This is a genomic window from Salinarimonas ramus, assembly GCF_014645695.1.
In the GTDB taxonomy this organism is placed as follows: Bacteria; Pseudomonadota; Alphaproteobacteria; order Rhizobiales; family Beijerinckiaceae; genus Salinarimonas; species Salinarimonas ramus.
The window spans coordinates 53,959-111,629 of the sequence record NZ_BMMF01000016.1 but is presented as its reverse complement, the minus strand read 5'-3'; the positions used below and the strand labels follow the sequence as shown (position 1 = coordinate 111,629).

Sequence of the window (57,671 nt, the reverse complement as noted above, 5' to 3'; positions counted from 1 at the left end):
ACGGTCGTGCGGCGCGGGGGTCCGAGGCATGGTGGCTTCATCGTGAAGCCGTGCGCGAGAGCAGCTCCCGGTAATGACCCCTCGGCTGGTGTGAACAGCCCCGAGCCGTTTCGACTGCCGCACCACGGCATGGTGCGGCAGTCGACGCATTTCGTTCACGCCGGCATTCGCGTTTCAACGCGTACGCTCCGGGCGGAGCGCACCGAACGCCGCGTCCAGGGTCGTTCCGAGGGACGCGTCACCGCCGGGGTCGAAGTGGGCCAGCGCGACATCGAGGCAGGCGAACGATGCGTGGACCAACGCGTCCGCCTCCAGGCGCCGGCCGTCGGCATCGCCGAGGCGGCGCGCGATTTCGGGAGCGAGACCGACCGCCCAAGCACTGTGCTTCTCCAGAGTGTGGGCGCGCAGGCTCGCCGTGCCGTTGATCACCCGCATGGTCCGAGCCGCGCCTTCGGGGTTGCGATCGACGTTCTCGACGAGGACATCGTAGCCGCGCCGCAGCGAGACCCAGACATCTTCGTCCGCCGGCCGGGCCTTCACCCTTTCGATGATTTTCTCCCCGAAGGCGGCGTGCCCCGAGACCACGACGTCCTCTTTCGTCGCGAAGTAGCGGAAGAAACTCCGCCGCGAGATGCCGGACGCAGACGCGATCTCGTCGACCGTCACACGATCGAACCCTTTCTCTTCAAACAGGACGAGCGCGGTCGCGGCAATCGATGCCGCGACCGCGTCCGTCTTGATCTCCCGGAGTGAACGGCCGGAACCAGCGGACGGCGATTGCATTGACGCTCCATGCCGAATATGGCACTGAGTGCCATTCGTGTTTTTCGATGCTAGTTTAGGCACACCCCTCCGAGGAGACAATCGTGATCGATCAACGTCGAGAGAGCATTCTGCCTCGCCGCAAGCTCGGCCGGCACGGCCCGGAAGTATCGGCCATCGGCTACGGAGCCATGGGCATCACCGAGCATTACGGGCCGGACAGCACGAACGACGCCGTCAGGACGATCAGGCGCGCCCACGAGATCGGCGTGACGTTCTTCGATACCGCCGAGATGTATGGCTGGGGTCACAACGAACGCGTCGTCGGAACGGCGCTGGCGCCGGTGCGAGACGACGTCGTGATCGCCACCAAGTTCGGCTGGACGCGCGACTATGGCTACGACAGTCGGCCGGACCATATCCGCGAGGTTCTCGACAACAGTCTGCGCTTCCTCGGCGTGGACCATGTCGACGTCCTCTACCAACACCGCGTCGATCCCGAGGTGCCGATCGAAGACGTCGCGGGAACGGTGAAGGACCTGATCGCGGCGGGCAAGGTGCGCCATTTCGGGCTCAGCGAGGCGGGGCCGGAGACCATCCGCCGCGCCCATGCCGTTCAGTCGGTGGCGATGCTCCAAACCGAGTACTCGCTGTTCGAGCGCGATGTGGAGCGGCTGTTTCCCCTGCTGAGAGAACTCGGCATCGGCTTCGTGCCCTACGCGCCGCTCGGCCGCGGCTTCCTGACCGGAACGGCGAAGCCCGCCGACCAGTACGACGCGAGCGACATGCGCAGCTTCGATCCGCGTTGGCAGCCCGGTGCGTTCGAAAGGAACGTAGAAGCGGTGCGCCGCCTCAAGACCTTCGCCCATGAGCGCGGCGCGAAGGTCTCGCAATTGGCCTTGGCCTGGCTGCTGGCGCAGGGCGACGACATCGTTCCCATTCCCGGCACGCGCAACATCGAGCGGCTCGAGGAGAATGTCGGCGCCGTTCACCTCGAGCTCTCGGACGAGGACCTCAGACGGATCGCCGAGATCCTTCCGACCGGCGGCTTCGGTGCGCGGTACCCCGATGCGGTCATGCCGGAGTGGACGTGATCGGCGAGGCCCGGAGATGCGCTCTCGCGCCCCGGTAGGCCGAGGGCCGCGGAGCGCGTTCTGGGGGCGTCGGCTCCGAATGTTCAGTCCCGGCAGTTCACGAGGCGGATCGTGGCAGTCACTGGACGAGGCTGCGCCGCTCAGCCCCCCGCTCGGCCATCGAGGATGGCCTTGATCCGGTCGGCGGATTCCGGCGTCGCGGGATTGTAGACGAGCATCCCCAGATCCGGCCGCCCGTCGACCGCGAACACCGAAAATTCCAGCTCGACCGACCCGTGTTCGGGATGGCGCAGATGCTTGCGGCCATCGGCGTGGCCGACGATGTCGTTCTCCCGCCACAGCGCCGCGAATTCGGGGCTGAGCGCGGACAATTCCTCGACCAGCCTAGTGACTTCCGCGCCGGCCCCGGCGCGCACCACATCGGCGCGGAACGCCCCTACGACGTACCGGGCCACCGTCATCCAGTCTTCCTGGGCGTGGCGCGCCTGCGGGCTGGTGAAAATCAGGCGCAGCACGTTGCGCTGTTCGCGCGGCAGTGTCGCATAATCGGTCAGCAGCACGGTCGCCGCTCGGTTCCAGGCCAGCACGTCCCAGGTCGCGGTCTTGATGATCGCGGGGCTGAACGGCAGCGCGTCCAGCACCCGTTGCAGCCGCGGGGTCACTTCGTCGGCCACCGCGTAACGCGATACGGGCGCGTGCCCCAGACCCAGGATGAACAGATGCTCGCGCTCCGGCTCCGTCAGCATCAGCCCCTTGGCCAGCCGATCCAGCACATCGGCGGAGGGCGCGCCGCCCCGGCCCTGTTCCAGCCAAGTATACCAAGTGGGCGAGATATTGGCCCGCTGCGCCACTTCTTCACGCCGCAGCCCCGGGGTCCGCCGCCGTCCGCCGCCGAAGCCGAACGCTGCGGGGTCCATCCTTGCGCGGCGGTCCCGCAGAAAATCGCCGAGCGGGTTGGGGGACACCGCCGCGCTGGTCATCCTGTCGATCCTTATACTACGATAACGTACCCACTTTAACAGGATGAGATATGGGACCAAACAGGTCGGGCCACAAGCATGGAGTGAGCGATATGCGTGTTTTCCTGACTGGCGCGACCGGCTTCGTCGGCTCGCGCATCCTGAGCGAGTTGCTGGCGGACGGGCATGAGGTGATCGGCCTGACCCGCTCCGAACGAGGCGCTCGGCAACTCGCCGAACTGGGGGCAGAGGCCCATTTGGGGACCATCGCGGATCTCGACCGTCTGCGTGCCGGCGCCAGCGGCGCCGATGCGGTGATCCACACTGCCTTCGACCATGATTTCAGCAAGTACGCCGCCAATTGTGAACAGGACGGCGCCGTCATCGCGGCGCTGGGGTCGGCACTGCGGGGATCGGATCGGCCGCTGATCCTCACCTCGATCACCGGCATCGGCGATGCGGGCGACGGCCATCCGGCGAGCGAAGCCGTCTTCAACGCCGATCTGCCGCACCCGCGCATCGCCAGCGAACGGGCAGGCAATGCCCTGCTGGATGCCGGGGTCGATGTCCGCGTGGTGCGCCTGCCCCAAGTGCATGACCCGGTGAAGCAGGGCCTGATCAGCCCTTACATCGATCATGCCCGCGACACCGGGATGGCGGCCACGGTCGGTGACGGCGGCAATCGCTGGTGCGCCGCTCATGTCGGCGATGTGGCGCGCCTCTACGCGCTCGCCCTGAGCCGGGGCGAGCGCGGCGCCCGATATCATGCGGTCGCGGAAGAAGGAGTCGCATTTCGCGATATCGCCCGAGCGGTCGGCGCTGGGCTGAACGTGCCGGTCCGGGCGCTGGAGCCCGAAGAGGCCGAGGCGCATTTCGGCTGGCTGTCGATGTTCGTATCGGCCGACATGGTTGCCTCCAGCATCTGGACCCGGATGCAGTTGCGCTGGACGCCCACGGGCCCGGGCCTGCTCGATGATCTGGCCGCTATGCCCACTGCCATGCCCACTGGAGTCGATTGAAGCTCGGGAAATCGCGGGTCGGGGCCGTGACTTAGCCCACGGTCTGCGAGGGTCTGACCGAGGGCGGCGTGCGGAGCTCCGCACGCAGCGGAGCGCGCCGCCCGAGGCCGTCACTATCGATCTTCGGGTAGATGTGATCGCCGGGCCCGAGTGCCGCTGTCCATTTTACCGAGCTGCCGACAGCGGCATGAACATATTCACACCTGCATGCACGATTTCGGCGCGACAACCTATACAAACATTAGATTTCAATCGGCAACCATCCGCAACATTGATTGCACGAATATTCTACTATACCAATCTAAAATTGGATAAACTGGAGCAAATCTCATACATCGGTGTCGACCGACAACAACACGACGGAGACCCCCGTGTCCGGCACTCTCGTTCTCGTCTTTCACCGCGATCTTTCAACCTCCAGAGCCAATGCCGCGTTCGCCGCGGCGGCGCGCAGCCTGCCCGATACCGACGTCGTCGACATGCAGGCTCGATATCCGGATGCGCGGATCGACATGTCCACCGATGCGGCCGATGACGCCGCGATGCTGCTGCAGGCCGATCGGATCGTGCTGCAGTTTCCGATCCAGTGGTATTCGGTTCCCGCGCTCCTGAAAGCTTGGCAAGATGCCGTCCTGACGCGCATGTATTACGTGGTCGCCGCATCCGAGGGAGATCGGCTCGTCGGCACGCCCGTCATGGTCATCGTGACGGCAGGCAACGTGGCTGCGGCCTACGAGCGGACCGGGCAGAACCACTACACGCTCGATGAGATCCTCACACCGCTGAAAGCCACCGCGCATCGGTGTGGCCTTCCTTGGTACGAGCCGCACGTCACCTTCGAGGCGGACCGACTTTCGCGCGATGCGTTGGCCGATGCCGCCATCGACTACCGCAACGCGCTCGCCGCATTCGCCGAAGCTACGCCCGTCGGAATGCGCAACGGAAAGGCGGCCTGAGCCATGACGAACGCGTCTCACGACACGCTTCGCGATCTCGATCGCGGCACGCCGGCGCTCGTCCTGTGGTCGGCCCGCGGCCTGCCCGTTCTCCTCGGCGCGCAGTTTCTCCTGGCCGGTCGGGCGCTCTTCGCCGGGACCTCCTGGGAACTGCACGGCGCCTTGGGTGGCTTCATCGCCGTGCCCGTATTCCTGCTCGCGGTGAGCAGTCTCGCCGTCGCGCGGCTCAGGGGCTTCGCCTGGTGGGCCTTGTCGACCGCTGTTCTCTACCTTACCCAGGTGACCCTCGCGCTCGGCGGACCCGGGCTGTTGGCTTTCCATCCCGTGAACGCGGCGCTGCTGCTGACCTCCGCGCTCGTTCTCGCCGCCAAGTTCGAGCGCCGCCGGGGATTCCACCGCCGATAGCCGAAGGCGGGTCCGGCAAAGCCAGCCCGCCTTTGCAAGACGTATCGCGCACTACAGGAACGCCGCCGTGACGATCTCGAATGATGACGATCTGAAGCGATTGACGGAGATCGGGCGTATCGTCGCCGAGACGCTCCGAGCCATGGGAAACGCGCTCGAGCCCGGCATGACGACGGCCGAACTCGACCTCATCGGCCGCAACCTCCTGGACCGTGCCGGAGCCCGTTCGGCGCCCGAGACCACCTACGGCTTTCCCGGCGCAACCTGCATCAGCGTCAACGAGGAGATCGCCCACGGCGTACCGGGTTCACGGCGTATCGAGCGCGGCGATCTCGTCAACATCGACGTGTCGGCCGAGAAGAACGGCTTCTTCGCGGACACGGGGGCTTCCTTCGCGGTGCCGCCCGTCACGCCCGCGGTCGAGCGGCTTTGCCGCGACGGTCGGCGCGCGATGTGGACCGGGTTGCGACAGGTGGGCGCCGGGAAGCCGATCGCCGGCATCGGCCGAGCGATCGGCGCATTCGCGCGAAAGAACGGCTACAGCCTCGTCGAGAACCTCGCGAGCCACGGCGTCGGCCTGTCCCTCCACGAGGAGCCGACCGAGATCGCGACATGGCCGAACCCGTCCGAGCGCCGCATCATGAATGACGGTCTGGTCTTCACCGTCGAACCCTTCTTGTCCCTTGGGGCGGAATGGGCCGAGAGCGGCGACGACGAATGGACGCTCTTCGCCGAGCCGAGAGCGTTGACGGTGCAGTACGAACACACCGTCGTCGCGACCCGCAACGGCCCGCTCATAGTCACACTGCCGAGTGCTTGATCACTGCTGGAAAGCGGCTCGAATGCACGGCTTCATGCTCGTGCCGGGTTTCCTCAGCGATAGTCGGCTTGTTGTGGAGATTCGATATGAACCAAGCTTCTTCGAAGAGATCGCCGCTCGTGAGCTTCGATATCGAAGCTCCGGGCCCGATGGGCCCTCTTCGGGGGACGATGATCCTTCCCGCCGCGGATGCGCCGATCATTCTGATGATCCCCGGATCCGGTCCGACCGACCGGGACGGCAACAGCCCGTTGGGCGTTCACGCCGCGCCGTACCGGCTGCTGGCCGAAGGGTTGGCCGAGCAAGGAATCGGCAGCGTGCGCATCGACAAGCGTGGTCTCTTCGGCAGCCGGGATGCGGTAACGGACGCCAACGCGGTGACGATCGACGACTACGTTCGCGACGTCGACGTCTGGGTCGAGGCGATCCGTGCACGCACTGGAGCGGACTGCATATGGCTGCTGGGTCACAGCGAAGGCGGCCTAGTGGCGCTCGCGTCCGCCGCAAAGGTCGGCCGCCTGTGCGGCCTGATCCTCGTCGCGACGGCGGGACGCCCCCTCGGCGCTGTGCTGAAAGAACAATTGCACGCCAATCCCGACAACGCGCCGCTGTGGGCCGCGGCCGACCACGCGATCGACGAGCTCTCCGCCGGACGGCGCGTCGACGCGTCGAGCCTGCCGCCGGCGCTCGCGCCGCTCTTCGCCCCAGCGCTGCAGGACTATCTCGTCAGCGCCTTCGCTCTCGACTCGGCGCGTCTCGCGGCCGACATCACGGAGCCTGTCCTGATCGTGCAGGGCGAGCGCGACCTCCAGGTGTCGACGGTCGACGCCGAACGTCTGAAGCGGGCCGCACCGCTCGCCACGCTCGTGACGCTGCCGAACACGAACCATGTGCTGAAGTCGGTCGGATCCGATGAGCGAAGTGAAAACCTCGCCACCTACGCCGCTCCGGATCTGCCGTTGGCGCCGGGAGTGGCGGCGTGCATCGCCGACTTCGTGAGGTCGAACTGAAGCACTGCTGATTCTCGGTAAGCGGTCGCTTTCTCGTGCAGCGAACCGGAGGCCGATACGCCAAGACCGAGCGGCCAACGATCAGGGTCGCGTCAGCCTTGCAGCTGGCGCTTGAAGAAGTAGTGCAACACGAAATGTCCGGGCGAGACCACCGCGACGAGTTCCCACCCATCGCCGCCATACGCGTCGAGCTGATCGGCATCCAGCGTTTCGGTCACGAGCTTGTATTCCCATCGCATGACGTCTCCTCCGACCGCTACGAGACTGTTCTGCGGAGTGTCGACGGCGATCACCGTCGCCAACCTGTCCGCAGCGCACCGACGCCGACGTCCGCGAAGCTTCTTCCTTGGGAAAGCGAGAACCGGCACGGTAACGGGAAACTTTAACGTAGAGAGCTCCCCTCCGTTCCGACGATCGCACCTGGATAAGTCGCCTCGAGCCGGTCCGCTGCGCCGCGATCATCGAAGTCGACCATCGGCGGACTTCTGTCGATCTAGCTCGCGAACCTCTCGCGCAATGCAGACAGCAGATGGGCGGCTCCCCGCCCGAGCACCCGGTCGCGCAGGTGAGCGGCGAAGATCGTCAAGCCGTCGGGCGGCGCCGTGTCGTCCTTGATCGCCAAAGCGACCAGACGCCCGTCCGCCAGCGCATCCAGGACCGAATGCTCCGGCATCCGGCACCAGCCGAACCCGGCCAACAGGAAATCGTAGCGCCGGTTCAGATCCGCAAATCGCCATAGCCGCGCGCTCGCCAAGCCGAAGTTCTGTCCACCGGGGTCGACGGGATCGGACAGCACGAGCTGGACATGCGGTTCGAGTTCGTGACTTGAGATCGGTTGCCGGACCGAGGCCAGCGGATGCCCCGCGCCGACGACGGGTCGCATCACGGTCCGCGCGAGGGGATAGGCGATCAGGTCGTCGGGAACGATCGGCAGCAACGTGCATATCCCGAGCGATGCGGAGCCGTCACGAAGTCGGCGCAAAGACCCGCCGAGCCCTTCGGTCGCGAAGGAGATGGGTAGATCGGGATGGGTCCGGTTCAAGTCGCGCAGGGCGTCGATGAACGGCTCGCTGGGCACCAGCGGATCGATGGCGAGCGCCAGTTCAGGCTCCAAGCCGTTGCGGGTGCTTGCGGCGACCATCTCGAAATAGGTGGCGCCGCGAAGCACAATCCGGGCCTGTTCCACCAGAACGCGCCCCGTCTCCGTCAGCACGGGACGATATCCGGACCTGTCGAAGATCGCCACGCCCTGGGCCGCTTCGAGCGATGCGATCGACTGGCTCATCGCCGACTGGACCCGACCGAGACGTCGTCCAGCGGCGGAGAAACTTCCCGTGTCGGCGATGGCCACCAGAACCCGCAATTGGTCGAGCGTCAGCGACCCGATCATTATCATCTCCATTTTTGATGGAGAGGATCACAATTCGATCGCTTCCGTAAGGGGGTAAATTGAACCACCTTGGGCCCGGCTCGGCATTCGGGCCGTCCACACCCGATCGATGGATACCACCATGCCCAAATTGCTCGTCATCGAATCCAGCCCCCGCGGCAATGCGTCGGTTTCACGCAATATGACCCGCCGTTTCGTCGCCGAATGGCTTGCGGCACATCCGGATGGCGATGTCGTCATGCGTGACCTGATGCAGACAGATCTCACCTTCGTCACCGCGCCTTGGTTGCAGGCGTATTTCACGCCGCCCGATCTGCGCACGACGCAAATGAAAGAGGCGCTGGCCTTGTCGGACGAACTGGTCGGAGAACTTCTCGACGCCGACGAGATCGTGATCGCAACGCCGGTCTACAACTATAATGTTCCTGCGGTGCTGAAAGCATGGATCGACCACGTGGTGCGCAAGGGGCTGACACTTGGTCACGACGGCAAGGGCCTCGTGACCGGAAAGTCGGCGACGGTTCTTCTGGCGTCGGGCGGAATCTACACCGAAGGCTCGCCCATCGCCGCGCGCGACATCGCAAGGCAATACCTGCGCCTGTTCCTGAACGTCATTGGGATCGACGACATCACGTTCGTCGCAGGCGGCGGCGCCAAGGTGGTCGATCTCGGCGAGTCGACGATGGACGCTTTCATCGGCAAACTCGTAGGCCCGATCAGGGCCGCAGCAGCATCACGCAGGACGGCTCAGGCTTGAATGCCGAACGCGACACCCTGGCAACCACGCCGGGATGATCCTCCATCGTCGCGAAGACGGCGGCCGGTAGCAGTCCGGCCGGCCCCCCGGCTACCGGCTCGATGAACCTTCGGAGGCCGGCGCTCCACCGCCGACCGCCGCGACCACGACCAGGCAGGCGCCGGGTCGAGAACGGCGCACGCGACCGCGCCGGCGCCTGCCCATGCCTCCGCTCGACCGCGCCTCGGCGCACCTCTGTTCAACTCTCGGCCGCACCAGGCCGATCCCGTGGAAAACCGTGGAGCAGCAATATGACCGGCGAACTCGGTCGACCCGCTTCCCTGTAGAAGACCTTCACATCTCCCACCTGACACGTTTCATATCGAACTGACATGCTACTTCTTTTGTCGGAACAGCAAGCTTTCCTTGGCCTGGTATGCGCTGGGTCACATGGCGGCGGACCCAGACCGCCCTCACCTCGCGCTCCGCGACCGCTTTCTTCGGCCGGAGTAGGAAGGCGAGGAGAACCCTCGCGAATGCGCGATCGAGATCGCACTCCTCAGCCGGTTCGATGCAGCCCACGACGACGCCGAACGCGTGCTGGTCGCCCGCCTCCGAGCAACCAGCATCGCCGATCTCGCCGCGGCCGGCACCGGGACCGGGATCGCGCCGACTGCTCGAAAGACGACTGCTTTCAGTCGGATACCTTCACCTCGAGCCCGGTCCAGCGGGCGGCGAAGGCCCACATGTCGGCGAATTCCTCGATGACCATATCGGTCGGCTTGCCGGCCCCGTGACCGGCGCGCGTTTCGACACGTAGGAGGCGCGGCCGATCTCCGACGTCCGCGGCCTGGAGCGCGGCCGCATATTTAAAGGAGTGGGCCGGCACGACCCTATTGTCCGTATCCGCCGTGGTGACGAGGATTGCCGGATAGCGGGCGCCCTCGCGGATCGTGTGCAAGGGCGAATAGGAGAGCAGGGTGTGGAACTCGTCCTCGACGGACGGGCTGCCGAACTCCTCCACCCAAGTGGCTCCGCTGGTGAAGCGGTCGAAACGAAGCATGTCGAGGACGCCGACTGCGGGTAGGGCTGCGGCGAAGAGATGCGGACGTTGGTTGACCACGGCGCCAATCAGCAGTCCGCCGTTGGATTCTCCGTGGATCGCCAAGCCGCCGGACGACGTGATGCCCCGGTCGATCAGGTACTCGCCGGCAGCAATGAAGTCGTCGAACACGTTCTGCTTGTCGGCACGCCGGCCGGCATGATGCCAAGCCTGACCGTATTCGCCACCGCCACGGATGTTCGCCAGCGCGTAGACGCCGCCCTGCTCGACCCAAGCCATCGCGGCGGGCGAGAAATGCGGGATCATGCTGATGCCGAAACCGCCATAGGCATGGAGCATCGTCGGCGCCGGTCCGTCGCCGTCCTTGCGCCGGACGATGAACAAGGGCACCCGCGTGCCGTCCTTCGAGCTATAGAAGTGCGGCTCGACGACGACCATATCGAGATTGATTGCGATCTCAGGCTCTGCCCAGACAGTTGTGCGGTTCGCGTCCACTTCGTGGCGCAGAACGGTCAGCGGCGCATCATAGCTGCTGAACGCGAAGAACGCCTCGTTATTACCGGGACGCCCGCGGACGAGGCCGGTGCTGCCCGGACCCGGTAGCGCGACCGTGCCGTCGAACGTGCCGTCCAGCCGATAGCGCTCGACCTGCGACTGAACATCAATCGTGTAGGACAGGAGGAGCCTGTCGCCCAGGACCGCAGATCCCCCTTCGCGCAGAACGGCATCGGGCCGCTCCGGGATCAGCTCGGAGATCTCGGGCAGCTCCTTTGAGAGGTCGATCGTCACGATCCGCCCTCGAGGAGCATCCTTCTGCGTCGCGAAGTAGAGTTTCGCGCCGATGTTGCCCAACAGCGTCCAACGGTCCTCGTAGCTCTCCACGAGCCGTTTCGGCGCTGCGTCGGCGGACGACAGGTCCGTCACCGTCACCGCAACACCTCCGGTCAGCGCCGACGTGTAGACGATCAGATAACGGCCGTCCGGCGTGACATCGGCCGTATGCAGCAGCGCACGCCCCGGCGTCGGCGCCTGAACTAGCCGGTCTTCCGTTTGGCTCGACCCAATCCGATGAAAGTAGACGGCGTGGCCTTCGATGCCCGCGCTGAAGGCTGCACCCGCTTCGGCTTCGGGATAGCGGGAATAGTAGAACCCCGATCCGTCCGGGTGCCACGCAATACTGGTGAACCGCGCCCACTCGACTTCATCGTTTAGTATCGTGCCGGTCGATGTGTTCATCACCCGGATGGTGCGCCAGTCCGATCCGCCGTCCTGCACGGCGAAGGCCACGAACGCGCCGTCGGCGGAGGCCGCCCATTCCGCCAGCGCCACGGTGCCGTCGTCAGACCACGTGTTCGGGTCGATCAGGATACGGTCCGCGCCGTCGAGGCCGCTTCGCATCACCAGCTGCTGCTGGTTGTCGAGGCCGCCTTTGCGTGTAAAGAAGTACCGACCGTTGCGCTCGACCGGCGGGGTCGCCGTTTCGTGGTCGAAAATGGCCCTCAGCCGGCGCTCAAGTACGTCCCGAGCGGGGAGGCTCTGCAGATATGGCGCGGAAAGCGCGTTCTGCGCGTCGATCCACCGCGCGACCTCGGCATCCTGACGTGGGTCGTTCTCGAGCCAACGAAACGGGTCTCGAACCGTGACGCCGAAATGCACCTCGGACGTGTCCGTCTGACGTGTTTCAGTGTAGGACATCGGCGCATTCTCCTCTGCGACGACCGAGACGACGGAGATGAGCAGCGCAACTGCGGCGCATTTGAAGAGCCGCATCGTCATCGTGGGCCTACCTGATCGTTCGGGCATCCCTCGACGGAACATGCGCGTGGACGTGATGGCTGTTGGAGCATGGTTGTCGTCTCCGTGCTGTTTCGCTTTCTCGACGCCGAGCTGCTTTCGGGCGAGGACGGCCGGCAGCACCCCTTGGCTCTTGAACGTTGCACAGACATGGAGCGTCGCTCGCAGGGCGGATGCATCGAATTGCGGCTGCTCAATCAGGTCCGATCGGACGGCCGGGGATTGCGAGCTGACGAGCTTCCGGCAAAGTCGATGGCAGGCTCGGCGCAGCCGCGGCGGGGCGTGTCGTTACCAGCGCTGTCTGCTGAGCCTCCGAGGAGGTGCCGGCGATGTCGGCGACGCGGATCGCCAGACGTCATCGACGGGCTGCGTCACTCATCGGGTCGGAGACAGTGATGCGCAAGGTCATCGTGCAGGTGTCACTTGGCTTTACGGCCGGACTCCTCTTGGGCATGACGGACGCCCGCTCGCGCAAGGCATTTATTAGGTCCGGTACCCCACGCCGAACGGCGCGGGACCCCGGCGCCGATCCACAACATGAGCGGATTCCGCTCTATAAGGTGCTTTCCATGACGCTGCCCAGTCGCGCCGGGGGGCTAGTCGCCCGGCGCGACTGCGTTGGCTGGCCTATTGGTCGCCCGGCGCGTTGTTGTCGACAACCTCCTGATAGGCAACGAGATCAAGGAACGCCTCTGCCTCGATCACAGCGCCGTCCTTCATGGTCCAGATCCAGAGAAACTCGTTGCTGTAGGATGCCCCTGAGGTCGTGATGGCCGTGGCGTCGAAGCGGATGATGACGTCGTCTCCGGCCGCCCAGATGTCGTGCACTTCTGGCGTCAACGGCGTTGCAAGTCGGCTGATCAAGGGAACCGACGCTCGTTGAACGAAGTCCTCCACGCCATCATAGATGTCCGAGACCGGGCCGGACCCGTGGATCGTCCACTGTACCTCGGGCGACAGCAGCGAGAACACACTTGCGACCCCGCCTTCCCATTCCTCGAAGGCTTCGCGGACGATCATCTCGTTCTGCGTAGTCGTCGAGGCTTCCGGCGAAGCAGGCTCTGCCCCCGCCGAGCCTGTCGCTACCGGGATCCCCGACGACAGCAAAAGCACGGTCGCAGCGCCGAAGAGGCAAGAATTCGACTTCATCATGTTCATTGGTTTGATCCTGCTTGTTGATCTGACATATGGATACATGCTAAAAGTCTGTGACGGAACTCGTGCAGCACTCAACAGGCTGGTTAGCCGTGCTGAACAATGAGCATGGGCGTGACCGCTCTGCCGCAACTCGTTGCCGCTGCAAAGGAGCCGCGTGTGTCGGCTTTCCAATCTTCCGAGGCTAGATAGAGGCTGTACGCCGTCTCAAGGCGCGCTTCGCCGGCAGGCGCAGCTCGCTGCGGAATTCGCGATAGGCGACGGAGAGCGCCTTCGGGTCTAAAATCGCGTTCTGCAGCCGTGTGTGGACTGGCGTTGAAAATGGGGTCTGACGCAGTTCTGATGATCTTCGGGACCTTCAGGCGCCGATCAGCCTCGTTTCGAGCAGGTCGATCTTGGCGCGGCCGTACATCTGGCGTTTGACCAGCTTCAGCCGGTTCACCTGTCCCTCGGTCTGCCCGTTCGACCATGGGTTGGCGATGGCGGCGCGCACGGCGGCGAGATTTTTCGAGATGCCGCGCGCATCAGGCTCACTTCGGCCTTCTCCAGTCAAGCGTCGAGATCGTCCGCGGCCTTGGATCGTATCATCGCCTGGAACCCGTCGAGGACGAGCCGCGCCTCGACGAGCAGCGGCACATGGGCTTCGACCGCGGCAACGATCACGGTGTCGGCCTTCGTGAGATGATCGCGGGCGGTCGTCATGAAGCGCGCCACGGTCCGCGCCGACGGTATCTTGCCGAGGTGCTCTGGGCTGCCGTCGGAACGTCGGCGCCGCGTCGCCCTTTTGCAGACCACGCGCAGGGAGCCACGGAAGCGCTGCGCACCGAGGCGGCGCCAGAGGTCCGTCGCGTTGCGGCACCCCGAAGCCCATTGCCCGTCGAGCCAGACGAGGTGAGGCTCGAGTGCGCTCTCCAGGATGCGGAAGACGTCGACCCGTCCTCCTCGCACAATCTGACGCACGATCCTGTGGCTGTGGCCGGTCCGGCGGACGATCTCTTTGATCGGCGGGCCGGCCTCGGCGAGAGCGGCGGCCATCGCGTTCGTATCCTTGCGCCTGAGGCCCTCGTACAGGAACCGCTCGGCGCTGGTGAGGAGTGCCGGGCTCACCGTCGTCGCCGAGACGGCCTTGCAGATCTCGCGCATCACTGACAGGCCGCGCCTGGGTCACGATAGACCTCGCCGATGCGCACTCACTTGCGCTGCGTCCTCTCCTGAGAGAGGGACAAGATGTCAGACCGAATCCGGGGCGTGCTCGGCTCAGCGGAAGAGGCCGCCGGTCGCGGAGATCCCGCGCGGGCCGTACGACACCCAGCCCCGACCCTGGTCGTCCTCGCGCTTGACGTACACATAGCTCGTGCTCGTCCAGGGCAGGAGCGCGTCGGTGACGTTGTCGAGGACGTAGTCGCCCGCATCCGTGCGCACGAGCAGCACGGCGTGGCCCTCGCCGCGCCCGTCGAGAACAGCCGCCATGCGCATGGCGGCACGCGGCACGCCAGCCGCGGCCAGGCGCGCGCGCTTGAGCAACTGGATGTCCTCGCAATCCCCTCGCCCGTCGACGGGCATCGACCAGACGTCGTTGCGGCCCCATTGCTCGAGGTCGGTGACGAGCTCGATCTCCGAGTTCACGCTCCGGTTGACGCGGTCGAGCAGGGCGAGATTGGCGGAGCTCGCGGCGATTCGGCCGGCCCGACCACGGCCGACGCGACATTCGGCCGGCCAGCGCGCGCAGAACTGCTCCCACGCGGATATCGCGAGCGCCGGCTCCACGGGCTCGAGGAACGGCCCACGCGCGTCGGCGGCGTCCGTGAGCACGATCATGCCGAAAAGTGCAAGGCCCGATGCGAGGGCGCTACGGCGGCGTGCTCGGCGACGGCTCGGAAGAACGGGCATCCGCGGTCCTTTCGATCGTTTGTCGGCGCCAGCATGAGGAAGCCTGACGGAGAAGGCAACGAACAATCACGCCGAGCGCCCGGGACCATAACGCTGAGATCAAGTGTCGAGCTGGGACGGCCGCGGTTTTCGGCGCCGTCGGCATCGCCGGGGCCAGGGGCGCCGCCGCGGGACGTCTTCATCCGCGTCGAACGCGCTTGCCTGCGTATGCGCCGGGAGACAGACCCTCGCGGCAAACGAACGCCAGTACGCCACGTACTCCATAGGCGCGTGTCCGATCTCCTTCCGGAACGTCTCGAAGAAGCCGGAGCGGGACATGCCCGCGGCCGCATCCGTGCCGGCGTCCCGCTCGCGACGCCCGGGCGCGGGGGCGCCGATCTGACCCCAGAGCACGTCGCGCACCTGCCCTTCTTCGACGTGGACTTCAGCGGCATCGGCGTGCCGACCCGCGTCGTCTGCGGCGCTGAGGACGATCCGCATTTCACGCCCCGCGGCCCCGAATGGCACGCGGACGCCTTCCACGACGCGCCGGGGGCCGACGCCCTGCTGACGGTCGGCGGCGTGGGCCACGGGCTCGGCGGGATCGCGGGGCTCGACGCGCGCGAGACGGAGGCGGAGGACCCCGACGCGCTCGAGGCGACCCGGCGCTTGACCCTGGCTTGGCTGAGGAGCGCACTTTCCGAGGAGACAGACGCCTGGGCGCGGAGCAGAGCCGCGCTGCGCGAGCGCGCGGCCGACATCGCCACGATCACCGAGAGAGAGCGGCCGGACGAAGTCCCGTCGTGAGCGCGCCGCGACGCTCCTGCGCCGAGACGAACGCGGCGCGTGCGCTCGGAAGCGATCGCGCACCCGACACGGGCGCTCACAACGCCGCGGAAGTTGCTGTCCCGGTTCCGATCTTGCGGTGCGTCGGGGCCGATGAGAGAAGCTGCGTCCGCGTGTTCGGATCACGATTTCTCTCGTGCCTACAGGGCATTGGCTATCGATCGGCACTGCTCGGTGTCACTCGGCTTCGGCGCGGGACCTATTCAGGCGTGACGGACGCCAGCTCACGTAAGCTGTTTATGTCCGGGACCCCACGCCGATCGGCGCGGGACCCCAGCGCCGATTCACAGTCCAATCCTTTGCGTTCAGAAGGCCGAGATCGCGCACCGCCATGGCCCCGTGGCCCCGCTCGTGAGCCATGTCGGCGAGGATCGGTGTCAGGTTCTCGTCAATGAGAAAGCGTCAGGCTCATGTCTGCAGAGCCGCCGTCGAGCGTGGACGCCCACGAGCAGGCCGAGCCTCGGTATAAACGAGCGCCGCATCGAGCTGGTCGTCGCTGAGACGGTAGTCCGTCTTGAGCTCGTCTCTTTTGACGCCTCGCGTCAGGGCAGCTGCCACGGGGCGCACGAGCACGCGAGTGCCGCGGAAGGTCGGCGCACCAGCCTGCACCTCATCGACTTCGGCTATATGCTCCAGGGCCGCCTCGAGATTTCGTAGACGCCTGCTAACTGCGTCGGCGATGTCGGACAGGTCCACACGAAGAGGTACAGCAGTCTCGGGCACAATCACAACACCCATTGCCTCGATCGGCTTCCGCTGGAGCTCGGATTCAAGATAACGCCTCAGCTTCGAGCGCGCCGCGGCAGCAACATCCTTAGCTATCAGGTGGTCGGCTGCGATGAGAAACACGCCCTTGGGACTCACCGTTCGCGTGCGTCCGCCGTATTCGACGTAAGGACGACCGAACCGGACGCGGTCGATCGCTCGGTCGACCACCGCTGGCGCGAGCCCAGCGACATAGGCCGCTTCGGATTTGGACAGCGCCTGAATCATAGCGATCATTGCCCACGTGGTGAAACTTTAAGGCGTGGACGCTGGTTCCGCAAGAACGGGCTTCGTTGAGGCCACGCGGTGAGGATAGCGTCGTTTCCTATCAGAGCTACCAAGCAAAGCGGAACGCTGGGAACCTTGGTGAGGTCTTGAGCAGGATGATCCCCGGCGTGGGCGCGAAGCCTCAGCCGGAGTGGCCGCTTGCCCTGGAGATGGCTGGAGGGGAACCTCGGAGCCGGCCTCTCGCTTCGGGCTCGTCTCACGCCCGGCACGGTGGCGACGATTTCTCGCTACTTCTCGGCAGATTTTGCAGCCCGCCGGCGGTCCATGGCTTCGAGCGTACGCGGTGCCCTTCGGAGGATATAACCGCATTCCCACAGTCTCCATGTACCTACCGCGCTGCCGTATCACGCCGACCGATGTAGGCAAGTCCACCGAAGTGGACGACATCGAGATAGTTCTCCGGTGGACGCGGGCAAATATCCGAGGTCCGTCCTCAGAAAAAAATACCGTCCAGAAAAGCGGAATTGCGCTGAAAAAGCGATTTGCCTTCGCTCCATCGGTCCTACCTCTCGCTTCAGGAGCTTGATCCTGAACGAGAAGGTGCTGGAGGGCATGTGGACCTCGATTTCGCATCAGAACGAAACTGAGAGATCTAAAACGACCGCCGGCACGCCAAGCGAGCCCCTCCTCCCTACGGCAACGCTGGGGGTCGCCGATCTGGCGTGTCGGTATGGCGTCGCGGACGCAACTGTTCGCGGTTGGCTGCGCTCTGAAGCCCTGAAAGGTCGGCGCATTGGGCGCGCCTGGCTCGTCTCCTGGAAGGCACTGTTTGCCTTCGAGGGGGGCAGCGTGCCCGGGCGCTCCCCGCGCCAGCGTGCGCTCGCAGCAGCGCCTCTGATGACGCCGGAGGAGGTCGCTGACCTCTGCAGCTGTAGCGCCGACACGGTCCTCCGATGGCGGCGTGAGGGTCGGCTGACCGGTCTCGTCGTCGGCGGCCACATCGTAAGGTTCAGGCGCGATCTTCTGCAGAACGCTCTGGGCCCGAGCGTCCTGGTGCCCCTGCCCTCCGGCGCCCCTCGGACTGCCGAGCACCCTTCCAAAACAACGGATCGCGGCGCTCGGAAAACGACGTCTCGCTGATCTGTAGGGGGGAAATTCCCGAGACGTTCTTTTCCGCTCCAGCCCAAACCGACAAGCCGCTTTAGAAACCGACACCTGAGGTCCGGAACCGATGCAACTGAACCAGAAAAACGAGCCTACGGATACCCTGAACGCGGCGGGGACCACGGGAAGAAGCACCGCTCAGGCGTCGTGCACGCTCGCCGACGTCGCGAAGGCGCTCGAGACGGACGGCCTCGGATACTCCGCGGCGTCTCGAGAGGCTTACCTGCGGGCGCTGCGCCGGCACACGCGGATCACGGGCTGTCGAGCGGAGACGATCTCAGCCGATCCCGTCGCGCTCGATTCCCAGGCGAAACAAATCGCGTGGGTGGCGCACGGCTTCGCATCCGAGAAGGCCTTTCGGCTGCACTGGGCGAAGGTGATCGGACCTGCGAAGAGGCTGGCGGGGCGCAATTCCGAGTCCGCAGCGGCCAACAAGAGCGATGCCTGGCGCCAGGTCGCCGCGGCTATCACCGAGCTCCCTCTCGACAGGGATGTCGCGATCGCGATGCGCGCGAGGTGGGCGAGCCTCTCGCGAATGGCAACGCGCTTCGAGATCGCTACACCGGCGGAATTCGACGCAGCCCGGGTTCTCCAAATCGCCGAGGCGATGGATACGAAACGACAGCGCCTGCGCGAGAACGTTGTGGCGCTGAACCGACTCATCGAGATGCGGGAGCATCATGAGGCGCTCTCAATGCTCCCGGCGCATCCCGTGCCGGTGCCTCCCCAACGCCCCCGTCAGCTGATCGACTGGGACGCCTTGCCCCACGCACTCAATGCCGAGCTCGAGCGGGTCCTCGACTGTCTCGCCAACGGTCGCGCGACAGGTGCGACGGTGATGGCCACGGTTACGCTGACCGACGTCGTTCAGACGGCGAACACGAAGGCGTTCGAGAGGCAGAAGCCCGCAACAATTCAGCTGACGCGTGCCGCGGTCAGCTGGTCGATCGCCGGTCAGCTCGCGTGTGGGCGCCAGGCGTCTGACCTCACGTCGCTCGAGGATCTCTGCACACCTCTCGCAGCCGCCCAAGCCGCTGAGGCCCAGTTTGCACGTCAGCAAGCGACCGGCACGTACAATCCGACAAGTGCCGGCCCCTATCAATACACGAGCATCCTATGCAGGCTCGCGACCAGGTTCTACGTCGTAGACGCGAGCACGGGTGAGCAGTGGAAGCGGCTGCTCAACGCGCTCCGAATCGATCGCGATGTCGGCAAGATCGCCACGAAGCACCAAAAGCTTCTCGACGAGCTCCTGAACTCGCGCCGTATGCAGCGTGCGTGGCTTACCCTCGACCAGAGGGCGTGGGACGCTGCGGAGGCACTCCGTCGTCGGCCGACACTGACGCGCTCAGAGCGACGAGAGATGGTCCAGATCGCCGAGTTCGCGGTGCTCATGACCATCCTTATTCGCACCCTACCGACCCGGCTCGCGACCCTGCCGGAAATTACATTCCGAGGAGAGGCGCCTTTCCTGCGCCTGCCTCGCGCTCGCGGAGATAATGCATTCCTTGATTTGCCGCCCAAGAGCGTCAAGAACGCGCGCCGAATGCTCGTCGAAATACCCGAGGAAAGCCTCGCAATGATCAGAGGCTACCTCAAGCACTTCCGGCCCATTGCGCTCGAGCAGCCGCGCGTCGCCGCATGGCTTCGTGCGCAAAACCAGACAGACTGCGACTATCTCATACCGGGTATTTCAGCAGGCGGCCGTCGATCGCGCTCGTCCGTCGCGATGTTGGTGAAGCGGGGCTTGCGCGCCTTTGGCTTTACGGGCGTCACGACGCACGTTGTCCGTCACTTCATGGCTCAGCTTCTGCTCGAGGCGGATCCGAACGCTATTGGTGTTGCCGCAGACTGGCTCGGCGATACGCGCAGGACGATCGAGACCCATTATCGCATCTCAGATGCGCGCTCGGCAGCTCGGCACGGTCGGAAGCTCCTGTATGGAGACTCCGATGCGCGCTGAACGCAATTCTCAACCAATGCACGGGCTCCCCCGATATCTGCCGTTCGAACAGTGGCCGCCGCGCATGCAGGCAGCTGCGCTGGACCTCGCGCCCGAGGCCGAGAAGACGGTCGGCCGGTTTCTCGCGTTTCTCTCGAGCCAGAGCAGATCTCCTGAGTCCATCGGCACCCAGGACGTCCTCGACTACGCTCAGACGCTGTCGCCCTCACATGCCTGCCGCCGCAAGCACCTGAAGAGGCTGAGCGCGCATTTGCCGTCCCTCCTACCCACCTCTGCGCTACACCTGCGGGAGGCCGTGAAAGCCGCCGACGCTGCACACTACGCTGAGTATGGTAGGGCCCAAGCGCGCAAGAGGTGCGGCTATCGAACCCGAAAGTGTGGCTGGGACCTCGGCGTGCCAGTGGCAGACTGGCCGGCGCCCTGGCGCGAAGCACTGGAAGCCTATCAGAGGCGACTGGAAGGCCCGAAGACGACCATCGATCTGCGTGCTGCTCTGACAGACAGCGCGCCTGAGCCGCCTCGTATTGGGCGGAGGACGCTTGGGGGCATCACAACGGCCGTCGCACGACTGCTCTACGCCACCCGACGCGATCCCCGTGTGTCAGATCCCGATCGGCTCGCCCCGGACACGCTGCAGTCGTATCTCGACGCACTTCGTGAGCGAGGTGCGAAGGACGTGACAAGAGCGATCGAGACGAAATTTTTGAGCAGCTTTGCGACCCACGTCCTGCGGTGGCCCGCGGCCGAACGACAGTGGATCAAGCTTACCTATCAATCGTTGAACAGTAGGGCAAAGACCCAGCCGAGACGGAAAGACGAGAAACCAATACCGGCGCTCACGGAGGTTTGGAGCACGGGACAGGAGCTGTGGTGCCGTGCCCAGGCGCTCGGGCCCGGAACGCAGACGGCTTTCCGCCTCGCGCGTGATGGCATGGTTCTCTGCTTTGCGTGCAATGCTCCACTGCGCGCCAGTGACCTGCAGCCTCTCGAATACGAGCGGCATCTCTTGCGCATCGAAGACGGTTGGGCCCTCAGAGTGCTCGTACAAACGAAGACAAGGAAAGAGTACCGCAATAGTCTATTGTGGCCTGAAGTCAGTGCGATGCTGGACGTCTACCGAGACAAATGGCTCCCCGAGCGAGAAACAGCCTACGTCTGGATGGATCGCGAACCATCCGAACGCTGGCTCGCATCGGTGTTCAAGAACCGAGTCGGTATCAACCCGCATCTGATCCGCGACATTGTAGCGACCGACATCGCAGCCAGCGGCGATGCTGTAGATGGCGTCATTCCGAGCATCCTCGGTCATGCTGACAGTCGGACGTCTGCAGAATACATCCGCGCCGCGGACGTGATCGTAGGCGCTCGCGTCGCCCGGCGGCTCCTCGCACAACTCTTGTCCTCAGAGGCGTAGCCATAATCGCCTAGAATTTTCGGTGTTCGACGAAAGGAATTCCATGCTGCTCGACGTAATCATTGAATTCCCGTGCCGCTTCGCTCAGGTCCGCTCCTTTGTAGAGCCGCGGCCGAGCGGGAGGTTTCTCCTCCTTGATAGCGGGAGGTTTCTCCTCCTTGATCATGAGGTGCTTGCCCTCGACAGGTTCGTAACCCTCACGCTGCAGCGCATCGGCGAAGCTCTCGCGCACGCGTTCAGGATGTGCCGTGGCGTAGTCGATTGCGGCCTCGAAGGCCTCGCGGGAAATGTCGGGGTTGTCCGCCACTAGATCATCGATGGTCTCCCCGTGCCGGACGCGGCCGAGGACTGAGTATACAGTCACTCTAGTGCCGCGGATCACGGGTGTTCCGCTTAGAATGGCCTCGTTCATGTCGATGAAGGGATTAGACATGTTCAGCTCCTCACGACCGTCTGAACGGACGGGCCGCAGCGCGTCCTGGCAGAAGAATACACGATCGCGCCTCCCGACTGCGTATTCCGGCGATCGTGAGCGCTCATTCCACGCGATTATAGCCGCCGATTCCATTTCATCGGGCGCGCGTTCCACGTGATCGTGGGCGCTCGCGTCGGCCGATGTCGGCATTGATTCAGACCCGGGTTTCCGGGTCAAGGGCGACCGCGGGTGCGCAGGGCGATCGCTCGAAAGCGGGGGGGATTCCGGCGCGAGACTGACCTTGCTTCATAGGAGGCCTCGAATCGGCGGGTGTCCCATGAGCGCGCGGCCATTTCTGGAGCATTTTTCGGCGTTGGACGACCCACGCCAAGCGTTGAAGGTGGTGTATCCGCTCGGTGAGATCCTGCTGGTCTTGCTGTGCGGGTCGTTGGCCTGGGCGGAAGATTTCGCGGAGATGGAGCGCTGGGCCAAGCGCAAGCTCGACTTCTTGCGTCGGCTCCTGCCCTTCGCGGCCGGCGTGCCCTCGCACGACACCCCCAACGACGTCATGAACGCGCTCTCCGCGCCCCTGTTCGCCGAATGCTTCACCGCCCGGGCCGCCGGGCTCGCGGAGCACGACCCGGACATCGTCGCCATCGACGGCACGACCTCGCGCCGCGCCCGCGCCGGCGTGGCCGCGCCGCTCCATCTCGTCTGGGCCTTCGCCAGCCGCCAGAGGCTAGTGCTCGGGCAGGAGGCCGTGGCGGGCAAGGGCAACGAGATCACCGCCATTCCGCGCCTGCTCGAGCGCCTCGAGCTGACCGGTGCCCCCGTCACCATCGACGACATCGGCTGCCAGCGCGAGATCGCGCAGGCCATCCGCGCCGAGGGCGCCGACTACCTCCTGGCGCCCAAGGACAACTGGCCCACGCTCGCCCAGGAGGTCCGCCTCTTCTTCGAGCGCGAGCCGGCCCACGCCTTCTACCGGCACGAGACCACCGATGGCGACCACGGCCGCGTCGAGGTGCGCCGCCACGCCGTCTCCCACGATGTCGGAGGGCTCGCCACCGATCGCCGCTTTCCCGGAGAGCCGCGATTCCCCGGCCTCGCGGCCATCGCCATGGCCGAGGCCGAGGTCGACCGAGACGGCAAGACCTCGCTCACCCGTCGTTACTTTCTCCCCTCGGCCCCGGTCGACGCAAAGACCTTCGCCCGCGTCGTGTGCGCACACTGGGGCATCGAGAACCGTCTCCACTGGGTCCTCGACGTCGTCTTCCACGACGACCTCATGCGCCTGAGAACCGAGCACGAACCCGCGAACATGGCGACCATCCGACGCGCGCCCTCAACATCATCAAGGCCATCCCCGACAAGGCCAGCCTCAAGATCCGCAGAAAAACACTCGGCTGGAACGACGACTACCTTTTCAAAGCCATCACCAAAAGTCGCGATTCTAGCCGTCAAGCGATTCCCCTGCGCAGGTGCGGCGCGCTTTCGAATGCTGTCGCCGCGAAGTTCGAGGCGGCGGGCGTTGTGCACGAGCCGATCGAGAATGGCGTTGGCGAGTGTCGGATCGCAGGTGACAGCGTGCCAAGTGTGGATCGGCAGCTGGCTCGTCACGAGGTTGGATTTGCGTCGAGTCGGTCGTCGACGATTTCGAGCAAGTCCCGTCGTTCGTCGGCGGTGAGAGTCGCGAGGCCCAATTGCCGACGACGAGCAGATCAACACGCGCGATCATCTTCACGAGACGGGCACAGCGGCCATTGCCACGGGCGTTGGCGAGTTGCTCGAAGAGCCGCGGAACGCGGTGGTAGAGGACCGAGCGTCCGTCCCGGCACGCCTTGTGGCCGAGTGCGCAGACGACCCAGCTCTGGCCGAGGCCGGTGACGCCGGTGATCAGCAGGTTCTCGGCACGCCCGACCCAGGACGCGGTTTGCGAGCGTGGGCTTGCTCGCTGCCGCCCCCCTCAACGGTCCTGACCGGCGGAGAAAATAATGAGCGTCCCACGATGCGGCGATCAAGAAAAAATTTAAGAAAGAACTTTGACGATCATGGAAGCGATCTACTTCAGGAGGATCGATCATCTGCAACCTGGAACGGAAGGAAATTTGCTATGAGTCTCGTAGATAATTTCATCGTTGTGCGAAACGCACGAGTGTCCGGATGGGGCTCTGCAAGGAATGCTCGTCGCGTCACCGGTCTTACCGCACTGGAGCGACAAGCAATTTATGAGGAGAAGACTGTATTCATCCTCGGATGCCCGGAATACAATGGTGAGACTCGGCGAAGGATTGTCAAGCGAGGTAGGGCTTACTACACGCGGATGCCGGCGCCTCAGCCAGAGGCGGTCGACCCACGAAGCGAACCTCCTACCTGCTGAAGCGCAGAGAGCGCGCTTGAGCGAGCCGCCGAGCGCGAGCGCCCCGACCACGATCCTAGCGCTGCCGTTGATCTTGCCGAGCGTCCATCGCCCATTGTCGCCAGTTCCCGGGCGGCCTGTCTCGAACACCGATCGACCGTCCGGTTAAGCTGGCGCCGCAGGGCGCCCGGTGCGGTCTGACCCGCAGCAGGGCCTGAGGTAAAGCCCAACCTTGGATCGGCGCTAAGGTCCCACGCCGATCGGCGTGGGGTCAGAGCACGAGACTCTTGCGCAGCTTCGCTTCGGCTAGTTTCGGGTGGGGGCTCGCCTGGAGCCGAGTGACACTGTACGAGCGCCTTGTACCCGAAAGGCGGGCGCCACCAAGAATGAGGCTGTAGGGCCGACAGCGTGCCCGCCCTATGGGACTTGTGTTCTGGTCATCGTTCCCGCAGCATCGCCGTTGAGTCCGTATGTGCGCTAGAATGCACGCAGGCGAATCGTCTGCTACGGTGAAAAATAAGAAAGCCGAATAAGGCCAACGAGCGACGTAGCATTTTGGGGGCGGGCTGATGTCCCACGATCAGCGGTCCAGGCGAGGGAGTGACCTCGATCGAATGCAGCGGGACCGCGCAGCCGCGCAGGCCAGAAAGCTCGCTATGCTGCCCGGCCTCAAGCGGGTCGTGCCGGAATGCTCAGCAAACGATCTGCACAGGCCCTCGGAAATCGGCGGCACGGCGTACGGGACGGAGCCCGCAGGCGGGACCGGGGCGGATCAAACGGTTTTTACGGCAGCCAAAGCCGCTTTCTGCGTTGAGCCGCGGTGCCGTGTCATTGATCGCATCACGCTCGGGCACGGCGATCTTCAGCCGCCACACCTTGTCCGCGTAATCGCCGGCACCTGTTTGGCGCCCAGGCCGGAACGCCCGGTGTGCATCGTCCTCCCTTCGGTCGAGCTCCTTGCGCCGCTGGCGGCTATTGTCGCCGCGATCGAGCACTTGGCGTCCGATTTGCCGGCGGAGCTCGCCGACTATCCGACCAAGCTGACACCAGGAACGCGCGTGCGGCTCTGCTCGACCGGCGAGGTCTTTGAGGTGGGCGAATTCAGCCGCTCACTGAATGCGCTCGCCCTGCACCTCACCGACAAGCGAAACCGCACCTCGAACGGGAAGCGCTTCGTCTTCGCCGATCAGCTCGCTCTCTTCGAGCCCACCACGAGGATCTTGCCGAAAGGGGGATCGGGGACGGCGTTCGCACGACCGCACATGACCGACCTCGATGCCGTTCTGGGCACTCGGTTCTTCTCGAATTCCGGGCTCGTCCGCACGCGCGTGCTGGTGCAGGGCAGCCGCACCGATTTCCAGCGGGCGCTCGACGGACTGAAGATACGCCCGCTCTCCGGAGACCCTGAAGCCGCGCCAATCGCGTCCGGCTTCCCGTTCGGCGGGTTCGGGGACGACGGCGTGCCCCGCGTCACGCGCCCCGACGGCGCGGCGGGGCGTCCGTTGGTCGCGACGGCACGCGACTTGTCCGAAATGAGGCGATATTGCGATGGGTCGGAGCCCGGCAGTTGCCTCGTGCTGACCGATCGGATCGACGGGGTGCTTGCGGACCTCGACCTCGCGGGGCGCATCGCTGAAAGGCAGCGCCTAGTCGTCTTGGTAGACGCGAAGCGCCGCGAGGATCTCGCCCCCCTGCGTCGCCAGCGATGGACCGTCTGGGAGCCGACACCGTCGGAAATACTCGGACGGGAGACCCCAACCTTCACGACCGGATGCCCAGGCACAACCCGCTCGCTCCGGGCCGCCGAGGCGGAGAGGTTTAGAGCGCCGGGCTACCTGACCTCGGCCGCGCCGCATGTGGGCGAGATCGACAAGATGATCGAGCGCATTGGTGGCCTCCTGGACAACGAATGCGTCGAGCACGAGCCATGGGTCGAGGACGTCCTCGCGGCCACGCGCGGCGCCTTCTTCGCCGCCGGTTCGTGGCTCGGTCCACCCACCGGTGCGCGTCTCGAAATGATCGAGGCTGACCTTCGCGTTCTTCAAACCGAGGCACCCCGGATGCGGTGGCATCTCGGCGCCGAAGCCGGAACGGCGCTGATCGATCTCGCGGAAGCGGTCGTGGCGTTCCGATCGTCGATCGAGGCTGCGGGCGTTTCGCCGAAGGGGCGGAGCTTGCTGGAGTTGGCCGCGAACGCGAATGGATCGGGGCGCAAGCCCGTGTTCGTCGCCGGGAATAGGCAGAACCGGGAGGAGGCCGACGTCTTCCTTCGCGCCAACGGACTCGACCAGCGGTGCTTGGCGATCCCGGACCTCCATGGTCTCGACGAGACGGCGAGCGTCATCGCCTTCTCGGTGATGCAGCGCGACCTGTTCCATCGCCTCGTCGATCCGTGGCCCCGCGGGACCGTCCTCTTTCTAGGCTACGCCTACGAGGTCGACTGTTATCGGCGCCGTCTCCTCCGTCGTGAGGAGTTGCGTGCCAGGGGCCGTTTGGACCCCACCCGAAGGCTCGCGCTCACCGGCGTTCCGGACGAGTTCTTCGGCAACGACGAGCCGCTCGCCGAGGCGGCCTCACCGTCGGAGGAGGACGAGCGCCTGACGAAGTTCGACCGCGTCACCCGCGACCGGAGTTCCTCGAAGCGGGTGACGTTGCCGTCTGGAAGGCCCGGCGAAGAGTTGTGCGACGTGACGGTCGTCCGCTTCGTCGGTCGCTCCATCCTTCCCATGACGGCCGAGCACACGTCGCTCGTGCTCGGTGCGGCAAAGGGCAGGGCGTCGGTGTCCTCGGCGCGGGTCGGCGACTTGACCGTCGGCAGCCGCATCGTCGTACGCGACGGCGGCGACCGCGACATCGTACGCATCATCGCCGAGGGCCAGGTCGGCACCGCTACCTATGCGGACCTGCGAAGGCGGGCCAACCTCTGGCAGGTCGCCCTGCGTTCGAGTGACTGCGATCCGCAGGAGATCGCGGCCGTGCTCCGTGAGCAGGGCGTCGTGCGGTACTTGGTGACGGTCCGATCATGGCTCGTCAACGACGACATGATCGGACCGCGCTCCGAGCAAGATTTCCGGGCCATTCAGGAGGCGTTTCCGCTACGCGGCCGCGGAGCGCGGGAATGGGACGATTGTTGGAAGGCGATCGGCGATCTGCGTTCCCTGCACGTCTTGGCCGGGAACAGCCTGACGGAAAGGCTCGCCGCCAGATGCGGGCGGATGCTCTTCGAGCCCTCGGACACCGAGATGGCGGTCGATCTGGGCATCGGGACCGTGTGGATCCTGGAAGTTTCCGCCATCGAGGACGCCATCCGCCAGTGTCCCGCCAGTCACGCCAATCGGCTCATTTGGCTCGATCAGGAATGGCGCCAGCGTCTCCTCGCGATGCCCGTGCAGCACGAGGCGGCCTGAAATGGCGAGGATGATCCCCAACGTCGTCGATCCGTCGGTAGTGGCCTCCGAGAGGCGTGTCTTCGACGCGATTCGCGACGCCGGAGCGGGTCGGGATTGGATCGTGCTGCATTCGCTTGGACTGTCGAGCGAGTGGGGCGGCGAGTTCGGCGAGATCGACTTCGTGGTGATCATGCCCGGACGAGGCATCGTCTGCGTCGAGGTGAAAGGCGGCGGCGTATCGGTCCACGACGGCGTATGGACCACACGCGACCGCCATGGCCGCACCGAAAGACTGAAGCGGAGCCCATACCGCCAAGCACAGGACGGTATGTGGAAGCTCCTGTCGGCCATCACGAAGCGGTTCGGCGTCGGCTCGCAGGAGGCACGCTGCCCGATCGGTTGGTTGGCCGTGTTTCCCGACGTCCAGTGCCCACCGATCACGACGGAAGCGGCGCGGGACGAGATCGTGGACCGAGACGACTTCGACGGAGACATCGGCCCGCGCATCCACTCGGCACCGTCCCTCGCTCGCCTGCTAGGACGCCCCGATCTGGTGCCGCCGCACCAGGGCGTGTGCGACCGGATCGTCGGTTTCCTCCGGCCGGGCTTCGAGCGCGTCGCCGCGCCTTCGTCGCAGGACTGGGACGCGGAGCAGCGGATCAAGGCGCTCACCGAGGAGCAGTACGAAGCCCTCGACAGCCTCGCCGACAACGCTGCCTGCCTTCTGACCGGTCCGGCGGGTACCGGCAAGACGCTGCTGGGCTTGGAAAGCGCACGGCGCGCGGCTGCCCGGGGCGAAGACGCGCTCGTGCTCTGCTTCAACAGCCATCTGGGCCGCTTCCTCAGCGAGGCGGTCCAAGGCTTCGGGCCGGGGCGGGTCGTCGCCGGCAACGTCCACGCCGTCTTGAGGGAGCGGATCCTCGCCTCGTCGCTCGCAAGCGAATTTGCGCGGACCGAGCGGGAGCTCGCCCGGGAACAGTTCTACGGCGGGACCTTCTACGATCTGGGCGCACTCGCCGTCGAAGAAGGGTCCGAGCGTTTCGACCATATCGTGATCGACGAGGTGCAGGACATCCCCGCGGCCCGCGTCGGCGACCTCGTGAAGTCGTGGGAGCGAACGCGGGGCGGAGCCCGGCTCGTCATGCTCGGCGACTTCACGAGACAGGCCTTGTTCACCGGTGCAAGCGACACCTCGACGTCGCTACTGGCACAGGCCGTCGGGCCGTTCGCGACCTTCGGGCTTCGCCTCAATTGCCGAAACACGCGCCGCATCGCGCTTCAGACCGCCACTCTCAGCGGCCTGGGCGATCAGCGTCTCAGCGAAAAGCAACCGGAAGGCGATCAGGTCAGCCTGCAGTTCTACGACAGCGACAAAGCCGCCCTCGACCATCTCGACCGCATCGTGCGTGCCGTCCGCGAGACAGGGCAGAAGGCGCGCGACGTTATCCTCCTCGGACCGCGCCGTAGGGAGAATTCTCTGCTGGCGGACGTCAGCAAGGTCGGTGGATGGCCCCTCCGTGATCTCGGAGGCGCCGGTCCCGGCGATCTCGCGTACTCGACTATCCACGCGTTCAAGGGCCTGGAACGACCGGTCGTCATCCTCATCGACGTGGAGGGCGGGTCCCCGGAGGAATGCGACGCTCTTCTGTACGTCGGCATGACCCGTGCCCGTCTACGCCTGTTCATAGTCGCACCAGCCGCGGTCCGCCCTGCCATGGAACAGCGCATGGCCGCCGCCGCCCTGGCCGCAATCGGAGTGAAGCACCCATGAAGGTGTCCAGCGTCGCCTCTACGAGAGACGTCCGCGATCACATGATCGATGCGCTCCGCCGCGAGCTGATCGGCCCGTCACCCGGCTTTCCGCTCGTCCAGTACCGGGGCAACGACCACCCTCTGAATGGCCAAGAGATCCTCAGGCAGCAGGATCCGCCGCGCTATCGATACTCGGCCGGCATCCTGTTCCCGGCTGGGGTGAAGTTCTCGGCCACCCTGGACGCCAGCCAGGAAGCAGCCGACATCGAGGCTTCCCGGGACGTCGGCTCGGAGGGCGTGGGTGGGGTGGCAGACGAAGCTTCCGGCCTCGACCAACCCGCCATCGAGAGCGGCATGGCCGAGGACCGAGCGCCGGACGTCGACATCGAGGTGGACCCGACTTCGTCCTTTCTCCCCAGCACGATGGGCCTCAGTTTCCTCGCCGATGTCGGTGAGGGGATCCGCATCGAGGCTTCCTGGGGCACCTACCACAAGGAGTTCGTGAAGGACTTCCCCGGCTACCGCAAAGACGGACGCGATCCGGAGCTCTGGTTCCGTACACCGGGAACCGCCAAGGAAGAGATCGCCGCCGCCGACATCGTCGGCGTCGACCGCATCATGCGCCCGTCGCGAATACGCATCTCGCCTCCCGATGCCCACGGCCAGCTCGACATCGACATCGTCAGCCGCCCCTGGGATGGAAGGCGACGGCTCATCACGGTGACGCTCGTCAATTCCGGGACGCAAACGCGTCCAATCAACGAGAACTGCTTCTTCCAGTGCGAGATGTCCATCGTACCGTTGGACGGCACCTCGGTCTTGCCCTACCCGGGTCGCCCAGCCTCGCTGCAGGACGACGAGGAACTCTCTTTGGCGCTCCTCTATCGCCATCGGCCGAACTTCGCCGTCGGCCACGGCTGTTCAGCGGATTGGAGCCTTTCACCGGAGGGCAATGTTCTCCGTCTCCGAACGGAAACGCTCCCTGTGTTCTCGCAGCCCCCGGTCCTTCCGCTGGAGGAGGCGGAGGGCGTCGAGCTATCCATGCGGCGTCTGGGCCTCGCCACCGACGCGTCCCTTTTTGGGTCCTGCAGGGCGCTCGCGAAGGCGTACGATGGGTGGATTGCGGACCGAGCCTCCGAACTGGCCAGAGACGCCTCGCTGGAGCCGGACCTCCGCAGAGTAGGTGAGAAGCATCTCGACGAGTGCCGCGCCTGCCTCGCTCGGATGATCGACGGCATTGATCTCCTCGAGCGGGATGCGGACGCCCTGGAGGCGTTCCGCATCATGAACCTCGCCATGGTCGAGCAGAGGGCGCACTACGCCCTCGCATCGGAGGACAAGTTCCAGCGATCTTGGCTGAAGGGGTCCTCGGGCCAGGAGCCAAGCGCTCCGTCCCCGACGCCGGCCTACCCCGATTCGACGCGCTGGCGACCTTTTCAGCTGGCCTTCATTTTGATGAACATCAGGTCCTTCGTCGACCCGACGCATCCTGAGCGGGCTCTGGTCGACGTGATCTGGTTCCCCACCGGCGGCGGCAAGACCGAGGCCTATCTCGGTCTTGCCGCTTTGGTCATCCTCCTGCGCCGCCTGCGGACCCCGAACGACGCGGGCGCCACCGTTTTGATGCGCTACACTCTGCGGCTGCTCACGACGCAGCAGTTCCAGCGTGCGGCGTCGCTGATCTGCGCCCTCGAAAAGCGCCGTCGGGCAGAGCCGGCGAGATTTGGAGACGTGCCGATCTCGATCGGCCTGTGGCTCGGTGGGGCGGTGACGCCGAACAAGGACGACGCAGCGGTCGACGCGCTGAGCAAGCTCAAGCGGGACGGCGGCGACAATCCCTTTGTGATCCTGCGCTGCCCGTGGTGCGGCGTCGACATGGGGCCCCAGGACTACGACGGGGAGATCAGAGCCTTCGGGTATAAGCGGGACCGGTCGGGCGGACTGGATCGCGTGGCGTTTCGCTGCGAAGATCCGGGCTGCGCCTTTTCGGGCGACGTGGGCCTTCCGCTGGAAGTCGTCGACGAGGGCATCTACCGGCAGCCACCCACGCTCCTGATCGGCACCGTCGACAAGTTCGCGATGATGCCGTGGAACCCGGAAGCGCGCCTCCTCTTCGGGATGGACAATCCGCAGGCCGCCACCCCGCCCGAACTCGTCATCCAGGACGAGCTCCACCTCATCTCCGGTCCTCTCGGATCGATGGTCGGGCACTACGAAACGCTGATCGACGAGTTCAGCACCGCTCACCGCGAGGGGAAGCGCATTCCGGCGAAGATCGTCGCGTCGACGGCGACGATCGCGAGGGCCGCGGAGCAGGTGCACGCCGTTTACGGACGGAAGTCGGCGTTGTTCCCGCCCCAAGGCCTCGTTGCGGGCGAGTCCTTCTTCGCACGCGAGGGCGACGGCGCGTCGGGGCGAACCTACGTCGGCGTCCTCGCCACCGCCGTGCCCTCGCATGTGACCGCCCAGGTGAGGACGCTCTCCGCGCTGCTGCAGGCCCCCACGCTAGTCGATGCGGCGTCAGGCAATCTGGACGATCTCGTGGACCCCTACTGGACCCTGGTCGTCTACTTCAACAGCCTGCGAGAACTCGGGCGCGCCTCGACCCTCGTCCAGGCGGACATCCGAGAGTACCTGAACGCCGTGTGGGACCGGATCGGCCTTCCCGTGATGATGAGCACGGCGGGCGCCCCCGACCGGCGCCGCTTCATCAACAATTTTGACGAGCTCACGAGCCGAATGCGGAGCAGCGAAATTCCGGCCACGCTCCAGAAGCTCTTCCGTGCTCGCCCCTCGCGAGATGCGGTGGACCTCTGCTACGCCACCAACATGATCCAGGTCGGCCTCGATGTCCCGCGTCTGAGCCTGATGTCGATCGTCGGCCAGCCGAAGGGCGCGTCGGAATACATCCAGGCCTCCAGCCGCGTCGGCCGCGGTCGCGACAAGCCGGGTCTCGTCGTGACGAACTACAACCCGTTCAAGCCGAGGGACCGATCCCACTTCGAAACCTTCCGGTCCTTCCACGAGAACGCTTATCGCCACGTCGAGCCGACCAGCGTCACTCCCTTCTCCATCCCGGTCTGCGAGCGCGCGATCCACGCCCTGGCCGTAGCGGTGACCCGCTTCAGGTTCCCGCACCTTCGCGACAGTCCGCGGCTCGGTCTTTCTGCGGCCGAGCGGGCCGAGGTCACGCGGATCGTGATGGACCGCGTCCGCCTCGTCGATCCCGCAGAGACGGCTCGTGCTCAAGCGACCCTGGACCGCTTCCTCGACGACTGGGACAGGCGAAAGCCCCAGGATTACGGCAGCGTCTTCAAGACGCCCGACGATCCGCTCATCCACCCGGCTGGGCGTGCGTTCCCCGCACATCTGAGCCATCTCGCGGCTTCGGTCAGGGAGACGGCCACCTCGATGCGAAACGTCGACGCCGACTGTGAGGCCACGCCCATCACGGTCTACACGACAGGTGACGAAGCATGACGAACAGGTTCGCTAGAGGCCGCGGCGGTCGGGGCGGACGCCCCGCCGGCGGCGGGGGGGCACCGGCGGCACCGAGGCGGATCCCACGTCGCCGCCCGGTCCGCCGAGGCCAGATCATCTCGCCGTTCGGCGTCGGCGCCGTGAACGACTTCCGCAACGACGAAGCACTGATGTGCGCGGGGCTGGACCGCTGGTTCCCCAACGCGCCGGACATCGGCTTGTGCATAAGCGAGGAGCGTCTGCAGGCCCGCCTCGGATGCAGCCACTTCGTGAAGCCGCCGGATTTCGGCGAGGGCGAGGGCACTTCCAAGGTCAAGATTCCCCACGTCCGTTTTCCGCTCTGGCATTACTGCCCGCATTGCTTCCGCATGGAGAAGACGACGCTGTTCGGCGGTCAGCCGCAGTGCGATGGCTGCGCTCCCCCAGGCAAGACGTGGAAGCGACGCATGATCCCGGTCCGCATCGTGGCCATCTGCGAGGGTGGGCACATCGAGGATTTTCCCTTCCAGGAATGGATCGGCTGCAGTTGCACCGCGGCTGATCGCAAGCTGTTCTTCAAGGCCGGGCGCAGCGCGGCGAGCCTCGCTGGCATCAAGATAATCTGCACGGCCTGCGATCGGACGAGGTCGCTGGCTGGCGCCTTCGAGGAGGGGGCCCTCACCTCCGTGAAGACGTGTTCCGGCGCCCAGCCCTGGCTCGGCCGCGAGGAGGGCGTGCATTCCTGCCAGCATCCCCTGCAGACGGTCCAGCGGGGTGGCTCGAACGTCTACTTCCCGATTGTCACGAGCTCGATCTACATCCCTCCGAGCCGCTTGGTCGAGAGCGACGTCGTTCGCAACATCCTCGACATGCCAGCCATTTGGCAGCAGCTCTCGTCGGCGTCGGTGAACGGGACCGTCCCCGAGGCGGTCTGTTCGATGCTTGCGGCCGTGTGGCCGGGCGTGACCGCCAAGGAACTCGCGGAGGCCGCGACCGCCCGTCTCGCCGGTAAGCAGTCGGTGATCGGCGTCGACAGCGAGGAGGATTTCCGGCGTCAGGAGTACGAGGTGCTGTGCAGCGGCGCCGGATCCGCACAGGACGACCTGTTCGTCGAGCGCGCCGACGGTTCCGATTACGGGTGGCTGGATCGATTCGTCCGCCGTGTCGGCCTCGTTCGCAAGCTTCGCGAAACAAGGGTGCATGTGGGCTTCTCTCGCCTAATGCCGCTCACGGACCGAAGCGACCCCAACGTCCAGCCTCTCTCGATCAACAGCGTCGACTGGCTTCCCGCGATCGAGGTTCGCGGTGAAGGGATCTTCATCGAGTTGCGTGAGGACGCTATCGACGAATGGCTGGCGGACGGCAAGGCTGCCGCACGCGTCGCAAAACTGATCAGCGAATACAACCGAAAGCGACGGGAGCGGCAGTTGGCTCCGCGTCCGATTGACGCCCGCTTCATCATGATCCAGACGCTCGCCCACGCGCTGATTAAGGAACTGACGTTCACGTGCGGCTACGGATCCTCCTCTCTGCGCGAGAGGCTTTACTGCAATCTGGAGGACCCGCGGCGTCGGATGAACGGGTTCCTGGTCTACACGGCTTCGGGCGATTCCGAGGGAACGCTAGGGGGGCTTGTTGCTCAGGGTGCCCCGAAGCGGTTCGAGCGCCTCGTCAATGATGCGCTCGCCAGGGCATCGTGGTGCTCGAATGATCCCGTCTGCATGGAGAGCCCCGATGGAGGTGCCTTTTCCTCCAATCTGGCGGCCTGCCACAGCTGTGTCCTCCTGCCGGAAACGAGCTGCGAAGAGGGCAACAGGCTGCTCGACCGAGCTCTGCTGTCGGGAACCGTGGACGATCCCGACGTCGGGTTCTTCCGCGACCTGCCCTTCCGCTGGGCGCAATGAGACGCGAGCGGCTCGCAGCCGTCCCGCGTTCGATCATGGTTGGGGAGCGAGACAGCGCCGTCTTCGGGGTGCGTCCGTCCGCCTTCTCGTACAAGTCCCTCATCGGGTTAGGGTTATTTGCACATCGGCCTGTTAGGGATGATCAGAACCTGGTAGCACTAAACCGGCAGATTCTGCGGGCACGGGAGGGACGCTTTCCGTGCCCGCGCTGATTCGGGAGGCGACGCTGATGGTCCGGGCTATCGATCTCTTTTGTGGGGGTGGCGGAAGCAGCTGGGGCGCGCAGGCGGCGGGAGCCGAACTGGTTGGCGCCGTGGATGCATGGGACGTCGCCGCGCGAACCTACAGCGACAATTTCCCCGGCGCGGTGGTGGTGAACACGCGCTTGAGCGACGAGAGCGGCCCGGAGATATTCGGGGACATTGGACAGGTCGACCTCCTGATCGCGTCTCCCGAATGCACCCACCACTCGATCGCTCGCGGCGCAAAGCCACGCTGCGACGAAAGCAGACGTTCCGGCTGGTATGTCATGCGCTTCATTCGCGAGATGCGACCGCAGTGGATCGTGCTCGAGAACGTCGCGATGATGCGGAACTGGGAGGGCTTCCGGGAGCTGAAGACGGCGCTCGAGGACGTAGGCTACCTGCTGACGATCCAGACACTGGACGCCGCCGACTTCGGCGTGCCGCAGGCGCGCCGACGGCTCTTCATCATGGGGGAGCTTGGGCGCAAGCCAGACGAGGTCACCGTCCCGCCCTCCCATCCGCTGCCAGCGAGCACAATTCTCGACGAGCCCGGCACGTGGCCCGCCAAGCACGCCTTCGACGAGCGCCGCGCGGAGGCCACCGCCGAGCGTATTCGAGCTGGGATCGCCGAGCTGGGTGAAGGCGAGGATTTCCTCGTGGTGTACTACTCCTCCGACCGCGCGGGCGGATGGCAGCCTCTCACTCGACCGCTGCGCACGCTCACCACGCTCGACCGATTCGGTCTGGTCTCATGGGTGGAGGGCATTCCTAGGCTGAGAATGCTTCAGTTGCCGGAGTTGCGCCGCGCTATGGGTTTTGGTCTCTGCCCGAGGACTGGGCGCGAGTACCGTCTCGAATACGGCAGCCGCAGAGATCGCGTGAAGATCCTAGGCAACGGGGTTTGCCCCCCCGTCATGCAGCACGTCATCGAGTGTCTCACGGGCATAGGGTGCTCCTTGGCTCGTGCGGCTTGATCGTCGACACTTGATGGGATCTTGGCGGAGACACATCGATTTCCCGCTATATCGGTCAACTTTCCATTGAGTTTACCCCGGAAATCCTATCAATGGTCATTATGTGGATGGCAGGCTTCGGGACCTCTCAGAGGCTCCGAAATGGGGCCCCGCATAAAGCCGAACAAAATCGATTCTTGATTGCCTTGTAGGTCCGAAGTGGGGTCCCGGTTAAGAGCTGTAGGGCCCCGCGGGGTGGCGATCCAAACTCATCGAAAATTCGAGTTGCCAATCCCGCAACGGAGCTATCTCGCGCCTCAAAGGAGTGCGCGTATGGCCAGCCGAGACGAAATTCAGGAAGCGCTCGAAATCGTCGCCTATGCCGTGGAAGTTCACGGTGAGGCGTACGCTCCGCTGTTGGAGCGGCTCGAACGAGACTTGCGTGCCGCGACTGAGATCTCTCCTGCACGTGCGAAAGCGCGACAAATCTTGAGTTCCGCTCACACCCGCTCCGGCGGCTTCAAGACCATGCGGTCGAGAATCGCCGCTTTGTGCGCGAGCGACGGGCCTTGCCCGTAGAGCCCGCCGGCGTGCCCCATCAGGCTGTCTTTCTCCTCATCGGTCACGCGAATGGCCGTGAGCCGGTCAGCAAAGGAATGGCGTAGACCGTAAAATTTGTGCTCCGGGCTCGGCATGAGGCCCGCATTCCGGAGAAAGTCGTTTACCAAGTTGGACAGGCCGTCTGCTTTGTGCCTGTACCGCGGAAAGCCCCGACTCTGCTCTTTCATGGCCATCAGTGCTACCCCCACCAAGGGCATGTCACGCACGGACCAGAAATTCTTGGTCTCCCGGCCGTCTGGTCGAACCTCCACATGAGGCACAGGTGCTTCCAAATGAATACGATCCTCGGTAAGGTTGCAGACTTCTGACGGCCGCATACCCGTCTCGATACAGACGAAAACAATTCGCCGCGCCTCTGCATTCAGCCCATCTAATGCACCCGTAAGCAGAAGTCTTTCCTGTATAAATTCGGTTTCGAAGGGGAGTCGCTTGTTGTTGGATGCACCTTCAAGACTCAAGCCAGCGAACGTCCGCGGAAGTCCCAATTTCAACTTCAAATCTACTTCGTTAATCATGGAATTGATATGTGATAAGTCTTTGTTTGCAGTGCCCGGATCGAGTCCTTCGTCAAGAACTCGCTGCTCCCACCACTCACGGAATGTCAACGCGTCGCGCCGAGTAATCCGATCAATTCTCTTGTCGCCGATCACGTGAAGAAGATTCCGTATGACCTTCAGCTTTGGGTTACGCCACTTGCGCCTTTGGTCGTCGCTCTTGCCTCTGTTTGAAAACGACCTGAACCGCTCATAAGTCTCGAAAAGCGTTGACAGACTCGGGATTTCGCTCTCAGCTTCGACGCCTCCCAAAATCGCAGCAGTCTCCAGTGGGTCGTCGATTTTGCCGGACGCTGCCAGTCGAAAAGCACGCTGAACGAGTTCGTCCGTGCTTGCGGTTTCCGCCAGGACGAGCGCCGGTTCATAGATCAGTCCGAGCGTCCGCGCTCTGCGGCGCGCGGCCTCGAAGCGGATCCCCGCTTCCTGCACACGCCCCTCGGAAAGGTCGCGCCAGCCGCTTTCCAGCTGCCTGTTGAATTCCTCCGCCGCTCGTTTCGCCCGCTTGCCGGCCGGGTCGTCCTCGACCCTGATCTTCAGCGGAGCGCGCACGAAGGTGCGCCGGTCGAGGTGAGCGAACGCCGTCGGGACGCGCCTGACGAAGTGCCAGTAATCACCTCGCTGAACGATATAGTCTGCCATCCGCCGAACCACGCCATGTTACACAACATGTAACTCGTTCTGTTGCGCGAGGTCAAGCGCAAAGCCTTGTACAGCTTGCTTTTCAGTCGTCCGCATGGATTCTTGATGATGATGTGGCGGACAGGGCGGGATTCGAACCCGCGATACGGTTTCCCGTATACACACTTTCCAGGCGTGCGCCTTAAACCACTCGGCCACCTGTCCGCGTCGCCGCGGGGGGGCAGGCCGCCCGCGGAGGCGCTACATATATCCGGCGGCGCTTTGGACGCAACCCCCGTTTCGGGGCAGCGTGCGTCGTTCCGGCGCCCGCCCGCTGCGATGAAGCGTAGCCGCATTTCGGTGTTGCGCGGGACGCGCGACCTTGTAAGTCTTTCTTATCTGTATCTCAGCGTTCGCGAGCCCGCCCCATGATCCGTTTCTTCGTCCGCGTCATCGGCCTCCTCCTCGTCGCGGCGGGATTCGTCGGCGTGGTCGTCGACGGCACGCGCTCGATCGCGAACCACGAGGTCGTGTTCGCGCCGCTGGGCGAGATCCTGTTCCAGCTCTTCCCGAGCACGTTCCCGATGCTGGAGCCGGCGATCACGCGCCACGTCTCGCCCTTCCTGTGGGATCCGATCCTGCTGACGGTGCTCCTGTGGCCGGCCTCGATCGTCGCCTTCGTTCTCGGCGCCGTCCTGCTCTGGCTCTCGCAGAAGCGCCCGGAGCCGGTGGGCTATCTCACGGAGCGCTGAGGGCCTGAAAACCGGCGCTCGCGCGCTTATATCCGGGGGAATGCTCCGAGGAGGCTCCCCCATGTTCTTCACCCGCAAGAAGACGACGATCCCCACGCCCGCCGAGGCTCTGCCCGGCCGCGACAGCGCGATTCCGACCGCCGAGCGGCACTACGTGTCGGGCCGGCCGCTGAAGGGCCCCTATCCCGAGGGCGCGAAGGTCGCGACCTTCGGTCTCGGCTGCTTCTGGGGCGCGGAACGCGCCTTCTGGCAATTGCCCGGCGTCCACGTCACCGCCGTGGGCTACGCCGCGGGCCACACGCCGAACCCGACCTACGAGGAGGTCTGCTCCGGCATGACCGGGCACAACGAGGTGGTCCGCGTGGTCTACGACCCCGCCGAGATCTCCTACGAGCGCCTGCTCAAGGCCTTCTTCGAGAGCCACGACCCGACCCAGGGCATGCGCCAGGGCAACGACGTCGGCACGCAGTACCGCTCGGGCATCTACGTCGAGGACGAGGAGCAGCGCAGGGCAGCCGAGGCGGCGCGCACGGCCTATCACGCGCGCCTGCAGGAGAAGGGCTATCCCGCCGTGACGACGGAGATCCGCGAGGCCGGGCCGTTCTACTATGCCGAGGACTATCACCAGCAATATCTCGCCAAGAACCCCGGCGGCTATTGCGGGCTCGGCGGCACGGGCGTGTCCTGCCCCGTCGGCGTGGTCGAGGCCTGATCGCGAACGTCCGATCTCAGGGTCGCGTGAGCCCCACCCGGCGCGCGCGGCCCCCGGTCATCCGCGCGAGGGTGTCGTCGCGGCGCAGGTAGTGATGCTGCAGCGCCGCGCCAGCGTGGATGAGCACCACGAAGACGAGGAGATAGGCCGCCCAATTGTGGACGACGAAGATCGGGCGCGCCACGTCGAAGCCGCGGGCGACGGGCAACGTCAGGTCGATGCTCCAGAACAGGTTCACCGGCGCGCAGCAGGCCGAGGTCGCAGCCCACCCCGAGAGCGGCACGATCACGATCAGGAGATAGAGCGCCACGTGGCTGATGCGCGCGGCGAGGAGCTGCCAGCCCGGCATCGGCGCGTGCTCCGGCGCCCCGTGGACGGCGCGTGCGACGAAGCGCAGGACGACGAGGGCGACGACGATCAGCCCGAAGGACTTGTGCAGCTCGTAGAGCGCGTTCGTCAGCGTGCCGGGGCCGATGCGGGTCATCGTCAGACCCGCGGCGACGAGCCCGAAGATGCACAAGGCGGTGAGCCAATGGATCCAGATCTGAACCGGCGCGTAGGTCGCGACCGCACGCCTGCCGTGGTCCCTCGCCATCCTCATTCTCCTTCGCCGCCGGCTCTCAGATCGCAATCGAACAGGACGTCGCCGTCCTCGAGGAGATAGGCCCGCGCGCGCGGACGCAAGGCCTGCGCGATGCGCTCGACGGGATCGAGGACGAGGCCGGGGCGGCCCGAGCCGATCAGCATCGGCGAGACGAGGACGTGCAGGCGATCGAGCGCGCCGTCCGCGAGGAAGCGCGACACCGTCTCGGCGCCGCCCTCGACGAGAATGCGCCCGAAGCCGAGCCGCCCCAGCGCAGCGACGATCGCCCCCGGTGCGATCGTGCCCTCCTCCGAGAAGGCGACGAGCTCGACGCCCCCCGGCACCGGCGCCGTCACGCGCCTGCGGCGAAGCAGCACGCGGCGCGCGCCGTCATCGCGCCAAACCGCCGCATCGGGGGAGAGGCGCCCGTTGGGATCGAGCACCACGCGCGCGGGGCTGCGGCCGGGCACGCGGCGCACGGTGAGCAGCGGATCGTCGGCGATCGCCGTGCCGACGCCGACGAGGACGGCGTCGACCCGCGCGCGGATGGCGTGCAGGTGATCGAGCGCCGCCGAACCGTTGATATACTTGGAATCGCCCGTGACCGTGGCGATGCGCCCGTCGAGCGACTGGCCGAGCTGCCCGACGACGAAGGGCGCCTGCGGACGCCCCGCCGCGAAGGGCGAAAACACGTCCGGGCGCGGCGTGGACGAAGCCGCCGAGCCGCCATCCTCGAGGCCATGCCCCTGCGGCATCACGGCCGCGCTCGTGCCAGATCCGTCGTTACCCATGCACCGTACCCGAATTGCCTCGCGCGGAATGCGCCCGATATAACGCGAGCCGGCTCATTTCGGCGCGCCATCGGGAGTCCCCCAACGAACTAGCGTGGCGGGAACGAACGGCCAGGGCCGGCGCTTGTCGTCCGGCCCGATCCGGCGGACCCGTCTCGCGTGAAAGGCCAGGAAGTCATGATGCGTCTCGTTATGGGCTTGAGCGGAGATGCCGACCTGACACGGGTCGAGCGCGCCATCGCGGAGTTCCGCCACGCCCGCCCGGTTCTGATCGAGGAGGGCGACGCGGCGATCGTCGCGGTCGGCGTCGAGGATCTCGACGCGGAGGCCTGCGCGCGGCTCGACGTCGTCGCCGGCGGCACCGCCCGCCTCGTGCTCACCGACAAGCGCCTCTCGCGCATCGGTCGCGAGCGGGGCGAGCCCGGTGCCATCGCCCTGCCGCGCCTCGACGCGTCTCGCGTCGAGAGCCTCGCGCGCAAGACCGAGGCTCGCCTCGACGCTCCGGCGCATCCCATCGACCCGCTCGACGCCGTGGCGCTCGAGCTCGCCCGCCTCGCCTTCGTGACGCCGGCGGTGGTCACCTTCCCCGTGCGCGCCGGCATCGAGCGCGAGGCGAGCCTGATGCGCGTGCCCGCCGACGCCGTTCGCGGCTTCCGCGCCCGCCAATCCTCGACGCTGCGGATCGCGAGCCGCGCGCCCGTCCCGCTCGAGGGCGCGGCGAAGACGGAGTTCGTCGTCTTCCGCGGCGGCGAGGGCATGCGCGATCAGGTCGCTGTCCTCGTCGGCGAGCCGGATCTCGAAAAGCCCGTCCTGGTGCGGCTGCATTCGGCCTGCCTCACGGGCGACCTGTTCGGCTCGCTCAAGTGCGATTGCGGCGACCAGCTGCGCGGCACGGTGCAGGCCATGGCCGAGGGCGAGGGCGGCATCCTGCTCTATCTCGACCAGGAGGGGCGCGGGAACGGCATCGCCAACAAGATCCGCGCCTACCAGCTCCAGGCCGAGGGCTTCGACACCTACGAGGCGGACGAGACGCTGGGCTTCGGGCTCGACCAGCGCCGCTTCGGCTTCGCGGCCGAGATGCTGCGCCAGCTCGGCGTGCGGTCCGTGCGGGTGATGACGAACAATCCCGAGAAGATCGCCGCGCTGAAGGGTGCCGGGCTGGAGGTCGCCGCCGACGTGCGCAGCATCGGGCGGCGCCATCCCGAGAACGTGCGCTATCTCGCCACGAAGCGCGACAAGGCGGGCCACCTGATCGAGCTCGACGGCGCCTGCGCGCCGAAGGCCGAGTGATCGGCCGCGGCGTCGCGCGGATGACGTAGCGTTCGCGCGACGTGTTGGGGGCGGCCCGGCTGTTCGGGGCGGCCCTTTGCGGGCTCTTCCCCGTCGCCTCCCACGGGCTGCGGCGACGCTTGCCGAGAACGCGCCGCGCGTCCAGTCGTCGCGGCGCGTTTTCAACAGGACTTCGTAAGCTCGGCTGCCGCGTCACCTTTAACGCAAAGGTGACCGATCGATCGTTACGCTCCCGCGGGACGTCGCCGCGACGCGACGGGCCGACGAAGGGGCAGAACGCCGTGGATGCAGAGACCCGCGCCGCCATCAAGAAGCTCGCCAACGCCATCGACGGCGTCGCCGGAATGGCTGCGGGCTGCGCCGCGTACATCGCCGCGATGGAGAACGCCTCCTTCGCCGACAGGCGCAAGGCGGTGGGCGTGTCGCGGACCTTCGCGCCCGAGGGCCTCGCCGGCGAGGCCGGCATCCCGCCGGCCCGGGTCGCCCAGGCGATGATCGAGCAGATCGCCACGGTCGCGCGCCAGATGGAGCAGCTCAAGCAGCGCGTGGACGTGCCCCCGCGCCTGCCGCCCCAGCGCGATCGCGACGAGCCCCTCCCCGAGACGCCGGCGCGCAAGCGCGCCTGACGCGAAAGCCGGACGGCACCGTTCGCCGGCTCGCGAACCGCCGCGGGGCCCCTCGCGTGGCACGGCCGCGCCCGCTCCCGCACGGGTTCTTTCGCAATGCGGCAAGGCGGTTCCCCGAGGGCGTCGCGGGCGCTTGCGCCCCCTGAGATCCCATGGTATCGCAGCCACGCCTCGCGGGCGCCGGGTGCCTCGCGCATCCGCGGCCGAGCCAATCCAGACCTCAGCGAGCGCTCTTTCGCATCGCCCCGCGGCGACGGAGCGCTCCCTTTCGGGAAGAGACTTTCGGTGGCTGAGCGAAATCAAGAAGGCGAGTCGCGGACAGGCGGCTCGATCGTGTCGGGGGTCGCCGGCCGGTACGCGTCCGCTCTGTTCGAGCTGGCGCAGGACCAGGGCGTCGTCGACGCCGTGGAATCGGAGCTCGTCCGCATCGAGGCGCTCGCCGCCGAGAGCGAGGACCTGCGTCGGCTGCTCAAGAGCCCCGTCTACACCGCCGACGAGCAGAAGGCCGCCATGGGCGCCGTGCTCGATCGCGTCGGCATCGGCGGCCTGACCGGCAATTTCGTACGGCTCGTCGCCTCCAAGCGCCGCCTCTTCCTGCTCATGACCATGATCCGGGACTTCAAGGCCCTGAACGCGCAGGCCAAGGGCATCGTGCCCGCCGAGGTGCGCGTCGCCGAGGCTCCCTCCGAGGCCCTCCTCGCCGAGATCCGCACCACGGTGCGCGACCTCGCCCAATCCGAGGTGTCGCTGGACGTGAAGGTCGACCCCGCGCTGATCGGCGGCCTCGTCGTCAAAGTCGGCTCGCGCATGATCGACGCGTCCCTGCGCACCAAGCTCAATGCAATTCGTCTCAGCCTGAAAGAGGCCCGCTGATGGACATTCGTGCAGCCGAGATCTCCGCGATCCTCAAGGAGCAGATCAAGAACTTCGGTCAGGAGGCCGAGGTCAGCGAAGTCGGCCAGGTGCTGTCCATCGGTGACGGCATCGCGCGGTGCTACGGCCTCGACAAGGTCCAGTACGGCGAGATGGTCGAGTTCGAGTCCGGGGTGCGCGGCATGGCGCTCAACCTCGAGACGGACAACGTCGGCGTCGTCGTGTTCGGCTCCGACCGCGAGATCTCCGAGGGCCAGACGGTCAAGCGCACCGGCGCGATCGTGGACGTGCCGGTCGGCAAGGGCCTGCTCGGCCGCGTGGTCGACGGCCTCGGCAACCCGATCGACGGCAAGGGCCCGATCGTCTCCGACGAGCGCCGCCGCGTCGACGTGAAGGCGCCGGGCATCATCCCGCGCAAGTCCGTGCACGAGCCGATGGCGACGGGCCTCAAGGCCATCGACGCGCTGATCCCGATCGGCCGCGGCCAGCGCGAGCTGATCATCGGCGACCGCCAGACCGGCAAGACCGCGATCGCGCTCGACACGATCCTCAACCAGAAGCCGGCGCACGCCGCGGGCGACGAAAACCAGAAGCTCTACTGCGTCTACGTCGCCGTGGGCCAGAAGCGCTCCACCGTCGCGCAGTTCGTGAAGGCGCTCGAAGAGAACGGCGCGATGGAGTACTCCGTCGTCGTCGCCGCGACCGCGTCCGACCCGGCGCCGATGCAGTTCATCGCGCCCTTCGCCGGCTGCGCCATGGGCGAGTATTTCCGCGACAACGGCATGCACGCGGTCATCATCTACGACGACCTCTCGAAGCAGGCCGTCGCCTACCGCCAGATGTCGCTGCTCCTGCGTCGCCCGCCCGGCCGCGAGGCCTTCCCCGGCGACGTGTTCTATCTCCACTCGCGCCTGCTCGAGCGCGCGGCGAAGATGGGCGACGATTTCGGCAACGGCTCGCTCACCGCGCTGCCGGTCATCGAGACGCAGGCGAACGACGTGTCCGCCTACATCCCGACGAACGTGATCTCGATCACCGACGGCCAGATCTTCCTCGAGACGGACCTGTTCTACCAGGGCATCCGCCCGGCGGTGAACGTCGGCCTCTCGGTGTCGCGCGTGGGCTCCGCCGCGCAGACCAAGGCGATGAAGAAGGTCGCCGGCAAGATCAAGGGCGAGCTCGCGCAGTACCGCGAGATGGCCGCCTTCGCGCAGTTCGGCTCGGACCTCGACGCGACGACCCAGCGCCTGCTCAATCGCGGCGCGCGCCTGACGGAGCTGCTCAAGCAGCCCCAGTTCTCGCCGCTGAAGATGGAAGAGCAGGTCTGCGTGATCTATGCCGGCGTCAACGGCTATCTCGACCAGCTGCCGGTGGCGAAGGTCCGCGCCTTCGAGGACGGCCTGCTCGGCCTCCTGCGCCAGAAGCACCCGGAGATCCTCGACGCGATCCGCGACACGAAGGATCTCAAGGACGACACCGCCGAGAAGCTCAAGGCCGTCGTCACCGACTTCGCCAAGACGTTCTCCGCCTGACCGGCGCGAGCGACGTCATCGCGCCGCCGCGTTCGCGCGGCGGCGTTCCGCTCCGCCGCCTCCGGGCGGCGAAGTCCCGTAACGGAACGAGAAGAGGTCGGGGCGACCCATGCCGTCTCTGAAGGATCTGCGCAACCGCATCGCCTCCGTGAAGGCGACGCAGAAGATCACCAAGGCCATGCAGATGGTCGCGGCGGCGAAGCTGCGTCGCGCCCAGGCGCAGGCCGAGGCGGCGCGCCCCTATGCCGAGCGCATGGCGAAGGTGCTCGGCAACGTCGCCTCGGGCGTCCAGATCGGCCCGGAAACGCCCCGGCTGCTCTCCGGCACCGGCAAGACCGACACGCACCTGCTCCTGGTCTGCACCGCCGAGCGCGGGCTGTGCGGCGCCTTCAACGCTTCCATCGCCCGTCTCGCCCGCGACACGGCCAACCGGCTGCAGGCGCAGGGCAAGACGGTCAAGATCATCTGCGTGGGCCGCAAGGGCTACGACATCCTGCGCCGCACGCACGGCAAGCTCGTCATGGAGCTCATCGAGCTGCGCTCGGTGAAGGTGCTGGGCTTCGAGAACGCCGAGGAGATCGGCAAGAAGGTGCTGAACCTCTACGCCGAAGGCGAGTTCGACGTCGCGACGCTGTTCTACTCGCGCTTCCGCTCGGTGATCCAGCAGATCCCCACCGCCCAGCAGATCGTCCCCGCGGAGATCCCGCAGGCGGCCGAGGAGGCGGGCTCCGGCGCGGTCTACGAGTACGAGCCCTCCGAGCAGGAGATCCTCGAGAAGCTCTTGCCGCGGAACGTCTCCGTGCAGATCTTCTCGGCGTTGCTCGAGAACGGCGCCTCCGAGCAGGGCGCGCGCATGTCCGCGATGGACAGCGCCACCCGCAACGCCGGCGAGATGATCAAGAAGCAGACGCTGACCTACAACAGGACGCGTCAGGCTCAGATCACCAAGGAACTGATCGAAATCATCTCGGGCGCCGAGGCGCTCTGAGCGATCAACACGAAGGACGAGACCCATGGCTGAACCCACCGGACGCATTTCGCAGGTCATCGGCGCCGTCGTCGACGTGACGTTCGACGGGCACCTGCCCGAAATCCTCAACGCGCTCGAGACCGACAACCAGGGCACGCGCCTGGTGCTCGAGGTGGCCCAGCAGCTCGGCGAGAGCGCCGTACGCTGCATCGCCATGGACACGACCGAGGGCCTCACCCGCGGCCAGCCGGTGACCGATACCGGCGCGCCGATCCGCGTGCCCGTCGGCGCCGGCTGCCTCGGCCGCATCGTCAACGTCATCGGCGAGCCGATCGACGAGGCCGGCCCGGTCCCCGCCGAGGACATGCGCCCGATCCACGCCGAGGCGCCGAGCTACGCCGACCAGTCCACCGAGGCGCAGATCCTCGTCACGGGCATCAAGGTCATCGACCTGCTCGCGCCCTACGCCCGCGGCGGCAAGATCGGCCTGTTCGGCGGCGCCGGCGTCGGCAAGACCGTGCTGATCCAGGAGCTGATCAACAACGTCGCGAAGGCGCACGGCGGCTTCTCCGTGTTCGCCGGCGTCGGCGAGCGCACGCGCGAGGGCAACGATCTCTACCACGAGATGATCGAGTCCGGCGTGAACAAGGACCCGCACGCCAACAACGGCTCCACCGAGGGCTCGAAGTGCGCCCTCGTGTTCGGCCAGATGAACGAGCCGCCCGGCGCCCGCGCCCGCGTCGGCCTCACCGGCCTGACCATCGCGGAGCACTTCCGCGACCAGGGGCAGGACGTGCTGTTCTTCGTCGACAACATCTTCCGCTTCACGCAGGCGGGTTCCGAGGTGTCGGCGCTTCTCGGCCGCATCCCCTCGGCGGTGGGCTACCAGCCGACCCTGTCGACCGACATGGGCCAGCTGCAGGAGCGCATCACCACGACGACCAAGGGCTCGATCACGTCCGTGCAGGCGATCTACGTGCCCGCCGACGACCTGACCGACCCGGCCCCGGCCACCTCCTTCGCCCACCTCGACGCGACGACGGTGCTCAACCGCTCCATCGCCGAGAAGGGCATCTACCCGGCGGTGGACCCGCTCGACTCGACCTCGCGCATGCTCGATCCCCGTATCGTCGGCGACGAGCACTACCAGGTCGCCCGCCAGGTCCAGCAGGTTCTCCAGCGCTACAAGTCGCTGCAGGACATCATCGCGATCCTGGGCATGGACGAGCTGTCCGAGGAGGACAAGCTCACCGTCGCCCGCGCACGCAAGATCGAGCGCTTCCTGTCGCAGCCCTTCTTCGTCGCCGAGGTGTTCACCGGCTCGCCGGGCCAGCTCGTGTCGCTCGAGGACACGATCAAGGGCTTCAAGGGCCTCGTCGCCGGCGAGTACGATCACCTGCCGGAGGCCGCCTTCTACATGGTCGGCTCCATCGACATGGCGATCGAGAAGGCCGAGCGTCTCGCCCAGGCGGCGTGATCGCGACCACCATGACCTGAACGGGCGCGCCCGATCCTCGCGATCGGGCGCGCGCGTCCTTCCCACCATGGGTTCCAAGAGGGTTCAATGGCCAGCTTTCCCTTCGAGCTCGTCTCTCCCGAGCGCATCATCTTCTCGGGCGACGTCGAGACGGTGGTGATCCCCGCCGCGGAGGGCGAGATGACGCTGCTCGCCAGCCACGCCCCGATGATGACCTCGCTCAAGACGGGCTTCCTCGTCGTCTCGTCCGGCAAGGGCGAGGAGCGCATCCTGGTCCAGGGCGGCTTCGTCGACGTCGGCCCCAAGGGCGCCACGGTTCTCGCCGAGCGCGCGATGCCGGTCTCCGAGCTGAACGGCGAGATCCTGTCGCGCGAGATCTCCCGCGCCGAGACCGAGCACGAGACGGTGGAGGACCCCGTCCTCAAGGCCGCCGCCGCCGACACGGTGGCGCAGCTGCGCGAGGCGAAGGCGAGCCTCGGCATGTGATTCACCCGACGGGCAACGCCTGCAAGAGACGATGAAGGGCCGCCGCGAGGCGGCCTTTCTGGTTTGCGGGGGGCATGCTGTTAAGGGCGGCGCCGCAGCGTCGACCGACGCCCCCCACCCCTGATCACCCCGACGCAGCCCCCTCGCCTCTCCACGGCGTCTCCTCCACTGGTGTCAGCGGCCCCGCGCCCTCGAACCAGGAGACGAGGTTGTCGACGACCAGCGCGCCCATGGCCTCGCGGGTGTGGACGGACGCCGAGCCGACATGGGGCAGGAGCACCACGTCGTCGCGAGCGAGGAGCGCGGCCGGCACGTTCGGCTCGTCCTCGAAGACGTCGAGCCCGGCGGTGAGGATCGTGCCCTTGTCCAGCGCCGCGATCAGCGCCGCCTCGTCCACGACCGAGCCGCGCCCCACGTTGATCAGCACGCCGTCGGGGCCGAGCGCCTCGAGCACCTGTGTCGAGACGAGGTGGCGCGTCCCCGCCCCGCCCGGCGCCACGCAGATCAGGGTGTCGACGGCGCGCGCCATCTCGACGAGGCTGTCGTAATGGCGATGCGGCACGCCCTCCTGGCGGCGGCGGCCGTGATAGACCACGGTGACCCCGAAGGCATCGAGCCGGCGCGCGATGGCCTTGCCGATGCGCCCGTAGCCGAGGATGCCGATGGTGCGGGTGCGCAGCGTCGGCGAGAGGGGGAAGGAGCCTTGCGCCTTCCAGCGGCCCTCGCGCAAATAGCGCTCCGCCTGCGGCAGGCGCCGCACGGTGGCGAGGAGGAGGCCCAGCGTCAGGTCGGCGACCTCCTCCGTCAGCACGTCGGGCGTATTGGTGACGACGACGCCCCTGCGCGCAGCGGCGTGCGCGTCCACGTGGTCGTAACCGACGCCGAAGGACGCGACGATCTCCAGATGCGGAAGGCGTCCCATGAAGGCGTCGTCGATGCGGTGATGCGCGCCCGCCGCGATGCCCCGCACCGAGCCGCCATGCGCCGCGAGCCACGCCTCGCGATCCGCCTCCTCCCACAGCCGCACGAGATGGAAACGCGCCGCGAGCCGCTCGACGACGAGCGGCATCATCCGGGAGGGCATCAGGATCGTGGGCTTCGTCATCGTCTCGGGCTCCGTCGTCGGGAGCGGGAGCTTAGACGAGACGGGCGCCCGCGCGGAAGGTGCGCGGGCGCGAAAGCGGCTTCAGGCGATGCGTCTGGCGCCTGCATACGGTGCCGACGCCGGCGCGGCTCACGCCAGCGCGCCGTGGCAGTGCTTGTACTTCTTGCCGGAGCCGCAGGGGCAATCCTCGTTGCGGCCGACCTTGCCCCAGGTGGAGGGGTCGTTCGGGTCGCGCTGGGCGGGCGGCACGTAGCCCACGGCCATCGCCGCGCCGCCAGCGGCCGCACCGGGCGAGCCGAGCCCGGTCGAGCCGCCCGCGGCCATCTCGTCCTCGCCGGTGACCGGATCGGCGTGATGCGCCGCCATCTCCGGCAGCTTCGGCTCGGGCGGGCGCTGGTAGACCACCTCCACCCGCATGAGCTGGGCCGTGACCGCCTCGCGCAGGCGTGCGATCAGCGCCTCGAAGAGCTGGAAGGCCTCGGACTTGTACTCGTTGAGCGGGTCGCGCTGGGCGAGGCCGCGCCAGCCGATGACTTGGCGCAGATGCTCGAGCGTGACGATGTGCTCGCGCCAGAGCTGGTCGAGGCTCTGCAGCAGCACCTGCTTCTCGACGTACGTCATCACGTCCGACGTGTTCTTCTCGATGCGCGCGGCATAGGCGGCGTTGGCGGCATCGAGCAGGCGCTCGCGCATCTCCTCGTCGGCGATGCCCTCCTCCTTCGCCCAGTCGACCACCGGCAGGTCGAGGTTGAGGAGGCGGCGGACCTCCTTGTCGAGACCCTCCGTGTCCCATTGCTCGGGATAGGCGTCGGCGGGAATGTGGCGGGCGACGACGTCCTCCACGACGCTCTCGCGCATCTCGTCGATGGTCTCGCGCACGGAGGCCTCGCCCATGAACTCGCGGCGCTGCTCGAAGACGACCTTGCGCTGGTCGTTCATGACGTTGTCGTACTTGAGGATGTTCTTGCGAATGTCGAAGTTGCGCGCCTCGACCTTGGACTGCGCCTTCTCGATCGCCTTGTTGATCCAGGGATGGACGATGGCCTCGCCCTCCTGCAGGCCGAGCTTGGTCAGCATGCCGTCCATGCGGTCCGACCCGAAGATGCGCATCAGGTCGTCCTGCAGCGACAGGAAGAACTTCGAGCGGCCCGGATCGCCTTGGCGGCCCGAGCGGCCGCGCAGCTGGTTGTCGATGCGCCGGCTCTCGTGGCGCTCCGTGCCGATGACGTAGAGGCCGCCGGCCTCGAGCGCGCGGGCCTTGAAGGCCGCGACCTCCTCGCGGATGGCCGCCTCGCGGGCGGCGCGGGCCTCGCCCTCCTCCATGCCCTCGAGCTCGAAGCCGATGCGCATGTCCGCATTGCCGCCGAGCTGGATGTCGGTGCCGCGGCCGGCCATGTTCGTGGCGATCGTGATCGCGCCCGGCACGCCGGCCTGGGCGACGATGAACGCCTCCTGCTCGTGGAAGCGGGCGTTGAGCACGGCGAAGGTCTTGGCGGGACGCGCGGCGCGCGCAGCCTCGAAGAGCGGCCCCAGCGCCTTGGGATCGGCGAAGTCGATCTGCTTGAAGCCGGCCTTGCGCAGCTCGGCGGCGAGGAGCTCGGACTTCTCGATCGAGGTCGTGCCCACCAGCGAGGGCTGGCCCTTGGCGGAGGCGGCCTCGATGTCCTGGATGATGGCGGCGTACTTCTCCGAGACGGTGCGGTAGACCTCGTCGTCCTCGTCGAGACGCGACACGGGGCGGTTCGTCGGGATCTCGACGACGTCGAGATTGTAGATCTCGGCGAACTCGTCGGCCTCGGTCGCGGCCGTGCCGGTCATGCCGGCGAGCTTGGAATAGAGGCGGAAGTAGTTCTGGAAGGTGATCGAGGCGAGCGTCTGGTTCTCGGGCTGGATCTTGACGCTCTCCTTCGCCTCGAGCGCCTGGTGCAGGCCCTCGGAATAGCGCCGGCCGGGCATCATGCGCCCGGTGAACTCGTCGATGATCACCACCTCGCCGTTTCGGACGATGTAGTCCTTGTCGCGGGTGAACAGCTTGTGGGCGCGCAGCGCCTGGTTCATGTGGTGGACCAACGTCGCGTTCTGCGCGTCGTAGAGGTCCTCGCTCTTGAGGAGCTCGTGCTCGCGCAGCAGCTCCTCGATGCGCTCGGTGCCGGCTTCCGACAGCGACACCGCGCGCTGCTTCTCGTCGAGGTCGTAATGCTCGGGCGTGAGCAGCGGGATGATCTTGTCCACCGCCTGGTAGAGCTCGGAGCGGTCGTCGAGGGGCCCCGAGATGATCAGCGGCGTGCGCGCCTCGTCGACGAGGATGGAATCGACCTCGTCGACGATGGCGAAGGCATGCCCCCGCTGCACCATCTGCCCGAAATCGTACTTCATGTTGTCGCGCAGGTAGTCGAAGCCGTACTCGTTGTTCGTGCCGTAGGTGATGTCGCAGGCATAGGCCTCGCGGCGCTGGGCGTCGTCCATGCCGTGCACGATCGTGCCGACCGAGAGCCCGAGGAAGCGGTAGATGCGGCCCATCCAGGCGGCGTCGCGGCTGGCCAGGTAGTCGTTCACGGTCACGACGTGCACGCCCTTGCCGGCGAGCGCGTTGAGGTAGACCGCGAGCGTGGCGACGAGCGTCTTGCCCTCGCCCGTGCGCATCTCGGCGATCGAACCCTCGTGGAGGACCATGCCGCCGATCAGCTGCACGTCGAAGTGCCGTTGGCCGAGCACGCGCTTGGCACCTTCGCGCACCGTGGCGAAGGCGGGCTCGAGCACGTCGTCGAGGCTCTTGCCGGCGGCGATCTCGGCCTTGAACGCCTCGGTCCGGGCGCGCAGGGCCTCGTCGGAGAGACCTTCCAGCTCCTTCTCCAGGGCGTTGATCGCCTGGATGCGGGGGGCGTACGACTTCAGGCGACGGTCGTTGGCCGAGCCGAAGAGCTTCTTCGCGAGTGCGCCGAGCATGGGGTCCTGTCGTCTCAGTGGGTCGTCGAATGCGGCGGATGCGCGCTATATAGACCTAATCATCGCGTCGTGCATCCGAAAGGAGCGCGCGCGATCACGGGCCGGTGACACGCATCCCCGCCGCGCCGCCTCGGCTTGCATCGGCGCCGCCGATGGGCCAGACCAGACGTCGAACGCCAATTGTCGAGTGGCCGCGCCGATCCGCGAGCGCGTCCGCGCCCTTCGAGGAAACGCATGCCGTCCAACGCCCTTCTTCCCCGTCTCGCCCTCGCGCTCCTCGTCGGCGTGTCCGCTCCCGCGGTCGCGCTGGCGCAGGACCAGGCTCCCGCCACCGACGCCGCACCCGCGGCCGAGGCCGTGCCCGTCGACCCGAGCACCGTCGTCGCCACCGTCGACGGCGTGGAGATCACCGAGGGCGACATCGCCCTCGCGGCCGGGGACCCGGCTCTGCCGCTGCCGGGCATGAACGCCGAGCAGCGTCGCGAGACGCTGGTGAACTACCTCGTCAACCTCGAGCTCGCCGCCCGCGCGGCCGAAGAAGCCGGCATCGGCGAGAGCGAGGGCTTCGCCCAGCGCCTCGCCTACCAGCGCGACAAGCTGCTGCTCGAGTCGCTCCTCGAGGACACGATCGAGGCCGCGGTGACCGAGGAGGCCGCGCGCGCCCTCTACGAGGAGACCATCGCCGACATCGAGCCCGAGCAGGAGGTGCGCGCCCGCCACATCCTGGTGCCGACGCAGGAGGAGGCACAGGCCGCCGCCGCGCGCATCGCCGAGGGCGAGGCCTTCGAGGAGGTGGCGGCCGAGCTGTCGCAGGATCCGGGCTCGGCCCGCGCCGGCGGCGATCTCGGCTTCTTCACCCGCGACCGCATGGTGGCGCCCTTCGCCGAGGCCGCCTTCGCGCTGGAGCCCGGCGAGGTGTCCGAGCCGGTGCAGAGCCAGTTCGGCTGGCACGTGATCAAGGCCGAGGAGCGTCGCGAGCGGCCGGTCCCGACCTTCGAGGAGATGCGCGAGCAGATCGACACCTACCTCGCCCGCCGCGCGCAGCAGGAGCTGCTGCTCTCGCTGCGCGAGGGCGCCGCCATCGAGCGCACCGACGCGCCGGCCGAGGGCGAGGCGCCCGCGCCTGCGCAGCAGTGACACCGAGGGTCGGGCGGGCGCGCCGGTCGCGCCCGCTCACTCGCGCTTCATGATCCGATCGACCAGGATGTCCGAGACGAGGCCCGGCTTGAACGCGCGGGTGAGCGCGTCCGGGTCGTAGCGCGTCTCGACCCATTCCTCGAAGGACAGGCCCTGCGCCTCCCCCTCGTCGCGCCAGCGCTCGAAGAAGGCGTCGAGGATGCCGGTCTTGGCGAAGCGAAAATGCCCGTATCGCAGCGAGAGCTGGCGCAAAGCCTCGTCGGCGGGGCGGCCCTCGTGGACGACGAGGTAGAGCGCGGACATGAAGCCCGCCCGGTCGGCGCCGGACTTGCAATGAACGAGGGCGGGATAGCTCAGCCCCTCGAAGAAGGCGCGGGCGCGCAGCAGCGTCTCCTTGTCGGGCGCGGCGCGCGAGCGCACCACGAAGTCGACGAGCTCGAGCCCCAGCGCCTCGCAGCACTCCTTCTGCAATTGCCAGGAGCCGTGCTCGCGCCCGCCGCGCAGGTAGACGACGGTACGCAACCCCTGCGCGCGCAGCCGCGCGAGCTGTGGCGGGGCCGGCTGCGCCGCGCGCCAGAGCTTCGGCGTGACCCTGTGGAGGTTCAGATAGGCGAGGCGGAAGACGCCGTGGTCGACCAGCACCATGTTCGCCCAGGCACGCAGCCGACCGAGGCCGCCCTCGATCGGCCTGTCCCAGCGCGCGATGCGCGCGAGCCGACGCGCCGTGCGGGTCTCTGCGCTGCGGAAGCGATTGAGCACTTTCGTCTTTTCCCGGTCCGCCCGATGGGGCGGGCTCATCCGTGCCGCGTAGCAGCGCCGGCGCGCGCGGGCAAGGGCTGCGCGCCGCTTCGCGTCATCGCACCACGACGATGCGCTCGGCGGCGCGGGTGAGGCCCGTGTAGAGCCAGCGCGCCCGGTGCTCGCGGAAGGCGAAGCTCTCGTCGAAGAGCACGATGTCGTCCCATTGCGACCCTTGAGCCTTGTGGACGGTGAGCGCGTAGCCGTAGGTCAGCTCGTCGTGCTCGCGGCGCATCGCGTAGGGCAGCTCCTCCTCGCCGCCCTCGAAGAAAGCGACGGGCACCTCGACCTTGGTGGTCTGGCGGGCGTTCTCCTCGGCGGCGATGCGCATGACGACGAGGCCGCGATTGGGCCAATGCTTCGCTTCCGTCACGGTCCAGAGGCCGCCGTTGAGGAGGCCCTTGGTCTTGTCGTTGCGCAGGCACACGAGCTTCTCGTCCGCCGCAGGGAAGGGATCGCGGTAGCCCTTCAGCTCGCGGATGCGGCCGTTGTAGAGCCGGCGCGTCTTGTTCATGCCCACCAGGACCTGGTCGGCGTTCATCACCGTGTCGGGATCGATCTCCGCGCGGCGGATGACGCGGCTCTCGCCGAACGTGCCGTAATCGAGCCTCCCGCCGTCGCGCACCAGCATGGAGAGGTGGACGATCGGGTTGTCCGCCGCCTGGCGGTGGACTTCCGTGAGCATGATGTCGGGCTCGGCCTCGGTGAAGAAGCCCCCGCCCTTCACCGGCGGGAGCTGGGCGGGATCGCCGAGCACGAGCACCTTCTTGCCGAAGGAGAGGAGGTCGCGGCCCAGCTCCTCGTCCACCATGGAGCATTCGTCGATGACGATGAGGTCCGCCTTCGCCGCCGGCCCGGAGCGGTTGAGGGTGAAGGACGGCCCCTCCTCCTCGTCCCCGCGCGAGCGGTAGATCATGGCGTGGATGGTCGAGGCTTCCGTGCAGCCCTTCGAGCGCATGACGGACGCCGCCTTGCCGGTGAAGGCGCCGAAGGCGACGTCCCCGTCGACACCCTCGGCGATGTGGGTCGCGAGCGTCGTCTTGCCCGTGCCCGCGAAGCCGAAGAGGCGGAAGACCTGCGCGTCCCCGCCCTTCAGCCACGCGGCGACGGCGGAGAGCGCCGCCTCCTGCTGCCCCGACCACGCCATCGCTCACGCCCCCCGCGGCCGGGTCGCGCGCGTCGTCTCCGCGCGCAGGTTGATCAGGATCCCCGCGACGATCACGCCGGCGCCCACGAACACGAACGGGTCCAGCGGCTCGGCGTAGAGCACGAGGCCGACGATCGCGATGAGCGGGATGCGCAGGAAGTCGAGCGGCACGACCATGATGGCGTCTCCGTTCCGGTAGGCGTTCGTCAGGCACCAATGGGCGGTGAAGCCGCCGATGCCGAGCGCGGCGAGCGGCAGGAGCGGCGCCTCGAGGAGGCGGGCGAGATAGCCGTCGTCGGCCCCGATCAGGTTGAGCGGGAGCTGCATCGCGTTCATCCACAGGAGGATCGAGGCCGTCGTCTCGGTGCGCGTGAGGCTCTTCGTGGCGATGGCCGTGAGCGCGAAGGCGAAGGCCGCGAACAGGACGACGAGCGCGGGCAGCCCCACGTCCCCCGCGCCGGGCCTCACGATGACGAGCACGCCGAGGAAGCCCAGCCCGATGGCGAGCGCCCGCGTGCGCGTCAGCCGCTCGCCGAGCAGCAGGACGGCGAGGAGCGCGGTCAGCGCCGGCGCCGTGAATTCGACGGCGAAGACGACGGCGAGCGGCAGGAGCGTGATCCCCACCGTCCAGGCGTATTGCCCGAGAAAGTGCACCACGTTGCGCTGGGCGTGGCGCCCGAGCCGGCGCGCGGCGAGGCTCGCGCGCACGCGCGGCACGAGGGCGGCGACGACGAGGATGCCCACGAGCCCCACCGCGTTGCGGAAGGCCAGCATCTCGAAGGCGGAGAGCCCGGCCGACAGCTCGCGCACGGCGACCGCGATCGCCGAGAAGGACAGGAGCGCCCCGGCCATCCAGAGCACCACGATCGTGACGTTGCGGGGAGCCATGCCTGTAACCGAACGTATGGAGAACGCGGTCATAACGCGGAACGGTCCCCGACGATAGCCCCGAATTTCGCGCATTGCTCCTGGGGCCCTGCCGGGTGCCTCGAGCCGGCTCATCTTTGCGGCGTTAACCAGTCGTTCACCCTCCGCTGGGAAATTCCTGCCTACCGGCCGCGTCGATCCGCCGTCGGCACGTGCCAGCGATCTCGAGGGTGTGTCTCGCGTGAACCCGTTGATGGAGAACCTGACCCGGCTCGGCCCGGCCCGCCTCGCGGTGATGGGCGCGGTGACGCTCGCCCTCGTCGGCTTCTTCGCCTTCGTCATCATGCGCATGTCCCAGCCAGACATGGGCGTGCTCTATTCCGATCTCTCCATGGCCGATGCGGGCGCGGTGGTACGCGACCTCGAGGCGCGGGGCGTGGCTTACGAGACCCGCGGCGACGGCGTCATCCTGGCGCCCCGCGCGGATCTGGCGCGGCTGCGCATGGAGCTCGCCGCCGACGGCCTGCCGGCGGGGACCGGCGTCGGCTACGAGATCTTCGACCGGGGCGATTCGTTCTCCTCGACGAGCTTCGTCCAGAACATCAACCAGCTGCGCGCGCTCGAGGGCGAGCTCTCGCGCACCATCTCCTCGCTGGCGCGGGTCGAGGCGGCGCGCGTCCATCTCGCCATCCCCGAGCGGCGCCTGTTCGAGCGCGACCGGGAGGACCCGCGCGCCTCCATCGTGCTGCGGGTGCGCGGCGACCTCGACCAGTCGCAGGTGCGCGCCATCCGCCACCTCGTCGCCACCGCCGTGGAAGGCCTGCGTCCCGATCGCATCTCCATCGTCGACGAGGGCGGTCGCCTCCTCGCCGACGGCGCGACCGCGGGAGAGGCCATGGCCGCCTTCGCCGCGGACGAGACGCGCATCGCCTTCGAGAATCGCCTGCGCAACCAGGTCGAGGACATCGTCGCCGGCATCGTCGGGCGTGGGCGCACCCGTGTCCAGGTAGCGGCGGAGTTCGACACGAACCGGGTCGAGAATCGCTCGGAGACCTTCGATCCCAACGGGCAGGTGGCGCGCTCCATGCAGTCGCGCACCGACAATTCGGTGGCGACCCAGAACGAGGCCGGCGTCACGGTGGGCAACGAATTGCCCGAGGCCGGCAACGACCAGGGCGGCGCCGGCATGCGCGACCAGCAGGAGACGACCGAGGAGACGATCAACTACGAGATCTCCCGCTCCACCCGCGTCGAGATGCTGGAGGGCCCGCGGCTCTCGCGCATCTCGGTCGCGGTCCTCGTCGACGGCGCCTACCAGGTCGCCCCCGACGGCACGGTGACCTACGAGCCGCGCGCCCAGGAGGAGCTCGACCGCATCGAGGCGCTGGTGCGCACGGCCATCGGCTTCGACGCCGATCGCGGCGACCAGATCGAGATCGTCAACCTGCGCTTCGCCGAAGGGCCGCAGCCGGAATTCCTGCCCGAGGAGCAGACGCTGCTCGAGAGCCTGATGAACCCTTCGCGCGAGGACGTCCTGCGCGCCATCGAGCTCGGCGTGCTCTTCCTGCTCTCGCTCGTCGTCATCTTCACGGTGCTGCGGCCGATGCTGCGCAGCCTCACCGCGCCCCCCGTGGTGATCACCCGCGGCGAGGGCGGAACGGCGGCGATCGGCGGCCCGGAGGGCGGCAGCACGGGCAACGCGGCGGTCGACACGGCCCTGATGATGGCACGCCCCGACGCGACCTCGCAGATGATCGAGATGGCCAAGGTCAACGGCCAGGTGCAGCAGGCCTCGCTGGAGCGCGTCGCCGACCTCGTCAAGCAGAGCCCCACCGAGACGGTGACCGTGATGCGCCAATGGATCCACGAGCGAGGCTGAGATGAGCGGCAGGTTCGTC

Annotated in this window: 48 protein-coding genes, 1 tRNA gene and 2 pseudogenes (1 of these 51 running past the window's edge); 29 read left to right on the top strand and 22 right to left on the bottom strand. The window is 66.8% G+C overall.

The features are described 5' to 3' along the window. Positions 1-174: 174 nt before the first annotated feature. Complete coding sequence (locus tag IEX89_RS22300; protein WP_188915482.1) at positions 175-783, bottom strand: TetR family transcriptional regulator; 609 nt, start codon at positions 781-783, stop codon at positions 175-177. A gap of 110 nt (positions 784-893) precedes the next feature. On the opposite strand from IEX89_RS22300, the gene IEX89_RS22295 reads away from it, so the two are divergent. After that, on the top strand, positions 894-1,856 hold the full coding sequence (locus tag IEX89_RS22295) for an aldo/keto reductase (RefSeq protein ID WP_188915504.1): 963 nt from the start codon (positions 894-896) through the stop codon (positions 1,854-1,856). A gap of 140 nt (positions 1,857-1,996) precedes the next feature. Here the strand turns inward: IEX89_RS22295 and IEX89_RS22290 are convergent, their stop codons facing one another. Next, entirely contained in the window at positions 1,997-2,836 is an 840-nt protein-coding gene (locus tag IEX89_RS22290) for a helix-turn-helix transcriptional regulator (RefSeq protein ID WP_188915481.1), read from the bottom strand. Between the two features lie 92 nt (positions 2,837-2,928). Here IEX89_RS22290 and IEX89_RS22285 point away from each other — a divergent pair, with 92 nt between their 5' ends. The 5 genes from IEX89_RS22285 to IEX89_RS22265 all read left to right on the top strand — a co-directional run bounded on the left by IEX89_RS22285 (position 2,929) and on the right by IEX89_RS22265 (position 7,025). Continuing rightward, positions 2,929-3,834: an SDR family oxidoreductase gene (locus IEX89_RS22285; RefSeq protein ID WP_188915503.1), complete on the top strand. Its 906-nt coding sequence runs from the start codon at positions 2,929-2,931 to the stop codon at positions 3,832-3,834. Positions 3,835-4,205: 371 nt separating this feature from the next. After that, positions 4,206-4,790 carry an NAD(P)H-dependent oxidoreductase gene (locus tag IEX89_RS22280; RefSeq protein ID WP_188915480.1) on the top strand — a complete coding sequence of 195 codons (585 nt, stop codon included), beginning with the start codon at positions 4,206-4,208 and terminating at the stop codon, positions 4,788-4,790. 3 nt (positions 4,791-4,793) lie between these two features. Then, complete coding sequence (locus IEX89_RS22275; protein ID WP_188915479.1) at positions 4,794-5,195, top strand: DUF6220 domain-containing protein; 402 nt, start codon at positions 4,794-4,796, stop codon at positions 5,193-5,195. A 67-nt stretch (positions 5,196-5,262) separates the two neighbouring features. Further along, on the top strand, positions 5,263-6,015 hold the full coding sequence (map, locus tag IEX89_RS22270) for a type I methionyl aminopeptidase (protein ID WP_188915478.1): 753 nt from the start codon (positions 5,263-5,265) through the stop codon (positions 6,013-6,015). Between the two features lie 119 nt (positions 6,016-6,134). Then, on the top strand, positions 6,135-7,025 hold the full coding sequence (locus IEX89_RS22265; protein WP_244645652.1) for an alpha/beta hydrolase: 891 nt from the start codon (positions 6,135-6,137) through the stop codon (positions 7,023-7,025). Positions 7,026-7,117: 92 nt separating this feature from the next. Here the strand turns inward: IEX89_RS22265 and IEX89_RS22260 are convergent, their stop codons facing one another. Together IEX89_RS22260 and IEX89_RS22255 are read right to left on the bottom strand one after the other, a co-directional pair. Next, positions 7,118-7,264, bottom strand: coding sequence for a DUF4177 domain-containing protein (locus IEX89_RS22260; RefSeq protein ID WP_188915476.1), 147 nt, complete (start codon positions 7,262-7,264; stop codon positions 7,118-7,120). Between the two features lie 254 nt (positions 7,265-7,518). Further along, positions 7,519-8,415, bottom strand: coding sequence for a LysR family transcriptional regulator (locus tag IEX89_RS22255; protein ID WP_188915475.1), 897 nt, complete (start codon positions 8,413-8,415; stop codon positions 7,519-7,521). 121 nt (positions 8,416-8,536) lie between these two features. Between IEX89_RS22255 and IEX89_RS22250 the strand changes: the two genes are divergently transcribed. After that, positions 8,537-9,172: an FMN-dependent NADH-azoreductase gene (locus IEX89_RS22250; RefSeq protein ID WP_188915474.1), complete on the top strand. Its 636-nt coding sequence runs from the start codon at positions 8,537-8,539 to the stop codon at positions 9,170-9,172. Between the two features lie 673 nt (positions 9,173-9,845). On the opposite strand, the gene IEX89_RS22245 is transcribed toward IEX89_RS22250, so the two are convergent. The 5 genes from IEX89_RS22245 to IEX89_RS22225 all read right to left on the bottom strand — a co-directional run bounded on the left by IEX89_RS22245 (position 9,846) and on the right by IEX89_RS22225 (position 14,981). Beyond that, on the bottom strand, positions 9,846-11,990 hold the full coding sequence (locus IEX89_RS22245; RefSeq protein WP_244645651.1) for a prolyl oligopeptidase family serine peptidase: 2,145 nt from the start codon (positions 11,988-11,990) through the stop codon (positions 9,846-9,848). 645 nt (positions 11,991-12,635) lie between these two features. Then, positions 12,636-13,166: a nuclear transport factor 2 family protein gene (locus IEX89_RS22240; protein ID WP_244645650.1), complete on the bottom strand. Its 531-nt coding sequence runs from the start codon at positions 13,164-13,166 to the stop codon at positions 12,636-12,638. A 355-nt stretch (positions 13,167-13,521) separates the two neighbouring features. Continuing rightward, positions 13,522-13,716, bottom strand: a complete 195-nt coding sequence (locus IEX89_RS22235; RefSeq protein ID WP_188915473.1) for a transposase — start codon at positions 13,714-13,716, stop codon at positions 13,522-13,524. Continuing rightward, complete coding sequence (locus tag IEX89_RS22230) at positions 13,713-14,306, bottom strand: hypothetical protein (protein WP_188915472.1); 594 nt, start codon at positions 14,304-14,306, stop codon at positions 13,713-13,715. The genes IEX89_RS22235 and IEX89_RS22230 overlap by 4 nt, the downstream gene beginning before the upstream one ends. Positions 14,307-14,420: 114 nt before the next feature. After that, positions 14,421-14,981 (bottom strand): transglutaminase-like cysteine peptidase, encoded by a 561-nt coding sequence (locus IEX89_RS22225; RefSeq protein WP_244645649.1) that lies wholly within the window; start codon positions 14,979-14,981, stop codon positions 14,421-14,423. Positions 14,982-15,323: 342 nt separating this feature from the next. On the opposite strand from IEX89_RS22225, the gene IEX89_RS22220 reads away from it, so the two are divergent. After that, positions 15,324-15,839 carry a hypothetical protein gene (locus tag IEX89_RS22220; RefSeq protein WP_188915470.1) on the top strand — a complete coding sequence of 172 codons (516 nt, stop codon included), beginning with the start codon at positions 15,324-15,326 and terminating at the stop codon, positions 15,837-15,839. A 276-nt stretch (positions 15,840-16,115) separates the two neighbouring features. Here the strand turns inward: IEX89_RS22220 and IEX89_RS24825 are convergent, their stop codons facing one another. Together IEX89_RS24825 and IEX89_RS22210 are read right to left on the bottom strand one after the other, a co-directional pair. After that, on the bottom strand, positions 16,116-16,271 hold the full coding sequence (locus IEX89_RS24825) for a hypothetical protein (protein ID WP_373290632.1): 156 nt from the start codon (positions 16,269-16,271) through the stop codon (positions 16,116-16,118). 15 nt (positions 16,272-16,286) lie between these two features. Next, entirely contained in the window at positions 16,287-16,871 is a 585-nt protein-coding gene (locus tag IEX89_RS22210; protein WP_188915468.1) for a DUF433 domain-containing protein, read from the bottom strand. A gap of 612 nt (positions 16,872-17,483) precedes the next feature. Between IEX89_RS22210 and IEX89_RS24820 the strand changes: the two genes are divergently transcribed. The 3 genes from IEX89_RS24820 to IEX89_RS22195 all read left to right on the top strand — a co-directional run bounded on the left by IEX89_RS24820 (position 17,484) and on the right by IEX89_RS22195 (position 21,412). After that, positions 17,484-18,011 carry a helix-turn-helix domain-containing protein gene (locus tag IEX89_RS24820; RefSeq protein WP_373290630.1) on the top strand — a complete coding sequence of 176 codons (528 nt, stop codon included), beginning with the start codon at positions 17,484-17,486 and terminating at the stop codon, positions 18,009-18,011. 91 nt (positions 18,012-18,102) lie between these two features. After that, on the top strand, positions 18,103-19,998 hold the full coding sequence (locus IEX89_RS22200) for a site-specific integrase (RefSeq protein ID WP_188915466.1): 1,896 nt from the start codon (positions 18,103-18,105) through the stop codon (positions 19,996-19,998). After that, positions 19,988-21,412: a site-specific integrase gene (locus tag IEX89_RS22195; protein ID WP_188915465.1), complete on the top strand. Its 1,425-nt coding sequence runs from the start codon at positions 19,988-19,990 to the stop codon at positions 21,410-21,412. Before IEX89_RS22200 ends, IEX89_RS22195 begins: the two co-directional genes overlap by 11 nt. 10 nt (positions 21,413-21,422) lie before the next feature. Here the strand turns inward: IEX89_RS22195 and IEX89_RS22190 are convergent, their stop codons facing one another. Beyond that, on the bottom strand, positions 21,423-21,845 hold the full coding sequence (locus IEX89_RS22190) for a DUF433 domain-containing protein (RefSeq protein ID WP_188915464.1): 423 nt from the start codon (positions 21,843-21,845) through the stop codon (positions 21,423-21,425). Between the two features lie 319 nt (positions 21,846-22,164). Here IEX89_RS22190 and IEX89_RS22185 point away from each other — a divergent pair. Continuing rightward, positions 22,165-23,252: pseudogene (locus IEX89_RS22185) on the top strand (ISAs1 family transposase); the annotation flags it as partial. Between the two features lie 66 nt (positions 23,253-23,318). On the opposite strand, the pseudogene IEX89_RS24700 reads toward IEX89_RS22185, so the two are convergent. Continuing rightward, positions 23,319-23,733, bottom strand: a pseudogene (locus IEX89_RS24700) (ATP-binding protein); the annotation flags it as partial. 1,109 nt (positions 23,734-24,842) lie between these two features. On the opposite strand from IEX89_RS24700, the gene IEX89_RS22175 reads away from it, so the two are divergent. From IEX89_RS22175 to IEX89_RS22155, 5 genes are all read left to right on the top strand, one after another. Then, entirely contained in the window at positions 24,843-27,593 is a 2,751-nt protein-coding gene (locus IEX89_RS22175; protein ID WP_188915463.1) for a DISARM anti-phage system protein DrmE domain-containing protein, read from the top strand. A 1-nt stretch (position 27,594) separates the two neighbouring features. Next, the gene (locus tag IEX89_RS22170; RefSeq protein WP_188915462.1) at positions 27,595-29,346 is read left to right on the top strand and encodes a nuclease-related domain-containing DEAD/DEAH box helicase; all 1,752 of its coding nucleotides are present in this window, start codon (positions 27,595-27,597) and stop codon (positions 29,344-29,346) included. Continuing rightward, positions 29,343-32,807, top strand: a complete 3,465-nt coding sequence (locus tag IEX89_RS22165) for a helicase-related protein (RefSeq protein WP_188915461.1) — start codon at positions 29,343-29,345, stop codon at positions 32,805-32,807. Before IEX89_RS22170 ends, IEX89_RS22165 begins: the two co-directional genes overlap by 4 nt. Then, positions 32,804-34,690 (top strand): MrfA Zn-binding domain-containing protein, encoded by a 1,887-nt coding sequence (gene drmB, locus IEX89_RS22160; protein WP_210317691.1) that lies wholly within the window; start codon positions 32,804-32,806, stop codon positions 34,688-34,690. Before IEX89_RS22165 ends, drmB begins: the two co-directional genes overlap by 4 nt. 199 nt (positions 34,691-34,889) lie before the next feature. Continuing rightward, positions 34,890-35,909: a DNA cytosine methyltransferase gene (locus tag IEX89_RS22155; protein WP_188915459.1), complete on the top strand. Its 1,020-nt coding sequence runs from the start codon at positions 34,890-34,892 to the stop codon at positions 35,907-35,909. Between the two features lie 479 nt (positions 35,910-36,388). Here the strand turns inward: IEX89_RS22155 and IEX89_RS22150 are convergent, their stop codons facing one another. Then, entirely contained in the window at positions 36,389-37,702 is a 1,314-nt protein-coding gene (locus IEX89_RS22150) for a site-specific integrase (RefSeq protein WP_188915458.1), read from the bottom strand. 114 nt (positions 37,703-37,816) lie between these two features. Then, positions 37,817-37,906 (bottom strand) — tRNA-Ser (locus IEX89_RS22145). Between the two features lie 203 nt (positions 37,907-38,109). Between IEX89_RS22145 and IEX89_RS22140 the strand changes: the two genes are divergently transcribed. Both IEX89_RS22140 and msrA read left to right on the top strand, forming a co-directional pair. Then, entirely contained in the window at positions 38,110-38,433 is a 324-nt protein-coding gene (locus IEX89_RS22140; RefSeq protein WP_244645648.1) for a hypothetical protein, read from the top strand. A gap of 61 nt (positions 38,434-38,494) precedes the next feature. Continuing rightward, entirely contained in the window at positions 38,495-39,145 is a 651-nt protein-coding gene (msrA, locus tag IEX89_RS22135; RefSeq protein WP_188915457.1) for a peptide-methionine (S)-S-oxide reductase MsrA, read from the top strand. Positions 39,146-39,161: 16 nt separating this feature from the next. Here msrA and IEX89_RS22130 read toward each other — a convergent pair whose 3' ends face one another. Beyond that, on the bottom strand, positions 39,162-39,740 hold the full coding sequence (locus IEX89_RS22130) for a cytochrome b (RefSeq protein WP_188915456.1): 579 nt from the start codon (positions 39,738-39,740) through the stop codon (positions 39,162-39,164). Positions 39,741-39,742: 2 nt separating this feature from the next. Beyond that, positions 39,743-40,483, bottom strand: coding sequence for a RibD family protein (locus tag IEX89_RS22125; RefSeq protein WP_188915455.1), 741 nt, complete (start codon positions 40,481-40,483; stop codon positions 39,743-39,745). 213 nt (positions 40,484-40,696) lie between these two features. Between IEX89_RS22125 and ribA the strand changes: the two genes are divergently transcribed. From ribA to IEX89_RS22090, 7 genes are all read left to right on the top strand, one after another. Beyond that, a complete protein-coding gene (gene ribA / locus IEX89_RS22120) occupies positions 40,697-41,809 on the top strand; it encodes a GTP cyclohydrolase II RibA (protein WP_308423850.1) in 1,113 nt (370 codons plus the stop codon). Between the two features lie 281 nt (positions 41,810-42,090). Then, positions 42,091-42,435: a hypothetical protein gene (locus IEX89_RS22115; RefSeq protein ID WP_188915454.1), complete on the top strand. Its 345-nt coding sequence runs from the start codon at positions 42,091-42,093 to the stop codon at positions 42,433-42,435. Between the two features lie 285 nt (positions 42,436-42,720). Beyond that, positions 42,721-43,308 (top strand): F0F1 ATP synthase subunit delta, encoded by a 588-nt coding sequence (locus IEX89_RS22110; protein WP_244645647.1) that lies wholly within the window; start codon positions 42,721-42,723, stop codon positions 43,306-43,308. Next, on the top strand, positions 43,308-44,840 hold the full coding sequence (gene atpA, locus IEX89_RS22105; protein ID WP_188915452.1) for a F0F1 ATP synthase subunit alpha: 1,533 nt from the start codon (positions 43,308-43,310) through the stop codon (positions 44,838-44,840). Before IEX89_RS22110 ends, atpA begins: the two co-directional genes overlap by 1 nt. 109 nt (positions 44,841-44,949) lie before the next feature. Next, positions 44,950-45,828 carry a F0F1 ATP synthase subunit gamma gene (locus IEX89_RS22100; RefSeq protein WP_188915451.1) on the top strand — a complete coding sequence of 293 codons (879 nt, stop codon included), beginning with the start codon at positions 44,950-44,952 and terminating at the stop codon, positions 45,826-45,828. 25 nt (positions 45,829-45,853) lie between these two features. Next, positions 45,854-47,287 (top strand): F0F1 ATP synthase subunit beta, encoded by a 1,434-nt coding sequence (gene atpD, locus IEX89_RS22095; RefSeq protein WP_188915450.1) that lies wholly within the window; start codon positions 45,854-45,856, stop codon positions 47,285-47,287. Positions 47,288-47,374: 87 nt separating this feature from the next. Beyond that, positions 47,375-47,773, top strand: coding sequence for a F0F1 ATP synthase subunit epsilon (locus IEX89_RS22090; RefSeq protein ID WP_188915449.1), 399 nt, complete (start codon positions 47,375-47,377; stop codon positions 47,771-47,773). Between the two features lie 124 nt (positions 47,774-47,897). Here IEX89_RS22090 and IEX89_RS22085 read toward each other — a convergent pair whose 3' ends face one another. Together IEX89_RS22085 and secA are read right to left on the bottom strand one after the other, a co-directional pair. Beyond that, entirely contained in the window at positions 47,898-48,878 is a 981-nt protein-coding gene (locus tag IEX89_RS22085) for a 2-hydroxyacid dehydrogenase (RefSeq protein WP_188915448.1), read from the bottom strand. Positions 48,879-49,007: 129 nt separating this feature from the next. Then, positions 49,008-51,824 carry a preprotein translocase subunit SecA gene (gene secA, locus IEX89_RS22080; protein WP_188915447.1) on the bottom strand — a complete coding sequence of 939 codons (2,817 nt, stop codon included), beginning with the start codon at positions 51,822-51,824 and terminating at the stop codon, positions 49,008-49,010. A 234-nt stretch (positions 51,825-52,058) separates the two neighbouring features. On the opposite strand from secA, the gene IEX89_RS22075 reads away from it, so the two are divergent. After that, positions 52,059-52,961 (top strand): peptidylprolyl isomerase, encoded by a 903-nt coding sequence (locus IEX89_RS22075; RefSeq protein WP_188915446.1) that lies wholly within the window; start codon positions 52,059-52,061, stop codon positions 52,959-52,961. 36 nt (positions 52,962-52,997) lie between these two features. Here the strand turns inward: IEX89_RS22075 and IEX89_RS22070 are convergent, their stop codons facing one another. The 3 genes from IEX89_RS22070 to IEX89_RS22060 form a co-directional block, all read right to left on the bottom strand. Next, positions 52,998-53,720 carry a fused DSP-PTPase phosphatase/NAD kinase-like protein gene (locus IEX89_RS22070; RefSeq protein ID WP_188915445.1) on the bottom strand — a complete coding sequence of 241 codons (723 nt, stop codon included), beginning with the start codon at positions 53,718-53,720 and terminating at the stop codon, positions 52,998-53,000. Between the two features lie 94 nt (positions 53,721-53,814). Beyond that, complete coding sequence (locus IEX89_RS22065) at positions 53,815-54,906, bottom strand: ATP-dependent DNA helicase (protein WP_188915444.1); 1,092 nt, start codon at positions 54,904-54,906, stop codon at positions 53,815-53,817. Positions 54,907-54,909: 3 nt separating this feature from the next. Further along, complete coding sequence (locus tag IEX89_RS22060; protein ID WP_188915443.1) at positions 54,910-55,794, bottom strand: DMT family transporter; 885 nt, start codon at positions 55,792-55,794, stop codon at positions 54,910-54,912. 220 nt (positions 55,795-56,014) lie between these two features. Here IEX89_RS22060 and fliF point away from each other — a divergent pair, with 220 nt between their 5' ends. Beyond that, entirely contained in the window at positions 56,015-57,652 is a 1,638-nt protein-coding gene (gene fliF, locus IEX89_RS22055; protein ID WP_188915442.1) for a flagellar basal-body MS-ring/collar protein FliF, read from the top strand. A gap of 1 nt (position 57,653) precedes the next feature. Continuing rightward, positions 57,654-57,671, top strand: the beginning of a protein-coding gene (locus tag IEX89_RS22050; RefSeq protein WP_188915441.1) for a FliH/SctL family protein. Its footprint extends 582 nt past the window's final position; only the first 18 of its 600 coding nucleotides appear in the window; its start codon is at positions 57,654-57,656; its stop codon lies off the right edge, out of view.

Excerpts from the sequence above, each read along its gene's own strand:
- IEX89_RS22240 (WP_244645650.1), bottom strand. The coding sequence starts at position 13,166 with ATGAACATGATGAAGTCGAATTCTTGCCTCTTCGGCGCTGCGACCGTG.
- IEX89_RS22150 (WP_188915458.1), bottom strand. The coding sequence starts at position 37,702 with ATGGCAGACTATATCGTTCAGCGAGGTGATTACTGGCACTTCGTCAGG.
- IEX89_RS22065 (WP_188915444.1), bottom strand. The coding sequence starts at position 54,906 with ATGGCGTGGTCGGGGCAGCAGGAGGCGGCGCTCTCCGCCGTCGCCGCG.
- IEX89_RS22075 (WP_188915446.1), top strand. The coding sequence starts at position 52,059 with ATGCCGTCCAACGCCCTTCTTCCCCGTCTCGCCCTCGCGCTCCTCGTC.
- IEX89_RS22210 (WP_188915468.1), bottom strand. The coding sequence starts at position 16,871 with ATGATTCAGGCGCTGTCCAAATCCGAAGCGGCCTATGTCGCTGGGCTC.
- IEX89_RS22200 (WP_188915466.1), top strand. The coding sequence starts at position 18,103 with ATGCAACTGAACCAGAAAAACGAGCCTACGGATACCCTGAACGCGGCG.
- IEX89_RS22140 (WP_244645648.1), top strand. The coding sequence starts at position 38,110 with ATGATCCGTTTCTTCGTCCGCGTCATCGGCCTCCTCCTCGTCGCGGCG.
- drmB (WP_210317691.1), top strand. The coding sequence starts at position 32,804 with ATGACGAACAGGTTCGCTAGAGGCCGCGGCGGTCGGGGCGGACGCCCC.
- IEX89_RS22190 (WP_188915464.1), bottom strand. The coding sequence starts at position 21,845 with ATGTCTAATCCCTTCATCGACATGAACGAGGCCATTCTAAGCGGAACA.
- IEX89_RS22125 (WP_188915455.1), bottom strand. The coding sequence starts at position 40,483 with ATGCCGCAGGGGCATGGCCTCGAGGATGGCGGCTCGGCGGCTTCGTCC.
- secA (WP_188915447.1), bottom strand. The coding sequence starts at position 51,824 with ATGCTCGGCGCACTCGCGAAGAAGCTCTTCGGCTCGGCCAACGACCGT.
- IEX89_RS22090 (WP_188915449.1), top strand. The coding sequence starts at position 47,375 with ATGGCCAGCTTTCCCTTCGAGCTCGTCTCTCCCGAGCGCATCATCTTC.
- IEX89_RS22085 (WP_188915448.1), bottom strand. The coding sequence starts at position 48,878 with ATGACGAAGCCCACGATCCTGATGCCCTCCCGGATGATGCCGCTCGTC.
- IEX89_RS22060 (WP_188915443.1), bottom strand. The coding sequence starts at position 55,794 with ATGGCTCCCCGCAACGTCACGATCGTGGTGCTCTGGATGGCCGGGGCG.
- IEX89_RS22100 (WP_188915451.1), top strand. The coding sequence starts at position 44,950 with ATGCCGTCTCTGAAGGATCTGCGCAACCGCATCGCCTCCGTGAAGGCG.
- IEX89_RS22195 (WP_188915465.1), top strand. The coding sequence starts at position 19,988 with ATGCGCGCTGAACGCAATTCTCAACCAATGCACGGGCTCCCCCGATAT.
- IEX89_RS24820 (WP_373290630.1), top strand. The coding sequence starts at position 17,484 with ATGTGGACCTCGATTTCGCATCAGAACGAAACTGAGAGATCTAAAACG.
- IEX89_RS22250 (WP_188915474.1), top strand. The coding sequence starts at position 8,537 with ATGCCCAAATTGCTCGTCATCGAATCCAGCCCCCGCGGCAATGCGTCG.
- IEX89_RS22225 (WP_244645649.1), bottom strand. The coding sequence starts at position 14,981 with ATGATCGTGCTCACGGACGCCGCCGACGCGCGTGGGCCGTTCCTCGAG.
- IEX89_RS22165 (WP_188915461.1), top strand. The coding sequence starts at position 29,343 with ATGAAGGTGTCCAGCGTCGCCTCTACGAGAGACGTCCGCGATCACATG.
- IEX89_RS22245 (WP_244645651.1), bottom strand. The coding sequence starts at position 11,990 with ATGACGATGCGGCTCTTCAAATGCGCCGCAGTTGCGCTGCTCATCTCC.
- msrA (WP_188915457.1), top strand. The coding sequence starts at position 38,495 with ATGTTCTTCACCCGCAAGAAGACGACGATCCCCACGCCCGCCGAGGCT.
- IEX89_RS22290 (WP_188915481.1), bottom strand. The coding sequence starts at position 2,836 with ATGACCAGCGCGGCGGTGTCCCCCAACCCGCTCGGCGATTTTCTGCGG.
- IEX89_RS22300 (WP_188915482.1), bottom strand. The coding sequence starts at position 783 with ATGCAATCGCCGTCCGCTGGTTCCGGCCGTTCACTCCGGGAGATCAAG.
- IEX89_RS22275 (WP_188915479.1), top strand. The coding sequence starts at position 4,794 with ATGACGAACGCGTCTCACGACACGCTTCGCGATCTCGATCGCGGCACG.
- ribA (WP_308423850.1), top strand. The coding sequence starts at position 40,697 with ATGATGCGTCTCGTTATGGGCTTGAGCGGAGATGCCGACCTGACACGG.
- atpA (WP_188915452.1), top strand. The coding sequence starts at position 43,308 with ATGGACATTCGTGCAGCCGAGATCTCCGCGATCCTCAAGGAGCAGATC.
- IEX89_RS22285 (WP_188915503.1), top strand. The coding sequence starts at position 2,929 with ATGCGTGTTTTCCTGACTGGCGCGACCGGCTTCGTCGGCTCGCGCATC.
- IEX89_RS22175 (WP_188915463.1), top strand. The coding sequence starts at position 24,843 with ATGCTGCCCGGCCTCAAGCGGGTCGTGCCGGAATGCTCAGCAAACGAT.
- IEX89_RS22255 (WP_188915475.1), bottom strand. The coding sequence starts at position 8,415 with ATGATCGGGTCGCTGACGCTCGACCAATTGCGGGTTCTGGTGGCCATC.
- atpD (WP_188915450.1), top strand. The coding sequence starts at position 45,854 with ATGGCTGAACCCACCGGACGCATTTCGCAGGTCATCGGCGCCGTCGTC.
- IEX89_RS22260 (WP_188915476.1), bottom strand. The coding sequence starts at position 7,264 with ATGCGATGGGAATACAAGCTCGTGACCGAAACGCTGGATGCCGATCAG.
- IEX89_RS22230 (WP_188915472.1), bottom strand. The coding sequence starts at position 14,306 with ATGCGCGAGATCTGCAAGGCCGTCTCGGCGACGACGGTGAGCCCGGCA.
- IEX89_RS22130 (WP_188915456.1), bottom strand. The coding sequence starts at position 39,740 with ATGGCGAGGGACCACGGCAGGCGTGCGGTCGCGACCTACGCGCCGGTT.
- IEX89_RS22170 (WP_188915462.1), top strand. The coding sequence starts at position 27,595 with ATGGCGAGGATGATCCCCAACGTCGTCGATCCGTCGGTAGTGGCCTCC.